The organism is Streptomyces sp. NPDC005728 (assembly GCF_040630895.1).
In the GTDB taxonomy this organism is placed as follows: Bacteria; Actinomycetota; Actinomycetes; order Streptomycetales; family Streptomycetaceae; genus Streptomyces.
In genome coordinates, this window is sequence record NZ_JBEXYL010000008.1 from 110,483 (window position 1) to 167,836 (window position 57,354).

General features: G+C 70.8%; 45 protein-coding genes (2 of these 45 only partly in view). 23 read left to right on the forward strand and 22 right to left on the reverse strand.

Annotated features, from left to right (window positions below; translation table 11 throughout):
• Nucleotides 1-200 carry the 3' portion of a PhzF family phenazine biosynthesis protein gene (locus ABZ471_RS08680; RefSeq protein ID WP_359063927.1) on the forward strand. Its footprint begins 445 nt before the window's first position, so 200 of the gene's 645 nt are visible here — the last part of the coding sequence; the start codon falls outside the window, past its left edge; the stop codon is at nucleotides 198-200.
• Between the two features lie 7 nt (nucleotides 201-207).
• Here the strand turns inward: ABZ471_RS08680 and ABZ471_RS08685 are convergent, their stop codons facing one another.
• Nucleotides 208-855: a biliverdin-producing heme oxygenase gene (locus tag ABZ471_RS08685; RefSeq protein WP_359063929.1), complete on the reverse strand. Its 648-nt coding sequence runs from the start codon at nucleotides 853-855 to the stop codon at nucleotides 208-210.
• A gap of 147 nt (nucleotides 856-1,002) precedes the next feature.
• Complete coding sequence (gene map, locus ABZ471_RS08690; RefSeq protein WP_359063931.1) at nucleotides 1,003-1,860, reverse strand: type I methionyl aminopeptidase; 858 nt, start codon at nucleotides 1,858-1,860, stop codon at nucleotides 1,003-1,005.
• Nucleotides 1,861-1,918: 58 nt separating this feature from the next.
• Between map and ABZ471_RS08695 the strand changes: the two genes are divergently transcribed.
• Entirely contained in the window at nucleotides 1,919-2,158 is a 240-nt protein-coding gene (locus ABZ471_RS08695) for a hypothetical protein (RefSeq protein ID WP_359063933.1), read from the forward strand.
• Here ABZ471_RS08695 and ABZ471_RS08700 read toward each other — a convergent pair whose 3' ends face one another.
• Both ABZ471_RS08700 and ABZ471_RS08705 read right to left on the reverse strand, forming a co-directional pair.
• On the reverse strand, nucleotides 2,159-3,436 hold the full coding sequence (locus ABZ471_RS08700) for an MFS transporter (protein WP_359063935.1): 1,278 nt from the start codon (nucleotides 3,434-3,436) through the stop codon (nucleotides 2,159-2,161). It abuts the gene before it with no gap.
• A 205-nt stretch (nucleotides 3,437-3,641) separates the two neighbouring features.
• The gene (locus ABZ471_RS08705) at nucleotides 3,642-4,238 is read right to left on the reverse strand and encodes a hypothetical protein (RefSeq protein ID WP_359063937.1); all 597 of its coding nucleotides are present in this window, start codon (nucleotides 4,236-4,238) and stop codon (nucleotides 3,642-3,644) included.
• A 123-nt stretch (nucleotides 4,239-4,361) separates the two neighbouring features.
• On the opposite strand from ABZ471_RS08705, the gene ABZ471_RS08710 reads away from it, so the two are divergent.
• From ABZ471_RS08710 to ABZ471_RS08720, 3 genes are all read left to right on the forward strand, one after another.
• Nucleotides 4,362-5,435, forward strand: a complete 1,074-nt coding sequence (locus ABZ471_RS08710; RefSeq protein WP_359063939.1) for a sialidase family protein — start codon at nucleotides 4,362-4,364, stop codon at nucleotides 5,433-5,435.
• Between the two features lie 37 nt (nucleotides 5,436-5,472).
• Nucleotides 5,473-6,186, forward strand: a complete 714-nt coding sequence (npdG, locus tag ABZ471_RS08715) for an NADPH-dependent F420 reductase (protein WP_359063941.1) — start codon at nucleotides 5,473-5,475, stop codon at nucleotides 6,184-6,186.
• 83 nt (nucleotides 6,187-6,269) lie between these two features.
• Entirely contained in the window at nucleotides 6,270-6,455 is a 186-nt protein-coding gene (locus ABZ471_RS08720; RefSeq protein WP_359063943.1) for a hypothetical protein, read from the forward strand.
• Here the strand turns inward: ABZ471_RS08720 and ABZ471_RS08725 are convergent.
• Nucleotides 6,445-7,245 carry a site-2 protease family protein gene (locus ABZ471_RS08725; RefSeq protein WP_359063945.1) on the reverse strand — a complete coding sequence of 267 codons (801 nt, stop codon included), beginning with the start codon at nucleotides 7,243-7,245 and terminating at the stop codon, nucleotides 6,445-6,447. The two genes, ABZ471_RS08720 and ABZ471_RS08725, sit on opposite strands and share 11 nt — an antisense overlap.
• 106 nt (nucleotides 7,246-7,351) lie before the next feature.
• Between ABZ471_RS08725 and ABZ471_RS08730 the strand changes: the two genes are divergently transcribed.
• Complete coding sequence (locus ABZ471_RS08730; protein ID WP_359063947.1) at nucleotides 7,352-7,798, forward strand: DUF6578 domain-containing protein; 447 nt, start codon at nucleotides 7,352-7,354, stop codon at nucleotides 7,796-7,798.
• A 58-nt stretch (nucleotides 7,799-7,856) separates the two neighbouring features.
• Nucleotides 7,857-11,117 carry a BTAD domain-containing putative transcriptional regulator gene (locus ABZ471_RS08735; RefSeq protein WP_359063949.1) on the forward strand — a complete coding sequence of 1,087 codons (3,261 nt, stop codon included), beginning with the start codon at nucleotides 7,857-7,859 and terminating at the stop codon, nucleotides 11,115-11,117.
• 10 nt (nucleotides 11,118-11,127) lie between these two features.
• Here ABZ471_RS08735 and ABZ471_RS08740 read toward each other — a convergent pair whose 3' ends face one another.
• The 5 genes from ABZ471_RS08740 to panB form a co-directional block, all read right to left on the reverse strand.
• Nucleotides 11,128-11,937, reverse strand: a complete 810-nt coding sequence (locus ABZ471_RS08740) for an ABC transporter permease (RefSeq protein WP_359063951.1) — start codon at nucleotides 11,935-11,937, stop codon at nucleotides 11,128-11,130.
• Entirely contained in the window at nucleotides 11,934-12,959 is a 1,026-nt protein-coding gene (locus ABZ471_RS08745; RefSeq protein WP_359063954.1) for an ATP-binding cassette domain-containing protein, read from the reverse strand. Before ABZ471_RS08745 ends, ABZ471_RS08740 begins: the two co-directional genes overlap by 4 nt.
• A gap of 74 nt (nucleotides 12,960-13,033) precedes the next feature.
• Complete coding sequence (locus tag ABZ471_RS08750) at nucleotides 13,034-15,676, reverse strand: tetratricopeptide repeat protein (RefSeq protein ID WP_359063956.1); 2,643 nt, start codon at nucleotides 15,674-15,676, stop codon at nucleotides 13,034-13,036.
• A 326-nt stretch (nucleotides 15,677-16,002) separates the two neighbouring features.
• Entirely contained in the window at nucleotides 16,003-16,533 is a 531-nt protein-coding gene (locus ABZ471_RS08755; RefSeq protein ID WP_359063958.1) for a hypothetical protein, read from the reverse strand.
• 184 nt (nucleotides 16,534-16,717) lie between these two features.
• The gene (panB, locus tag ABZ471_RS08760) at nucleotides 16,718-17,584 is read right to left on the reverse strand and encodes a 3-methyl-2-oxobutanoate hydroxymethyltransferase (RefSeq protein WP_359063960.1); all 867 of its coding nucleotides are present in this window, start codon (nucleotides 17,582-17,584) and stop codon (nucleotides 16,718-16,720) included.
• Between the two features lie 195 nt (nucleotides 17,585-17,779).
• Between panB and ABZ471_RS08765 the strand changes: the two genes are divergently transcribed.
• The 4 genes from ABZ471_RS08765 (at nucleotide 17,780) to ABZ471_RS08780 (ending at nucleotide 22,621) form a co-directional block, all read left to right on the forward strand.
• Nucleotides 17,780-19,366 (forward strand): MFS transporter, encoded by a 1,587-nt coding sequence (locus ABZ471_RS08765; protein ID WP_359063962.1) that lies wholly within the window; start codon nucleotides 17,780-17,782, stop codon nucleotides 19,364-19,366.
• A gap of 77 nt (nucleotides 19,367-19,443) precedes the next feature.
• Entirely contained in the window at nucleotides 19,444-20,073 is a 630-nt protein-coding gene (locus tag ABZ471_RS08770) for a TetR/AcrR family transcriptional regulator (RefSeq protein ID WP_359063965.1), read from the forward strand.
• Nucleotides 20,074-20,261: 188 nt separating this feature from the next.
• Nucleotides 20,262-21,311, forward strand: a complete 1,050-nt coding sequence (locus ABZ471_RS08775; protein ID WP_359063967.1) for an endonuclease/exonuclease/phosphatase family protein — start codon at nucleotides 20,262-20,264, stop codon at nucleotides 21,309-21,311.
• A 92-nt stretch (nucleotides 21,312-21,403) separates the two neighbouring features.
• Nucleotides 21,404-22,621, forward strand: coding sequence for an MFS transporter (locus tag ABZ471_RS08780; RefSeq protein ID WP_359063969.1), 1,218 nt, complete (start codon nucleotides 21,404-21,406; stop codon nucleotides 22,619-22,621).
• Between the two features lie 81 nt (nucleotides 22,622-22,702).
• Here the strand turns inward: ABZ471_RS08780 and ABZ471_RS08785 are convergent, their stop codons facing one another.
• The 4 genes from ABZ471_RS08785 to ABZ471_RS08800 all read right to left on the reverse strand — a co-directional run bounded on the left by ABZ471_RS08785 (nucleotide 22,703) and on the right by ABZ471_RS08800 (nucleotide 28,305).
• Complete coding sequence (locus ABZ471_RS08785) at nucleotides 22,703-24,757, reverse strand: NAD(+) synthase (protein ID WP_359063972.1); 2,055 nt, start codon at nucleotides 24,755-24,757, stop codon at nucleotides 22,703-22,705.
• Nucleotides 24,758-24,847: 90 nt separating this feature from the next.
• The gene (locus tag ABZ471_RS08790) at nucleotides 24,848-26,791 is read right to left on the reverse strand and encodes a S53 family peptidase (protein WP_359063974.1); all 1,944 of its coding nucleotides are present in this window, start codon (nucleotides 26,789-26,791) and stop codon (nucleotides 24,848-24,850) included.
• A 210-nt stretch (nucleotides 26,792-27,001) separates the two neighbouring features.
• Nucleotides 27,002-27,631, reverse strand: a complete 630-nt coding sequence (locus tag ABZ471_RS08795; protein ID WP_359063976.1) for a DUF305 domain-containing protein — start codon at nucleotides 27,629-27,631, stop codon at nucleotides 27,002-27,004.
• Nucleotides 27,628-28,305: a DUF3105 domain-containing protein gene (locus ABZ471_RS08800; protein WP_359063978.1), complete on the reverse strand. Its 678-nt coding sequence runs from the start codon at nucleotides 28,303-28,305 to the stop codon at nucleotides 27,628-27,630. Before ABZ471_RS08800 ends, ABZ471_RS08795 begins: the two co-directional genes overlap by 4 nt.
• Nucleotides 28,306-28,442: 137 nt before the next feature.
• Between ABZ471_RS08800 and ABZ471_RS08805 the strand changes: the two genes are divergently transcribed.
• The gene (locus tag ABZ471_RS08805; protein ID WP_359063980.1) at nucleotides 28,443-28,886 is read left to right on the forward strand and encodes an Rrf2 family transcriptional regulator; all 444 of its coding nucleotides are present in this window, start codon (nucleotides 28,443-28,445) and stop codon (nucleotides 28,884-28,886) included.
• A 203-nt stretch (nucleotides 28,887-29,089) separates the two neighbouring features.
• Here ABZ471_RS08805 and ABZ471_RS08810 read toward each other — a convergent pair whose 3' ends face one another.
• A complete protein-coding gene (locus tag ABZ471_RS08810) occupies nucleotides 29,090-30,274 on the reverse strand; it encodes a globin domain-containing protein (RefSeq protein WP_359063982.1) in 1,185 nt (394 codons plus the stop codon).
• Nucleotides 30,275-30,601: 327 nt separating this feature from the next.
• On the opposite strand from ABZ471_RS08810, the gene glnA reads away from it, so the two are divergent.
• Nucleotides 30,602-31,963, forward strand: a complete 1,362-nt coding sequence (gene glnA / locus ABZ471_RS08815) for a type I glutamate--ammonia ligase (RefSeq protein ID WP_359063984.1) — start codon at nucleotides 30,602-30,604, stop codon at nucleotides 31,961-31,963.
• Nucleotides 31,964-32,006: 43 nt separating this feature from the next.
• Here the strand turns inward: glnA and ABZ471_RS08820 are convergent, their stop codons facing one another.
• On the reverse strand, nucleotides 32,007-32,426 hold the full coding sequence (locus ABZ471_RS08820) for a VOC family protein (protein ID WP_359063986.1): 420 nt from the start codon (nucleotides 32,424-32,426) through the stop codon (nucleotides 32,007-32,009).
• Between the two features lie 288 nt (nucleotides 32,427-32,714).
• On the opposite strand from ABZ471_RS08820, the gene ABZ471_RS08825 reads away from it, so the two are divergent.
• The 3 genes from ABZ471_RS08825 to ABZ471_RS08835 are packed head-to-tail and all read left to right on the forward strand — an operon-like array spanning nucleotide 32,715 to nucleotide 37,236.
• Nucleotides 32,715-33,542, forward strand: coding sequence for an FAD binding domain-containing protein (locus tag ABZ471_RS08825; protein WP_359063988.1), 828 nt, complete (start codon nucleotides 32,715-32,717; stop codon nucleotides 33,540-33,542).
• Nucleotides 33,539-36,256: a molybdopterin cofactor-binding domain-containing protein gene (locus ABZ471_RS08830; RefSeq protein ID WP_359063990.1), complete on the forward strand. Its 2,718-nt coding sequence runs from the start codon at nucleotides 33,539-33,541 to the stop codon at nucleotides 36,254-36,256. The genes ABZ471_RS08825 and ABZ471_RS08830 overlap by 4 nt, the downstream gene beginning before the upstream one ends.
• Nucleotides 36,257-36,261: 5 nt before the next feature.
• On the forward strand, nucleotides 36,262-37,236 hold the full coding sequence (locus ABZ471_RS08835; protein WP_359063992.1) for an antibiotic biosynthesis monooxygenase: 975 nt from the start codon (nucleotides 36,262-36,264) through the stop codon (nucleotides 37,234-37,236).
• 20 nt (nucleotides 37,237-37,256) lie between these two features.
• Here ABZ471_RS08835 and ABZ471_RS08840 read toward each other — a convergent pair whose 3' ends face one another.
• Genes ABZ471_RS08840 through ABZ471_RS08850 form a run of 3 tightly spaced genes read right to left on the reverse strand, consistent with a single transcriptional unit; the run spans nucleotide 37,257 to nucleotide 40,424 of the window.
• Nucleotides 37,257-38,276 carry a TolB-like translocation protein gene (locus ABZ471_RS08840; RefSeq protein ID WP_359063994.1) on the reverse strand — a complete coding sequence of 340 codons (1,020 nt, stop codon included), beginning with the start codon at nucleotides 38,274-38,276 and terminating at the stop codon, nucleotides 37,257-37,259.
• Entirely contained in the window at nucleotides 38,273-39,535 is a 1,263-nt protein-coding gene (locus tag ABZ471_RS08845) for an MFS transporter (RefSeq protein WP_359063996.1), read from the reverse strand. Before ABZ471_RS08845 ends, ABZ471_RS08840 begins: the two co-directional genes overlap by 4 nt.
• Before the next feature lies 1 nt (nucleotide 39,536).
• A complete protein-coding gene (locus ABZ471_RS08850) occupies nucleotides 39,537-40,424 on the reverse strand; it encodes an alkaline phosphatase family protein (protein ID WP_359063998.1) in 888 nt (295 codons plus the stop codon).
• A 680-nt stretch (nucleotides 40,425-41,104) separates the two neighbouring features.
• On the opposite strand from ABZ471_RS08850, the gene ABZ471_RS08855 reads away from it, so the two are divergent.
• A complete protein-coding gene (locus tag ABZ471_RS08855) occupies nucleotides 41,105-44,107 on the forward strand; it encodes a bifunctional [glutamine synthetase] adenylyltransferase/[glutamine synthetase]-adenylyl-L-tyrosine phosphorylase (RefSeq protein WP_359064000.1) in 3,003 nt (1,000 codons plus the stop codon).
• Here ABZ471_RS08855 and ABZ471_RS08860 read toward each other — a convergent pair.
• Complete coding sequence (locus tag ABZ471_RS08860) at nucleotides 44,089-44,955, reverse strand: phosphatase PAP2 family protein (RefSeq protein WP_359064002.1); 867 nt, start codon at nucleotides 44,953-44,955, stop codon at nucleotides 44,089-44,091. The genes ABZ471_RS08855 and ABZ471_RS08860 overlap by 19 nt on opposite strands.
• A gap of 128 nt (nucleotides 44,956-45,083) precedes the next feature.
• A complete protein-coding gene (locus ABZ471_RS08865; protein ID WP_359064005.1) occupies nucleotides 45,084-46,127 on the reverse strand; it encodes a LacI family DNA-binding transcriptional regulator in 1,044 nt (347 codons plus the stop codon).
• 394 nt (nucleotides 46,128-46,521) lie between these two features.
• On the opposite strand from ABZ471_RS08865, the gene ABZ471_RS08870 reads away from it, so the two are divergent.
• From ABZ471_RS08870 to ABZ471_RS08890, 5 genes are all read left to right on the forward strand, one after another.
• Nucleotides 46,522-47,793 (forward strand): extracellular solute-binding protein, encoded by a 1,272-nt coding sequence (locus ABZ471_RS08870; RefSeq protein WP_359064007.1) that lies wholly within the window; start codon nucleotides 46,522-46,524, stop codon nucleotides 47,791-47,793.
• 101 nt (nucleotides 47,794-47,894) lie between these two features.
• Entirely contained in the window at nucleotides 47,895-48,899 is a 1,005-nt protein-coding gene (locus ABZ471_RS08875) for a sugar ABC transporter permease (protein ID WP_359064009.1), read from the forward strand.
• A 19-nt stretch (nucleotides 48,900-48,918) separates the two neighbouring features.
• Nucleotides 48,919-49,824, forward strand: coding sequence for an ABC transporter permease subunit (locus ABZ471_RS08880; RefSeq protein WP_359064011.1), 906 nt, complete (start codon nucleotides 48,919-48,921; stop codon nucleotides 49,822-49,824).
• Nucleotides 49,825-50,016: 192 nt separating this feature from the next.
• Nucleotides 50,017-51,687: a glycoside hydrolase family 13 protein gene (locus tag ABZ471_RS08885; protein ID WP_359064013.1), complete on the forward strand. Its 1,671-nt coding sequence runs from the start codon at nucleotides 50,017-50,019 to the stop codon at nucleotides 51,685-51,687.
• A gap of 134 nt (nucleotides 51,688-51,821) precedes the next feature.
• Nucleotides 51,822-53,198: an alpha-amylase family protein gene (locus tag ABZ471_RS08890; protein ID WP_359064015.1), complete on the forward strand. Its 1,377-nt coding sequence runs from the start codon at nucleotides 51,822-51,824 to the stop codon at nucleotides 53,196-53,198.
• 10 nt (nucleotides 53,199-53,208) lie between these two features.
• Here ABZ471_RS08890 and ABZ471_RS08895 read toward each other — a convergent pair whose 3' ends face one another.
• Nucleotides 53,209-55,281 (reverse strand): carbohydrate-binding module family 20 domain-containing protein, encoded by a 2,073-nt coding sequence (locus ABZ471_RS08895; protein WP_359064017.1) that lies wholly within the window; start codon nucleotides 55,279-55,281, stop codon nucleotides 53,209-53,211.
• A 201-nt stretch (nucleotides 55,282-55,482) separates the two neighbouring features.
• Between ABZ471_RS08895 and pulA the strand changes: the two genes are divergently transcribed.
• Nucleotides 55,483-57,354 carry the 5' end (the start) of a pullulanase-type alpha-1,6-glucosidase gene (gene pulA, locus ABZ471_RS08900; protein WP_359064019.1) on the forward strand. The gene runs 3,528 nt beyond the window's last position, so the window shows 1,872 of its 5,400 coding nt (coding positions 1-1,872); its start codon is at nucleotides 55,483-55,485; its stop codon lies off the right edge, out of view.

The following is a 57,354-nucleotide window of genomic DNA, read 5'->3' on the forward strand; positions in this document are numbered from 1 at the left end:
GCCGGATCCGCGCCCGCGCCTTCCCGGGCCGGGGTGACGGCATCGACGAGGACGAGGCGACGGGCGCGGCGGCGCTGCTCCTCACCGACCGGCTGGGGCGGGCACTGAACATCACGCAGGGCAGCGGGTCACAGATCCTCACGGCACCGCAGCCGCACGGTTGGGTGGAGATCGGCGGCCGGGTCTTCCTGGAGCGCTGACCCCGGGTCAGGCGGACAGCGGGAACTCCTCGCCCAGGGCACGGAAGACCCCGGTGTTCAGGGCGAACGCCTGCTTGCACTCCGTCACGATCCGCTGCTTCTCCAGGTCGTCCGCGGCGACCCCGTCCAGCAGTTCCCGGTAACCCCGCTTGAACGCGGCGGGGTTGGGGATCGCCTCGAAGACGTAGAAGCGGACTCCGTCCCCCTTCCTGGCGAAGCCCCATGTCCTCTCCGCCTTGTCGCGGATGATCTGCCCGCCGGAGAGGTCGCCGAGATAGCGGGTGTAGTGATGGGCGACGTACCCGCCCGGCCAGCGCCCGGCGCACTCCCGGATCCGCTCCGCGTAGGCCCGCGTCGCCGGGAGCGCGCTCCTTCCGGCCCGCCATCCGGGACCCCGCAGATGGGCCAGGTCCCGCTCCAGCGCGGCCAGCCGGAACAGCTCGGGACGGATGAACGGCCCCGCCACCGGGTCCGCCGCCAGTCGTTCGGCCGTGCTCTCCAACGCCTCGTAGACGAACCACAGTTGCTCGGTGTACCGGGCGTACGCGGCCACGCCCAGCCGACCGCCGAGGAGGTCGCTCATGAACGTCGAGGTCTCCGCCTCCACGTGCTGCTCGTGGGACGCCGTGCGGATGAGGGTCGAGAAGGAGTCCATGGGCGCATCCTCTAAGGTAAGCCTTACCTAAGTCAATGCTCTTGCCGACGGCCTGTCGGTAATGTTGCCGACAAGGTGTCGGTAAAAGCGTACAAGAGAAAGCCCGCCCCCGTCAGGGAGCGGGCTCGGACGCGGGCTCGGCGCCGGTCAGGGCAGCGTCAGGATCTCCGCGCCCGTGTCCGTCACCACCAGTGTGTGCTCGAACTGGGCCGTCCGCCTGCGGTCCTTCGTCACGACCGTCCAGCCGTCGTCCCACATGTCGTACTCGTGCGTGCCCAGCGTCAGCATCGGCTCGATGGTGAACGTCATGCCGGGCTGCATGACGGTCGTCGCGTGCGGGCTGTCGTAGTGCGGGATGATCAGGCCCGAGTGGAACGACGAACTGATGCCGTGCCCGGTGAAGTCCCGTACCACCCCGTAGCCGAAGCGCTTGGCGTACGACTCGATGACCCGGCCGATGATGTTGATCTGCCGGCCCGGCTTGACCGCCTTGATCGCCCGGTTGAGGGACTCCCGGGTCCGCTCCACCAGCAGCCGCGACTCCTCGTCCACGTCACCCACGAGATAAGTGGCGTTGTTGTCGCCGTGCACCCCGCCGATGTACGCCGTCACGTCCAGGTTGACGATGTCGCCGTCCCTGAGGACCGTCGAGTCCGGGATGCCGTGGCAGATGACCTCGTTGACCGAGGTGCACAGGGACTTGGGGAACCCGCGGTAGCCGAGCGTGGAGGGGTAGGCACCGTGGTCGCACATGTAGTCGTGCGCGACCTTGTCCAGCTGGTCGGTGGTCACGCCCGGCACGATGATCTTCGCGGCCTCCTCCATCGCCTGCGCGGCGATGCGGCCGGCGCGGCGCATCGCCTCGACCGTCTCCGGGGTCTGCACCTCCGGTCCGGTGTACGGCGTCGGCGCGGGTTTGCCGACGTACTCGGGGCGGCGGATGTTTCCGGGTACCGAACGGGTGGGAGACAGCTCCCCTGGTACGAGCAGCGACTGGCCAGACATGCCAGCGAGTCTAACCAGCGGTCATGGGGGAACATGTCGGTGGCGAGAGGAGCTGTCCATGCCCCTGTTCAAGAAGCGCACCGTCGGCAAGCCGGGCGAGTGGTACTACTGCCTGGAGCATCGGAAGGTCGAAGAGGGCCCGGAGTGCCCCGGCAAGGACCGCTTCGGGCCGTACGCCAGCCCGGAGGAGGCCCGGCGCGCGATGGAGACGGCGGCCGAACGCAACCTCGAGTGGGAGACCGACCCGCGCTGGCACGACGCCTCCGCGGGCGGTGACAAGGGCGCCGACGAGGACTGATCACACCTGCGTGGGCGCGGTGGCGGCGCGCTGCTCGCGCAGCCGCACCGCGTGCACGTTGGTCCGGGCGTCGTAGCGCATCAGCCCCGGCAGGCCCAGGGCCAGCAGCCCCATGGCGCCCGCGCACAGCACCCCGCCCGACCACACGGACGTCCGTACGCCCGCCCACGCGGCGACCCCGCCCGCGCGGACCTGGCCCAGCTGCGGACCCACCGAGTACGACAGCAGTTCGATCCCGGCGAGGCGGCCGCGCAGCTCGTCGGGGATCGTCTGGTTCCACATCGCGGCCCGGAAGACCCCGCTGACCATGTCGCAGCCGCCGGCGACGGTCAGGAGCAGCAGCACCAGCCACACGTTGCCGACGATCCCGGCGGCCGCGACCGTCAGACCCCACAGCGCGGCCGACAGCACCACCATCCGGCCGTGCCGGTGGACCCGCGAGGTCCAGCCGCTGGTGACGCCGACCAGCAGCGCGCCCAGTGGGAACGTCGCGTACATCAGGCCGAGCGACCACTCGGCGTGCAGCTCGTCGGCGAGGAAGGGCAGGACGGCCATGGGCATGGCCAGAAACATCGCGGCGAGGTCGACGGCGTAGGTGCCGAGGAGTTCCTTGCGGCTCCAGGCGTAGCGGGCGCCCTCGGCGATGGCCCGCAGGTCCGGCTTCGCGGATTCGTGGGAGGCGGGGGAGGGGGCGATGCGGACGATGAACGCCAGCGACACGACGAAGGTCAGCAGGTCGGCGGCGTAGGCCCAGCCGAGGCCCGCGTACGCGACGACCACACCGGCGAGGGCGGGGCCTGCCACTCCGCCCACGGTCCAGCGCAGGCCGTTCAGGGAGGACGCGGCCGGGAGGTCGTCGTGGGCGACGATCCGGGGCAGCAGGGAGTCCAGCGCGGGGCGCTGTACCGAGACCAGTGCGGAGGAGAGGGCGGCGACCAGGTACAGCGGCCATACGGCGGGGTGCGGCAGCAGGGCGTTGAGCAGCAGGGCGGCGCTGAGCAGGCCGAGGCCGGCCTCCGTCCACACGATCAGGCGCCGCTTGTCGAGGGCGTCGGCGAGGGCGCCGCCGTACAGGCCGAACACGACCAGCGGGAGCAGTTCCACGGCGCCGATCGCGCCCACGGCCGCCGCCGAACCGGTGAGGTCCTTCAGCTGGACCGGCACGGCGACGAAGGTCAGGAAGCTGCCGAAGTTGCTGATCAGACCGGACGCCCAGAGTTTCCGGAAGTCGGCGGAAGCCTTCCAGGGGGCGAGGTCGGGGAGGAGAGCTGAGGGCACTCCGGCATGCTCCGCTCGGCCGGGGTACAGGGCAACCGCTTTTCGCCGGCACCGTCCGCGGTTCCGCGCCTGACCCCGTTTTCCCACCCACCCACCCGTCTCGTTCGGTCGAGATCGTGCCCGATCGGGCTTCTCGTCCGGGCAGCGGTGGTGGTCGGCTGCCGAAGGCAGTTGTCCGACCGAGTCGGGCGGGCGGGTGGGCAAGTCACCAAGGGGCAGCCGGCGGTGCCGTCAGAATTTCGGCCAGCCTCGACATACGGTCCCGGAATCCCCGTCGAACCCTCGGAGAGCCCGCGTTCTCGCCCGCCGCCGCGCTCACCAGATGCTGCACGCTGTCCAGGTCCAGCTCCGCCCCCTCGGGCACGGCCAGCGTCTCGTGGGCCATCTCCGTCAGCTCGCCCCCGCCCGCTCCCAGAGCCAGCACCGTCACCCCGGCCCGGCGCGCCGCATGCACCCGCTCCAGCAGTTCCGCCGGCTCCTCGGGCGTGACCACGAGCAGGGTCTCGCCCCGCCGCGCCTCCTCGATCCGGCCCGGACCGACGGCCAGGTGTGCGGGGTCGGAGGGATGCGCGTGGTGTCGTACGAGGGTGGGAGCCAGCTCCGGCGTGCCCGACCAGGCCGCCTCGTCCACCAGGTGCGCGGCCAGGTGCCAGGGCTCGTACGCGCGCGTGCCCGCCAGCAGCAGCCCGCCCCCGTGCGCCACCACGGACCCGCGCAGCACCCCCGCGAACCGCCGGGTGGCCCCCAACCACTCGGTCCCGGCGAGCACTTCGCGCAGCAGCGCGACCCGTACGGCGTCCATGCGACCGCATCCTGCCGCAACCGGTCACTCGTGACGCGGAGTTCACCCCGAATTCGCCCAACCTGGGGATGTTCACGGCCCATCCGCGTTCCAGCGTCTGGATTTCCCACGAGGAGTCTGCCGATGACCGACGTGTCCGTCCCCTTCCGAGCCGGTCATGAGGGGTACGCGAGCTTCCGCATTCCCGCCGTCGTGGCGAGCGGCAAGGGCACCGTGCTCGCCTTCTGCGAGGGACGGGCCGACTCCGCCGCCGACCACGGGCGCATCGACATCGTCCTGAAGCGGTCCACGGACGGCGGTCGCACCTGGGGCCCGCTGAAGGTCGCCGCGAGGAACGGGAAGAACCTCGCCGGCAATCCCGCTCCCGTCGTCCTCGACACCGGCCGGATCCTGCTGGTGCACGTCCGTGCCGCGGCCGGCGCCACCGAGGCGGCCATCCTGCGCGGTCAGGTCAAGGACGCCGACGGCCGCCGGGTGTGGGTGCAGCACAGCGACGACGACGGCGCGACCTGGTCCGGGCCGCGGGAGATCACCGCGCAGGTGAAGAAGCCCGGCTGGCGCTGGTACGCCACCACCCCCGGCCACGCCCTGCAGCTCGGCTCCGGACGGGTGCTCGTCCCCGGCAACCACACACTGCCGCCCACCGGCACCGACACCGGCGCCGAGGCCAGGTACAACAGCGGCCACTGCCTGCTCAGCGACGACCGCGGCGAGACCTGGTACCTCGGCTACCTGGACGAGAACACCGACGGCTACGTCAACGTCAACGAGACCACGGCCGCCGAACTCCCCGACGGCCGCGTCTACTTCAACACCCGCAACGACTCGCCCTCACCCGGGAACCGCGCCGACGCCCACTCCAAGGACGGCGGGAAGACGCTCGTCAAGCCCTACCGCCCGCAGGCCGGGCTCACCGCCCCGGTCTGCGAGGCCTCCGTCCTGCAGCTCCGCGATCCCGACCTGCTCCTCTTCTCCGCCCCGGCCGACCCCGCCGCCCGCGCCCTGATGACCCTCCGTGCCTCCGGCGACGGCGGCACCACCTGGCGCACGGCCCTCACCGTCGACGGACTGCCCGCCGCCTACTCCGACCTCGTCCGCATCGACCACGGCACGGTCGGACTCCTGTACGAGACGGGGGACTTCAGCGCCTACGAGACCATCACCTTCCGTCGGTTGCCGGTGACGCGGCTCACCTGAGCCGGTGCCGTCCCGTGCACGGACGTAGAGTCGGCCCATGACCTCTACCGACAGCGCACAGACCCCCGCGAAGGCCCCCGCCAAGGACCCCTGGGACCTGCCCGACGTCTCCGGGCTGGTCGTCGGCGTGCTCGGCGGCACCGGCCCGCAGGGCAAGGGCCTCGCCTACCGGCTCGCCCGGTCCGGCCAGAAGGTGATCATCGGCTCGCGGGCCACCGAGCGCGCCCAGGCCGCCGCCGAGGAGCTGGGGTACGGCATCGAGGGCGCCGACAACGCCGAGACCGCGCGCCGCAGTGACATCGTGATCGTCGCCGTGCCGTGGGAGGGCCACGGCAAGACGCTGGAGTCCCTGCGCGCGGAGCTGGCCGGCAAGCTCGTCGTCGACTGCGTGAACCCGCTGGGCTTCGACAAGCAGGGCGCCTACGCGCTGAAGCCCGAGGAGGGCAGCGCCGCCGAGCAGGCCGCCGTCCTGCTGCCGGACGCCCGGGTCACCGCCGCTTTCCACCACCTGTCGGCCGTGCTGCTCCAGGACCCGGAGATCGAGGAGATCGACACCGACGTGATGGTGCTCGGCGAGGCGCGCGCCGACGTGGAGACCGTCCAGGCGCTGGCCGGGCGCATCCCCGGCATGCGCGGCGTCTTCGCGGGCCGGCTGCGCAACGCCCACCAGGTGGAGTCCCTGGTCGCGAACCTGATCTCCGTCAACCGCCGCTACAAGGCACACGCCGGGCTCCGCGTCACCGACGTGTGAACCGACGTGCGGCCCGTGCGGGCCGTGCGGACCGATGGGGGACACTGTCGTCGTAGCAGTGTCCCCCGCAAGGAGCCGACCCCATGCCCCGCATCGCCCTGTACACCCTCGTCGTCTGCGTCCTCGCCGTCGCCGCCGCGGTCGTCTCGTTCGTCCAGGGCAGCTGGCTGGGGATCGTCTGGGTGCTGCTGGCGGGCCTGTCGTCCAACATGACCTGGTACTACCTGAAGCGCGCCAAGGCGGCCGGGCCCGGGTCCGTCACCGGATGACGGAGCAGTGCTCGTCGGAGCCCTGCCAGAAGCGGTAGAGCTCCTGCCCGCAGTACTGGTCGTCGACGCCGATCCCCAGCCCCCGCAGAATCGCGTCGATCGCGTCGAAGAACACGCTGTTCACCGAGGGCACCCACAGCAGCGCGAACACGAACAGCAGCCCGAATGGGGCGAACGGCTCCACCTGCCGCTTCACGTTGTACGACAGCCACGGCTCGATCACCCCGTACCCGTCGAGGCCCGGCACCGGCAGGAAGTTCAGGATCGCCGCCGTCACCTGGAGCAGGGCGAGGAACGCCAGCGCGTACCGGAAGTCGCGGGGCACGCCGTCCAGGGCGTGCAGCCAGAAGGGCGCCGTGCACACCGCCGCGAACAGGACGTTCGTCAGCGGGCCCGCCGCCGAGATCAGGCTGTGCCGCCAGCGGCCCCGGATCCGGCCCCGCTCGATGAAGACCGCGCCGCCCGGCAGACCGATCCCGCCCATGATCACGAACACCACCGGGAGCACGATGCTCAGCAGCGCGTGCGTGTACTTCAGCGGGTTCAGCGTGAGATAGCCCTTCGCGCCGACCGAGATGTCCCCGCTGTGCAGGGCGGTGCGCGCGTGCGCGTACTCGTGCAGGCACAGGGAGACGATCCAGGCCGCCGTCACGAACAGGAACACGGCGATGCCCGGCTGCTCGGCGAACCCCGTCCAGGTGGCCCAGCCGGTCACCGCCGTGACGGCCAGGATCCCGAGGAACACGGGACTGATCCGGCGGTCCGCGCGGCTGGTGGTGGCGGTGGTCATGGGCGGCTCCTGGAAGGCGGCACGGTCGCGGACGCCGACCGTACCCGGCCGGGGCTCACGGGGAAAACGTCTCGCGATGGCCGTCCGGTTCCTGGAAGGTGGGGGAATGGCACACGTGAGGGTGTTCTACGAGGACTGGCAGATGGAGTGCTGCGGCAGGCCCTTCTCCGTCGGCGACGAGGTCGGCCTGCGGCTGGTCGCCGTCGACGAGGGGGCCCGGGACGGCCGCTGGTACGGCGCCGAGGCGTGGGTGGAGAACCACGGCGACCCGAGACACAAGACCGTCGGCCGTGTCCGTGCCATCGACCTCGTGCACGAGGAGTACACGGCCGCACACGTCACCGAGCCCGTCGAGCCGGTGCCCGGGAAGGTGACCTTCGTCTCGGACGGGCGCGGCCTCGAACCGGTCCCCGGGACACGGACCCTGGAGCCCGTCGACCGCTGCCCGAGGTGGTTCGGGGAGAAGCCCGTACCCCAGCAGGGGCCGCCCCGCGTCCGCCGTACCCGCGGCGCCCTCGTCACCCTGGAGGTCCCGGACGCCGGACGGCCCTGAAGGCGCCTGACGGCGCGCCGCCCGAACCCGGTGACCGGCGCCGACCGCTCCGGAGACAATGGACCCCGTGCGATATCGCCTCCTCGGACCCACCCAGGCACTCCGCACCGACGGCACGCCCGTTCCGGTCGGCGGAGCGCGGCTGCGTGCCCTGCTGAGCGTCCTCGCGCTGCGGGCCGGCCGGACCGTTCCGGCGGGCCTGCTGGTGGACGAGGTGTGGGGCACCGACCCGCCCTCCGACGCGGCCGGGGCCCTGCAGGCGCTGGTCGGCAGGCTCCGCAGGGCACTCGGCGCGGACGCCGTCGCCTCCGCCGAGGGCGGCTACCGGCTCGCCGCCGCCCCCGACGACATCGACCTCACCCGCTTCGACCGGCTGACCGGCGAGGGCCTCGCCGCCCTGGCCGACGGCGACCCGGCCAAGGCCGCCGTCGTCCTGGACGACGCGCTCGCCCTGTGGCGCGGCCCCGCGCTCGCCGACCTGCCCGACCGCACCGCCGAGGCGGCCCGCTGGGAGACCCGCCGGCTGGACGCGCTGCGCGCCCGGCACACCGCCGCCCTCGCCCTCGGCCACGCCGAGCAGTCCCTGCCCGAGCTGGCAGCGCTGTGCGACAGCCACCCCCTGGACGAGCCGCTCCAGGCGCTGCGCCTGCGGGCCCTGCGCGACGCGGGCCGCCCGGCCGAGGCGCTGGCCGCCTACGAGGACGTACGACAGCTCCTCGCCGACCGGCTCGGCTCCGACCCGGGCCCCGAACTGCGCGCCCTGCACGCCGAGCTGCTCACCGAGGCCCCGCCGGAGCAGCGGCCCGCGCCGCCCGCCGCCCTCGGCAACCTGCCCGCCCGCCTCACCTCCTTCGTCGGCCGCGAGTCCGACATCGCGGCCATCGGTGCCGACCTCACGGCGGCCCGGCTGGTCACGCTGCTCGGGCCCGGCGGAGCCGGCAAGACCCGGCTCTCGCAGGAGGCCGCCGAGGCGGTACGGCACACCGCCCGGGACGGGGTGTGGCTGGCCGAACTGGCCCCCGTGGACGACCCGGACGCCGTGGCGCAGGCCGTGCTGACCGCGATCGGCGCCCGCGAGACGGTCATGCACGGCGCCGGCGCCGAGACCATGCGCGCGGTCACCGACGGGCACGACCCCGTCGACCGGCTCGTGGAGCACTGTGCCCGGCGCCGGATGCTGCTGATCCTCGACAACTGCGAGCACGTCATCGAGGCGGCCGCCCAGCTGGCCGAGCGGCTGCTGGCCCGCTGCCCGGAACTGACCGTGCTAGCCACCAGCCGCGAACCGCTCGGCGTACCGGGGGAGCTGGTGCGGCCCGTGGAGCCGCTGCCCGAGCCGGTCGCGCTGCGGCTGCTCGCCGACCGGGGCGCGGCCGCCCGGCCCGGATTCCGCGTCGGCGACGACCCCGAGGCGTCTGCCGAGATCTGCCGCCGGCTCGACGGACTGCCCCTGGCGATCGAGCTGGCCGCCGCCCGCCTGCGCATGCTGACGTCCCGGCAGATAGCCGACCGGCTCGACGACCGCTTCCGGCTGCTCACCAGCGGCAGCCGCACGGTGCTGCCGCGCCAGCAGACCCTGCGCGCCGTCGTGGACTGGTCCTGGGACCTGCTCGACACGGACGAGCGGGACGTCCTCTCCCGCCTGTCGGTCTTCGCCGGCGGCTGCGACCTGGCCGCCGCCGAGGCCGTGTGCGGCCCGGCCGCCCTGGACGCGCTCGGCTCCCTGGTCGACAAGTCCCTGGTGGTGGCCTCCCCGGTGGCGGACGACGGGATGCGTTACCGGCTGCTGGAGACCGTCGCCGAATACGCGGCCGAACGGCTGGCGGAGAGCGGGCGCCGCTCCGAGGCCGAGCGCGCCCACCTGACGTACTACCGCGAACTCGCCCGCACCGCCGACCCGTTGCTGCGCGGCCCCGAACAGCGCGCCGCCATCGACCGGCTCCAGCGGGAGTACGAGAATCTGCGCACCGCCCTGCGGCACGCCGTCGCCGCCGGCGACGAGCAGGAGGGGCTCGCCCTGGTGCTGTCCCTGATCTGGTACTGGCAGATGCGCGACCTGCGCCTCGATGCCCGCACCTGGTGCGAGGAGGTCATGGCCCTCGGCCCCGACCCCTTCGTCGAACCGGTCCGCCCCGCCCGCCCGGTCTGGCAGCGCTGCACCGACACCCCGCCCCCGTACACCGGCGAACTCCTCGCCGAGGCCCGGCGCGGCATCCACCTCGCCCATCTCGCCTGCATGGACACCGACCTGGAGATGTGGCAGACCCCCGAGGCGCAGGCCAAGCTGCGCGTCATCACCCGCGTCTACGAGCCGGGCCTGCCGCAGACCTGCCGGGTCCCCGGCATGATGTGGTTCTACGCCGAGATGCTGACCAGGGGCGTGGAGCGGCTGCGCACCATCATCGACGAGGCCATACGGACCTGCCGGGACACCCCCGGTTTCGAGTGGGAGCTGGCCGGCGCCCTGCAGATGCGCGCCAACCTCCTCGCCAACCGCACCGCCTGGGCGGGCGACGCCACCCGCGACGCCGAGGAGTCCCTGGAGATATTCCGCCGCCTCGGCGACGACTGGGGCACCGCGGAGGCGCTGTCCGCGCGCGGCGAGGCGCACGAGCGCAAGGGCGCCTACCGGGCGGCCGCCGCCGACTACAGGGCGGCCAAGGAGCACGCCGAACGCCTCGGCGCCCGCGCCCAGATGGCCGTACTCGGTGCCCGGCTCGGCAGCGTGCTCATGGAGGCGGGCGACCTCGAGACCGGCGAGCGCCTGCTGCGGGGCGTCATCGCCAGCCAGGACGGCTCCCTCAACGAGGGCATGCCCGCCGCCCGGCTCTTCCTCGCCGCCTGGCTCGGTCTCACCGATCGCACCGCCGAGGCCCGCCACCAGCTCCGGCTGCTGCGCGAGGAGTTCAAGATCGCGCACTTCGTCGTCTTCGACGTCATGATCCTCGGCCAGGAAGCCTGGCTGGACGCCCTGGACCGCCGCTCGCAGGAGGCCCTGGACCGTGTCCGCAGAGCACTCCGGCTCGCCGAGGACCCGCTGGCCCAGACCATCACCCCGCATCTGACCTCCATCTGCCTCACCGTCGCGGCGATGGCCCTGGCCGGCCTCGACGGCGGCACCCGCGCCGCGGACGCCGCCCGCTGCCTCGGCGCCGCCGAGGCCCTGCTGCCCGCCGGGCACGTCTCCTCCGGCGTGGAGCGCCGGGTCCTCGCACTCACCGAGGCCCGGATCCGGGAGATGCTCGACGGACCCGCGTACGAGGCCGCGTACGCCGAGGGCGGTGGCCTCTCCCACGCGGAGGCCACCGCCCTCGTCTGAGCTGTGAACGTCAGCTCTTCGTCCGGAACTTGTGGATCGCGACCGGTGCCATCACCGCGGTGATCGCCACCGACCAGCCGACCGTCACCCACAGGTCGTGCGCGACCGGGCCGCCGACCATCAGGCCGCGTGCCGCGTCGGCGAGCGTGGACAGCGGGTTGTAGTCGGTGAAGTGCTGCAGCCAGCCCGGCATCGACTTGGTCGGGGCGAAGATGGACGAGCCGAACTGGAGCGGGAACAGCACCAGGAAGCCCATCGCCTGCACCGACTGCGCGTTCTTCAGGATGACGCCGAGGGTGAGGAACACCCACATGATCGACGAGGCGAACAGCGCGGACAGACCCACGGTCGCGATCAGCCCAGGCCAGTTGGTGATGTCGAAACCGACCAGGACGGCGACGACCATCAGGATGACCGTCGCGAACAGCATCCTGGCCAGCTCCACCGATATCTTCGCGAACAGCACCGAACCGCGCCCGATCGGCAGGGACCGGAAGCGGTCCATGACACCGCTGTTGAAGTCCTGGCTGAAGCCGGTACCGACGCCCTGCGACATCGTCATGCTCATCATCGCCATCATGCCGGGGATGACGTACTGCACGTACTGGTCCTGACCGCCGCCCAGGGCCTGCCCGATCGAGCCGCCGAAGACGTACACGAACAGCAGGGTGAAGACGACCGGCATCAGCAGGGCGTCGAACATCGACTCGGGATCCTGGCGGATCCACAGCAGGTTGCGCCGGATGAGCGCGCCGGTGTGCCGCAGATGCCCGCGCAGCGGGATACGGACGTCGGTCGAAGGGATGGTGGTGGCGCTCATACGGCGACCTCCTCGCGGGAGTCGGCGGGCGTGACGTCCTGCGGGGCACCGGCGCGATGGCCGGTGAGGGACAGGAACACCTCGTCCAGGCTGGGCAGTTCGGTGGTGATGGAGGAGATCGTGATGCCGCGCGCGGTGACCGCGCCGACCACGGCGGTCAGCTGCTCGTCGCTGAGGATCGGCACCAGCAGTGTCCCGGTCTCGGTGTCCACGGTGGTGGTCGCGAGCCCGGTGATGCCCAACTCGTCCAACATCGAGGCGAGCGGCCGCAGTTGCAGCGGATCCACCGGCCGCACCCGCAGGGTGCGCCCGCCGACCCTGGCCTTCAGCTCCTCGATGCCGCCGCTCGCGATGACCTTGCCGCGGTCCACGACGGTCAGCTCGGAGGCGAGCTGCTCGGCCTCCTCCATGTACTGGGTGGTGAGCAGCACGGTGACCCCCTCCCCGACCATCACCTTGACCTCGTCCCACACCTCGTTGCGGGTCCGCGGGTCGAGGCCGGTGGTCGGCTCGTCGAGGTACAGGACCGCCGGCCGGCCGATCATCGAGGCGGCCAGGTCCAGCCGCCGCCGCATGCCGCCGGAGTAGGTGCTCGCCGGGCGCCGGGCGGCCTCCGTCAGCGAGAACCGCTCCAGCAGTTCGTCGGCTCGGGTGCGGGCGTCCTTGCGGGACAGGTCCAGCAGCCGCCCGATCATGTACAGGTTCTCCCAGCCGGGCAGCTTCTCGTCCACCGAGGCGTACTGCCCGGTCAGCCCGATCACCCGGCGCAGCTGCCGGGGCTGCCGTACGACGTCGTACCCGGCCACGGTGGCCTGTCCGGCGTCCGGTGTGATCAGGGTGGACAGGATCCGTACGAGGGTGGTCTTCCCGGCACCGTTGGGCCCGAGCACCCCCATGACGGTGCCTTCCCGTACATCCAGGTCGACCCCGTCCAGCGCCTTGGTCTCGCCGTAGTGCTTGACCAGCCCCCGTACGGTCACGGCGGGGCGCCCACCGGCGGGGTTGTCGTCGATTCGCGTCATGACCACGACGATGTCAGGGGCCACCGACAAACCGCCTACAGGCCACCGACACCGCCGACAGTCCTCCGACGCGATCAGTCCGGGGCGTCTGCCTCGACCACTTCGATGCAGTCGCCGCCCCCCTGACGGGCCCAGGTGCCGGCCTTCTGGGCGGTGCCGCGGTTGGGGAAGGGGCCCATGGACTTCCGGGTGCCGTCGGCCGCGCGCCACCGGAGAAGGAAGCCCCTTTCCGGTAGGCCGGCCTTGGGGACCCGTGGCGCCGCCGTGCCGGCACCGGCCTCGGGGACGCGTGGCCCCGCTGCGTCGGCCGCGGCGAGATCCCGCAGCACGCGCCGCAGGTTGGCGACCTCCGCGCGGGTGGCCCTGGTGGCCCGGTGATCGTCGCCCTGCACGCGGATCCGGTCCGCGAGGAGGTCCTCCAGCGCCTGCAGCGCGCCGGCCTGGTCCCCGACCACCCTCCGCATCTGCGCGACGTTCACCCGCGCGGTCAGGGTGTCGGGGTGATCGCGGCCCAGCACCCGCAGCCGGTCGGTGAGGACGTCCTCCCACGCCCGGAGCGCCCCGGCGGGGTCCCTGTCCTTCGCCAGCACCTGGGCGATGTGCGCGCGGGTCGTCAGGGTGGCCCGGTGATCGGGCCCCTGCACGCGGATCCGGTCGGCGAGCAGGTCCTCCCACGCCCGGAGCGCCCCGGCGTGGTCCCTGGCCTCCGACCGCCAGTGGGCGAGCGTCGCGCGGGTGTCCAGGGTGTCGGGGTGGTCGGGGCCCAGGACGCGGACCCGCTCGGCGATGAGGTCGTCCCAGGCCCGCAGCGCGCCGTCCTGGTCACCGGCCAGCCTCCGCCGATGGGCGAGGGTGGCCCGGGTGGCCAGCGTGTCGGGATGATCGGGGCCCAGGACGCGCAGCCGGTCGGCGAGCAGGTCCTCCAGCGCCCGGACCGCCCCGGTCCGGTCCCCGGCCTCCCCCTGCCAGTGGGCGAGGGTCGCGCGGGTGGCCAGCGTGTCGGGGTGGTCGGGGCCGAGGACGCGGATTCGGTCGGCGAGCAGGTCCTTCAGGGCCTGGACCGCACCGGCCCGGTCCCCGGCCGCTCCCCGTTTGGCGGCGACGTTCGCGCGGGTGGCCAGCGTGTCGGGATGGTCGGGGCCCAGGACGCGCAGCCGGTCGGCGAGCAGGTCCTGCCACGCCTGCACCGAACCCGCCCGGTCCCCGGCCGCGTCCCGCCACATCGCGATGTTCGCCCGGGTGAACAGGGTGTCGGGGTGATCGGGGCCGAGGACGCGCACCCGGTCGGCGAACAGGTCCTCCAGGGCCGCCACCGCACCGGTCCGGTCCCCGGCAGCGCCCCGCCACTGGGCGATTCTGGCGCGGGTGGTCAGGGTGTCGGGGTGGTCGGCACCCAGGTGCTGACGTGCGGCCGCGTGGAGCTGTTTCCAGTAGCTGCCCGCCGAGACCAGCAGTTTCGTCCTGGCCAGGCTGAGCCCGGCCTCGAAGAGGAGCGGATGGGCTCCCGCCTGCCACAACCGGGGTCCGGCGTGGGTCTGCAGAGCGGCCGTGTTGGCGCGGAGCACTCCGCTGTCCATGGCCTGCTCGACCTGGGGCCACACGTGCAGCAGCGCATCCGCGGCCACCTGGGCGGCCTGGTCGACGGCGGCGGGTGCCAGCTGGTCACGGGTCGCCCGCTGGATCAGGCTGTGGACGCGTACGTCCGGGTCCGGGGAGTCGGCGGCGAGATCTATCAGGTTCAGCCGGCGCAGACAGTGCAGGGCGTCGCCGGCGGCCTCCTCGTCCACGGCCTCCTGGGCCGCGAGGGAGTCCGAGGTGCCCGGAGTGCGCTCGGCGGCGAGGTACTCCAGGGCGGGGGTACTGCTCAGGACGGCCGTGGGGATGCCGTTGGAGTCCAGCATGCTGGCGAGCTGCAGCAGGGGTCGGGCCAGACCCGCGGGCCTGAGCTGGTCGGCCAGCTCGATCGACAGCGACCAGGTGACGGCCACGGTGCGCCGCTGGTCGTCGGGCAGGGCCCCGGTTTCGGGAAGCACGTCGGCGAGGGAGCGGCGACGGTCCGCGAACCGTACGCGATAGGCCGCACAGTCCAGGCCGCGGTCGGCCATGTAGGCGGCGGCCTGGGCCAGCGCCAGCGGGAGGTGGCCCAGGTCCTCGGCCAGGGCGCGGATGTGCTCGGCGGGTTCGTCCCGGTCGGGGCCGAGCCGGGCGGTCAGGTAGGCGGCGGCTTCCTCCGGGGTGAAGAGGCCGACCGGTACCAGCCGCCGTCCCCCGCGGCTCAGCGCCTCGTCGCGGCGCCGGGTCGTCACCACCACCCGGCCGGTGGGGTGCCGGGGCGGCCACAGGCCGTTCAGGTCGCCCGGGTCGGCCAGGTCGTCCAGGACCACCAGCCAGCGCCGGTCCGTGGACGCCAGCCAGGCCAGGAAGTCGCGGGAGTCCTCTTCGGGGTCGTCACCGCCGGAACCGGTCACCAGCCGAGCCGCACGGGCGTAGGCGGAGACGATGGCGTCCCGGGTGCCGGCGCTCACCCACACCAGCAGGTCCACCGCTGCGGACTCCCACCGGCGCCGGGCGTAGTGAGCGGCGAGCTGCGTCTTGCCCACGCCTCCGGTACCGGACAGCACCTGGCACAGCACCGCCGTCCGCCCGTCTTCCATCGCCGCGTCCAGGGCCTCCACGGCCCCGCGGTACTGGAAGCAGTCCGCCTGCTCCGGGATCACGCCGACCCGGTGCGGCCAGGATCCGGCGGCGGGCGTGGCGGGGTGGTGGTGCTGGTGGATACCGCCGAAGACGGTGCCGGCGATGACGCCGCCGGTGTTGTTGATGTCCCGGTCGGCGATGACTCCGGGGGTGCCCGCCCCTGTTCCGGCGGTGGTCCGGTGGGGCTCCGTGCCGGTCCGCCGGGTCTCGCCGCTCGTCCGCCGGGTCCCGGTGCCGGCCCGGCGAGTCTCGTTGCCCGTCCGGTGGCCGCTGCCGGCGTACCCGTGAGTATCTGCGCCACTGCGCGCGGTTTCCCCGTTGCCGGGGAGGGTGGTGCCGGGGCCGATCAGTGCTGGTTCGGCCCCGGCTCGCGGGGGGCTTGCACGCCCACGGTCACGGCGCCCTTGAAGTCCCGGCCGATCGCGCCGCCCGTGTTCGTGATGTCACCTCCGGCGGTGACCCCGCTGTTCTGCGCGTGCACCGCGCCGGGTGCGCTGTCCGGGGCCAGAGAGGCCTGGAGACGCTGGTACTCCTCGCTCGCCCGGGTCAGCTCGGAGGCGAAGGCGGCGTCGTCCTCCATCGCGTCGGCCAGGGCGTCCTTGAGGCGTCTGACGGTTCGCTCGCCGGGCGCGGGGGAGTCCGGGCCGGGCGTGGCAGCGGGCTCGTCGTCGGCTCCCCGGGCCGCGGCGTCGGCCTCGTCCCGCAGACGCTGCAGGGCGGGATCGCCCTCCAGCTTCACCGTCACCAGGTCGTGCACGCGCTGCATGCCGGCGTCCAGTGCGCGGTCCACCTCCGTGTCCGCCGCGTCCCCCACCCGGCGGGCCTTGCGCCACACCCACGCGACCACGCATCCGACCGCGACTTCGAGACCAGTCACCGAGCCCCTCCCGCATGCAATCTGTCGCCCGGTATGGACGAACCGGCCTCAATTGAACCGTGCTCTCCTCCTGGAGACGACCGATTCGCCGATGCCGGGCCGGAGTTGGTGCCCCGGCGCACAAAGAGGGACAGCCCGCCGACGGGGGAAGATCGGCGGGCTGTCCGTGGTGTTGCCGCAATGGCTAGTGGACGGAGTGGTCCTCCAGCGGGAACGCCCCGCCGACGACGTCCTCCGCGAACTCCTTCACCGCGTTCCCCATGACCTCACGCAGGTCGGCGTACTTCTTGACGAACTTCGGCACCCGGCCCGACGTCAGCCCCAGCATGTCGGTCCACACCAGTACCTGCGCATCCGTCTGCGGTCCGGCACCGATCCCGACGGTGGGAATGTGCAGCACCCGCGTCACCTCGGCCGCCAGCTCCGCCGGAACCAGCTCCAGCACGACCGCGAACGCGCCCGCGTCCTGCACGGCCTTGGCGTCCCGCAGCAACTGCGCCGCCGCCTCCTCGCCCCGTCCCTGCACGCGATAGCCCATCGCGTTCACGGACTGCGGGGTCAGGCCGATGTGCGCCATCACCGGGATGCCGGACTCCACCAGCAGCCGGATCTGTTCGTGCGAGCGCTCGCCGCCCTCCAGCTTGACCGCGCCGACCCCGGCGTCCTTCACCAGCCGGGTCGCCGAGCGCAGCGCCTGCACCGGGCCCTCCTGGTAGGAGCCGAAGGGCAGGTCGCCGACGATCAGGGAGCGCTGCGTGCCGCGTACGACGGCTGCGGACAGCATGGTCATCTCGTCGAGGGTGACGGGCACGGTGCTCTCGTACCCGAGGTGGCAGTTGCCCGCCGAGTCGCCGACCAGGATCACCGGGATCCCGGCCTCGTCGAAGACGGACGCGGTCATCGCGTCGTAGGCGGTGAGCATGGGCCACTTCTCGCCCCGCTCCTTGGAGAGGGCGATGTCGCGGACGGTGATGCGGCGGGTGCCCTTCCCCCCGTACAGCGCCTTGCTGCCGTCGGAAGGCTTGTTCTGGGCAGCCGAAAGCTGCGTCATGGCAACGGCTCCTTCAGTCATCTCGAGGCGCCCTTACGGCGTCCCCGGATCGCCTCCATGGTGGCACTTCGTGCCGGCGAGGGCCAGGGGGACCCCTTGTGATCCCTTCGGCACGGGCCGGCCCCTGTGTAAGGCCTCGGTAAAGGAGTTCAGATACGAGACGGTGCCGTATTGAAATGATCGTAGGCTCATCACATGACAAGTCCCGTCCCTGCCTCCCGGATACCGGAAGCGGTGCACCGGCGCCGCTGGGCGATCCTCGGCGTGCTGATGCTGAGCCTGCTCATCGTGGTGCTCGACAACTCGATCCTGAACGTCGCCATCAAGACCATCTCCACCCCGGCGCCCACCGGCCTCGGTGCCACCCAGAGCGAGATCGAGTGGGCGATCAACGCCTACACCCTCGTCTTCGCCGGACTGCTGTTCACCGCCGGTCTCGTCGGCGACCGTGTCGGCCGCAAGAAGGCCCTGCTCGGCGGTCTCGTGGTCTTCGGCATCGGCTCGGCCCTGGCCGCCGAGTCCGGCTCCCCGGACCAGCTGATCGCCTACCGCGCCCTGATGGCCCTCGGTGCCGCCTTCGTGATGCCGGCCACCCTCGCCGTGCTGATGAACGTCTTCGAGCGCGACGAGCAGCCCAAGGCCATCGGCATCTGGGCCGGCGGCGTCGGCCTCGCCATCGCCATCGGCCCGATCACCGGCGGCGCGCTGCTCGACCACTTCTGGTGGGGCTCGGTCTTCCTCATCAACGTGCCGATCGTGATCACGGCGCTCGCCCTGATGGTGTGGCTCGTGCCGGACTCCCGCGACCCCAGCCCCGGCCGCCTCGACCCGATCGGCGTGGTCCTGTCCGTCGTCGGTCTGGTCCTGCTGGTCTACGGCATCATCAAGGGCGGTGAGCTGGCCGACTTCACCGACCCGACGGTGTTGTCGACCATCGCCGCAGGTCTCGCCGTCCTCGCCGCCTTCGTCGTCTTCGAGAAGCGCAGCGACCACCCGTCGCTGGACGTGACCTACTTCAAGAACAAGGTCTTCTCGGCCGCCATGGCCGCCATCGCGCTGGTCTTCTTCGCGCTGATGGGTGTCACGTTCTTCTCCGTCTTCTACACCCAGAGCGTGCGCGGCTACTCGCCGCTGCAGTCCGGGCTGCTGATGCTGCCGCTGGCCGCCGCGCAGATGATCTTCGCGCCGCGCGCCCGGCTGGTGGTGGAGCGGTTCGGCAACAAGGCCACGACCACCGCGGGCCTGGTGCTCATCGCGGCGACGCTGGCCGCCTTCGCCACCTTCGAGGCTGACACGCCGATCTGGCTGCTGGAGATCATCTTCTTCCTCATGGGCACCGGTATGGCGCACATCATGACGCCGACCTCCGTCGTCATCATGCAGGCCCTGCCGCGCGAGAAGGCCGGCTCCGCCTCCGCGCTCAGCAACACCTTCCGCCAGGTCGGTGGCGCCCTCGGTATCGCCGTCCTCGGCTCGGTGCTCTCCGCCGCCTACCGCAACGGCATCGAGGGCAGGCTCGGCCTGCTGCCGCCCGGCCTGCGCGACACGGCCGGCGAGTCCATCGAGGCCACCCTCGGCATCGCCGAGAAGCTCGGCCCGCAGGGCCACGCCCTCGTCACCCCCGCCAACGACGCCTTCCTGCACGCCATGCACGTCACCGCCCTGTGCGGTACGGGCGTCGCGCTCATCGGCGCCCTGGTCACGGTCCTGTTCCTGCCGGGCAAGCCGCCGGCCGGTCAGGAGGGCAAGAAGGAGGCGCAGTTGGTCGCGGCGGCGGACTGACACTCCACCAGGGCTCCACGGGAGAAGGAGGCTGCTGCGGGACAATCCCCGCAGTGCACCGAAAGGACGGATACGACGTGAGTCTTGCCGACAGCCGGCCGCGAACGGACGGCCCCGCCCGGGGCCGGCCCCGCAGCGAGTCCGTTGAACGCGCCATCATCGAAGGTGTGATCAAGCTCCTGGAGGACGGCGTGCCCCTCGCCGAGCTGTCCATCGAGCGTGTCGCGCGCACCGCCGGCGTCGGCAAGGCCACCATCTACCGTCGCTGGAGCGGCAAGGAGGAGCTGGTCCTCGACGTCGTGCGCGCGGCCGAGCCGCCCGACCCCGAACTCCCCGGCACCTCCATGCGCGACGACCTCGTCGTCCTGCTGGAGTCGCTGCGCCGACGCGGACTGGCCAGCCGCTCGTCGGCGCTCCTGCACAACGCCCACGCCCAGATGAAGAGCAGCCCGAGGATCTGGGCGGCCTACCACGAGACCGTCATAGTGCCCCGGCGCAATCTGGGACTCGAGGTGCTGCGCCGCGGACAGCGCACCGGCGAACTCAGGGCCGACGTCGACGTGGAGCTGGCCAACGACATGTTCGTGGGACCGATCCTCGTCCGCTCCGTGATGCGGCCGACCGCCGACCTGCCCGAGGGGCTGGCCGAGGAGATCGTCGACACGGTCCTGGCCGGACTGCGACCGGTCGGCTCGACAGCTTCGTAGCGCGTATGTGCACGTTTCGTCACAGACCACGCCGGTCCCGGGGGTAACCGGAACCCCGGGACCCGACTCGTTCGTCCTCGTCTTCCGTACGGCCGTCATGGGACGGCAGGAGCGGAGCCGATCATCCCCTAGGGTCGGATGAACACAGGGGAACGACGGTGTGCACGGCAGGCAGTGAGGCAGACGGTATGGCGCAGCAGGCGTACGTGACGGAGACGGACAACGGCGGCTCGGGGTCCGAGCAACCAGGATCCCGGCTTCGGCGCCTGACGCACCGTCTGCTCGGCGGCTGGCGCGGCGATCCGCGCATCTGGCGCCGGGGTCTCGTCCTCGCCGCCCTCGGGCTGCTGCTCGCGCTGGTGATGCTGCTGCACTCGCGCATCCCCAACCGGGTGGGCAACCTCGGCAGCCTCACGGAGACCTTCCTGCCGTGGCTGGGCCTCGCCATCCCGGTTCTGCTGGTCCTCGGGCTGCTCCGGAAGTCGGCGACCGCGCTGATCGCGATCCTCCTCCCGGCGATCGTCTGGCTGAACCTCTTCGGCGGACTGCTCACCGACAAGACGGCCGGCGGCGGCGACCTGATGGTGGCCACCCACAACGTGAACGCCGACAACCCCGACCCGGCCGCGACCGCCCAGGACGTCGCCTCCTCCGGGGCCGACCTGCTGGCCCTGGAGGAACTGCCCGCGTCCGCCGTCCCGGTGTACGAGAAGGCGCTCGCGTCGACGTACAAGTACCACGCGGTCGTCGGCACGGTCGGCCTGTGGAGCAAGTACCCGATGACCGGCGTGGCGGACGTCGACATCAAGCTCGGCTGGAAGCGGGCGATGCGCGCGACCGTGGCGACGCCCGAGGGTCCGCTCGCGGTCTACGTCGCCCATCTCCCCTCGGTGCGGGTGAAGATGGAGGCCGGGTTCACCGCCCGGCAGCGCGACAAGAGCGCCGACGCGCTCGGCGAGGCCGTCGCCGACGAGCCCCTGCAGCACGTCGTGCTGCTCGGTGATCTGAACGGCACGATGAACGACCGCTCGCTCAACGCCGTCACCTCGCAGCTGCGCTCCACGCAGGGCGCGGCCGGCAGCGGCTTCGGGTTCAGCTGGCCGGCGTCGTTCCCGATGGCGCGGATCGACCAGATCATGGTCAGGGGCATCGACCCGGAGAGCTCCTGGACCCTGCCGCGCACCAACAGCGACCATCTGCCGGTGGCGGCCCGTGTGAAGCTGGACACGTCCTCGTAACCCGCTGGAATACCGGGCCCGAGAGACTTTGTTCCGTAGCTGAACATAAACTGTACGGAACTCCGCTCTCCCCTGAAAGGCACAGGCCCTTCATGCCCCTGGCCCTGCTCGCACTGGCCGTCGGCGCTTTCGGTATCGGTACCACCGAGTTCGTGATGATGGGCCTGCTGCCCGACGTCGCGGACGACCTGCACATCTCGATCCCCACCGCCGGGCACCTGGTCTCGGCGTACGCACTGGGCGTCGTCATCGGCGCACCGCTGCTGGCCGCCGTGACCGCGCGGATGTCCCGCCGCAAGGTCCTGATGGCCCTCATGGCCCTGTTCGTGGCGGGCAACGCGCTCTCCGCGTTCGCCCCCGGCTACGACTCCCTGCTCGCCGCCCGCTTCCTCAGCGGCCTGCCGCACGGCGCCTTCTTCGGGGTGGGCGCGGTCGTCGCCACGCGCATGGTCGCGCCGGAGCGCAAGGCCCGCTCCGTCTCCCTGATGTTCCTCGGCCTGACCGTCGCCAACGTCGCGGGCGTCCCCGTCGCCACGCTGATGGGCCAGCACCTCGGCTGGCGGGCGACCTTCCTCGGCGTGAGCACGATCGGCCTGGCCGCGATAGCCGCGCTGGCGCTGTTGATCCCGCACGACCACGCCCACGCCCCGGCGACCGGACTGCGCGGCGAGCTGGCCGCGTTGCGGTCGGTGCCGGTGTGGCTGGCCCTGGGCACGACCGTGGCGGGCTTCGGTGCGCTCTTCGCGGCCTACAGCTACGTCACCCCGATGCTGACCGGCTCCGCCGGCTTCGCCGAGGGCAGCGTGACGGCGCTGCTCGCCCTGTTCGGCGTCGGTGCGACGGCCGGCAACCTGCTGGGCGGGCGCCTCGCCGACCACTCGATGCGGGGCACCCTCTTCGGCGGTCTTGCCTCGCTGGCGGCCGTCCTGCTGCTGTTCCCGCTGCTGATGCGCACGGAGTGGAGCGCCGCCCTCGCGGTGGCGCTGCTCGGCATGGCGGCGTTCGTCACCGGCTCCCCGCTCCAGATGATGGTCATGGAGAAGGCCGCGGCCGCTCCCGCCCTCGCCTCCTCGGCCAACCAGGCCGCCTTCAACCTGGCGAACGCCGGTGGCGCCTGGATCGGCGGCCTGGCGCTGGCGGCGGGCTTCGGTACGACGTCCCCCGCCGTCGCGGGCGCGGCGCTGGCGGTGCTCGGGCTCGGGGTGGCCGGCGTGGCCTACGCGGTGGACCGGCGGCACGTTCCGCACGCGGGACGGGAGCGCGTGGTCGCCACGCACCTGCCGGAGCACGCGGAGAGCTTCACCCACTGACCCGGCTCGCGGATACGAGGAAGGGGCGCCCGGGTGAGTCACCGGGCGCCCCTTCGTGTCGCTCAGGCCGTCACCGAGCGGTCACTGCCCCGCCTCCGGGACGTCGAAGCGGGCCAGGTCCCGCAACCACGCCCGGGCCGAGCTGTCGGACGGTGCGCGCCAGTCGCCGCGCGGGGAGAGCGAACCGCCGGCCGAGACCTTCGGCCCGTTCGGCATCGCCGACCGTTTGAACTGCGCGAACCCGAAGAAGCGGCGGCAGAAGACCTCCAGCCAGCGCCGGATCTCCGGCAGGTCGTACGTCACCCGCTTGGCCTCGGGGAAGCCCGGCGGCCAGGCGCCGGCGTCCGCGTCGTGCCAGGCGTGCCAGGCCAGGAAGGCGACCTTCGACGGCCGGAAGCCGTAGCGCAGCACCTGGTACAGGGTGAAGTCGTGCAGCGCGTACGGGCCGATCTTGGACTCGGTGGACTGCATCTCCTCGCCCGGTACGAGTTCCGGGCTGATCTCGGTGTCGAGGATCGCGGCGAGGATCTTGCCGGTCTCCTCGTCGAACTGCCCGCTGCTGATGACCCAGCGAATCAGATGCTGGATCAGCGTCTTCGGTACGCCCGAGTTGACGTTGTAGTGGCTCATCTGGTCGCCCACGCCGTACGTGGACCAGCCGAGCGCCAGCTCCGACAGGTCACCGGTGCCGAGCACGATGCCGCCGCGCTGGTTGGCGAGCCGGAAGAGATAGTCCGTGCGCAGACCCGCCTGCACGTTCTCGAAGGTGACGTCGTACACCGGCTCGCCGGAGGCGAACGGGTGGCCCATCTCCTGCAGCATCAGCCGTGCGGTCGGCGTGATGTCCAGCTCGGCCGCGGTGACGCCGAGGGCGCGCATCAGCGCATGGGCGTTGTCCTTGGTGTGGTCGCTGGTGGCGAAGCCGGGCAGCGTCCAGGCCAGGATGTCGCTGCGCGGACGGCCCGCGCGGTCCATCGCGCGGGCCGCGACGATCAGCGCGTGCGTGGAGTCGAGCCCGCCGGACACCCCGATGACCACCTTCGGGCCGCCGATCGCCGCCAGCCGCTGCTGGAGGCCCTCGACCTGGATGTTGTACGCCTCGTAGCAGTCCAGGGCGAGGCGGTCGGGGTCGGCCGGCACGAACGGGAAGCGCTCCAGGCGGCGACGCAGCCCCAGGTCGGTGAGCGGCGGATCGAGCTCGAAGCCGACCGTCCGGAAGTCACCGGTCCGCGCGCGGTGCGTACGGCGGTTGTCGTCGAACGTGCCCATCCGCTGCCGCTCCTGCCGCAGCAGATCGAGGTCCACGTCGGCCACCGCGTACTCGTCGCCCAGCGGGAACCGCTCGGTCTCGGCCAGCAGCACGCCGTTCTCGTAGACCATGGCCTGGCCGTCCCAGGACAGGTCGGTGGTCGACTCGCCGAGGCCGGCCGCCGCGTAGACGTACGCGGCGAGGCAGCGGGCGGACGCCGAGCGGCACAGCAGCTTGCGGTCCTCGGCCCGCCCGACCGTGATCGGGCTGCCCGAGAGATTGACGAGGACGGTCGCACCGGCGAGGGCCGCCTCCGCGCTGGGCGGCACCGGCACCCACATGTCCTCGCAGATCTCCGCGTGCAGCACGAGCCCCGGGACGTCGTCGGCCGCGAACAGCAGATCCACGCCGAACGGTACGGACTCGCCGGCGACGCGGATCGACCCACCGCGCTCGTCGGCGCCGTCGCCGATCTGCCGGCGCTCGTAGAACTCCCGGTAGTTCGGCGGGTACGACTTGGGCACGACACCGAGGACACGACCGCGGTGCACGACGACCGCGCAGTTGTAGACCCGGTTGCGGTGGCGCAGCGGGGCACCGACGACCAGTACCGGCAGCAGCTCCACCGACCCGGCCACCACCTCCTGGAGCGCCTCCTCGACCTGGTCGAGCAGCGCGTCCTGGAGCAGCAGGTCCTCGATCGAGTAGCCGCACAGCACCATCTCCGGGAAGACGGCGACGGCGACCCCTTCCCCGGCGCACCGGCGTGCGTGGCGCAGGACCGCTTCGGCGTTGGCGTGCGGGTCCGCGATGACGGTGTGACCCGTACACGCGGCGACGCGGGCGAAGCCATGCTGATAGATCGACCAGAAGTTCAACGGAGGCACGCGCTCAGTGTAATCGGTGTAATCGTCAGAGCGACGCGATGGGGGGCGCGGGGTGTTGAGCACCCCACGCCCCCCTACCGCGTCAGCGGATCAGTGACGGCGGAACGACTGGACGTAGCCGTTCGCGGGCGAGCCCACGCCGGTGACATCGTCGTAGCCCTTCACCGCGGACAGCGAGCTGTCCTTGCCGAGGCTGCGGACCGAGGTCGCGAGGCCGCCGGCGGCGTCGAAGCCGTTCACGAAGTCGATGCGGGCCACCGCCAGGCCGGAACCCGTCGGGTTGTCCGTGACGTCGTGGAACACGCCCTGCTTGCCGGCCTTGGCATAGATCGACGGGTTGGCGAAGCCGATCGCCTTGCCGCCGCGCGCCTCCTGGGCCAGGGCCTGCACCGCTGCGATCACCGGGGCGGCCAGCGAGGTGCCGCCGATGCGGTACTCGCTGTACTGCTCGGTGCCGTCCGGGAAGGTCTGGGTCTGACCGACCAGGAAGCCGGTGTTCGGGTCGGCGATGGCCGCGATGTCCGGGACGACGCGGTTGCCGGCGGCGTTGTTGGCCGTGGCCAGCGCCTTCGGGACGACGTTCTTCTGGTAGTACGGCTGCGGCACGGTCTTGCTGGTGCCGCCGCCCGCGCCCGAGGTGAAGGCGCCGGGGAAGCCCGTCCAGCTCTTGCCGTCGGCCGACAGGGTCGCCTTCTCGGTGCCCCAGCCGGTCTCCCACTGGTACTTGTCGCCCTTGCCGACGGCCAGCGAGGTACCGCCGACCGCGGTCACCCACGCCGAGTTGGCCGGGGTGTCGACCTGCTTCGTGCCGGTGTGGGCGACCTCGTCGCCGTTGTCACCGGAGGAGAAGTAGAAGCCGATGCCCTGGACCGCGCCCAGCTGGAAGACCTGGTCGTAGGCGGCCGCGAGGTCCGGCGTCTGGTTGGCCTCGATGTCGCCCCAGGAGTTGGAGACGATGTCGGCCAGGTGGTTGTCGACGATCTTGCTGAGCGAGTCGAGCAGGTCGTCGTCGTAGCAGGACGCGGCGCCCACGTAGGTGACGTCGGCGTCCGGCGCGACGGCGTGCACGGCCTCGACGTCGAGGGTCTCCTCGCCGTACCAGCCGGCCGCCCCGCACTCCTCGGTCTTGGTGTAGTTCTTCGGCAGCACCTGGTGCAGCTGACCGGTCTTCCAGGCCGCGTCACCGTTCTTCAGCGCGTACTTGCCCGCGTCGAAGGCGATGGTCGGCGAGGCGTACGCGTCGGTGATCGCGATGCGCACGTGCTTGCCGGTGTAGCTGCCCGCGCCGTAGGCGGCGCGCAGCTGCTTGCCGGTGTAGCCCTTGATCGCGTACGGGATCTTCTGGCCGTACGCGTCGGGCAGCGTGGTCGCGGTCTTCGAGCCGTAGTACGAGGAGAACGGCCCGGAGTTCTTGAACACGGCGTCCGGGGGCGGCAGCTGGTCGTTGTGGGTCGACTTGTGCGGCGCGTTGTCCAGGCCGGTGACGGTCAGGACGGCGCCCTGCAGACCGGCCGGCACCGTGGCGGTCTTCGCCGGGGCGCGGTAGGTCTTCGACCCCTTGGCGAAGTTGTGCAGCTGGGTGCCGAACGCTTTCTCGGCGGCGGCGACGTCACCGGAGACGGTGACGTAGTGCGAGGTCACCTCGGTGACCTGGAGCCCGGCCGACGTCAGCCAGGACTTCACGGCGGCGACCTGGGCCTTGGTGGCCCCGAAGCGGGCTTCGGCCTTCTTGGGGCTCAGGTACTTGCCGTACAGCGGCGAGCTGGGGTCGGACACGGCCTTGGCGTAGGCGGCGAGTCCGGCCCGGTCCCGGCCGGCCAGGTAGACCCGGGCCTTGACCTGGGTGTGGTCGGCGGTGGCACCCTGGTCCGCCTTGGCCGTGGCCCAGGCGGGCTTGGTGCCCGCCAGCGCGTCACGGGCCGGGGTGTCCGCGGCGTGCGCCGCGGGTATGCCGAGCGCCAGAGCGCCGGCGATCATGGGCAGTGTCGCTGCCATGCTCACACCGGCGCGCGCTTTGGCACGGTTGGATCTCATAGAACCCCCTGCGATGCGGTTCGCATGCATGTAGTGGTCGGTACGTCGTGGATCCGGGCGCGGGCCCGCGGCGGCGTAGGCCCGCGAATGGATCACACGATGGGGGCCACTCTTTCGATGAACCGTTCATGTCAGGGGAACGTGAAAGTCAAGAGAAGCTCAAGTAACCGTCAGGTGGGGCGATTTGGGCGTTTCATCCTTACGGCGGTGTTACGAACGGGGTTGCGCGCCCCGCTCCTTGAGCATGCCGGCCATCAACTCGATCTCCGACTGCTGTGCGTCGACCATGCCCTGCGCGAGCCTCTTCTCCACGCCGACGGTGCACTTGGCGACACAGCCCTCGGCCATGTGGATACCGCCCTTGTGATGGGCTGTCATCAGCTGGAGATAGAGGATCTCCGCCTGCTTGCCGCTCAGCGACTGCAGCTTCTTCAGCTCGGTGTTCGTGGCCATGCCCGGCATCAGGGCGCCGTCCTTGCCGGAGGCCATGTCACCCATGCCCATCCAGGTCATCGGCGCCTCGGCCGACACCTTCGGCAGCGCCCACAGATCCAGCCAGCCCAGCAGCATCCCGCGCTGGTTGGCCTGCGTCTGCGCGATGTCGTAGGCGAGCCGCCGGACTTCCTCGTCCTTCGTGCGGTCCCGCACGATGTACGACATCTCGACGGCCTGCTGGTGGTGGACGGCCATGTCCCGCGCGAACCCGGCGTCCGCGGACTCGGCCGTGGGTGTCTTCGTATCCGATCCGCCGTCCGAGGCGACGGCGTACGTGATCGCCCCGGCCGCGACGAGCACCGCCGCGGCGGCGCCCGCCACCCAGCCGATGTGCTGCCGCCTCACTTCATGACCCCGCCGGTGCACGAGGCGCCCGGCTCGGGCGTCTGGGCACCCTGCACATAGGCGGCGAAGAACTTGTCCACCTCCGGGTCGCTCGCGCTCTTCACGGTCACCTGGTGGCCCCAGGCCGACAGGACCAGCGGGGCGGCCTGGTTCTCGTACGGGCTCATCAGCGAGTACGGCGTCTTCTTCACCTTGGCGGCGAGCGCGTCGACGTCGGCCTTGCTCGCCTTGTCGGTGTACGTCACCCAGACCGCGCCGTGCTCCAGCGCGTGCACGGCGTTCTCGTCCTGCACCGGCTCGGTGTAGACGTCGCCGTTGCAGTTGAGCCACACCGGGTTGTGGTTGCCGCCGACCGGCGGGTGCATCGGGTACGACACCCTGGTCGTCACGTGTGTCCGCGCCAGCTTGCCGGACCAGGTCTTCACCCCGTCCTTGCCCGTGGTGAACTGCCCGGTGTCCCCGGAGTTCTTCGCGTCGCCGCTCGCGACCGAGCCCTTCTTGTCCGACTGGGAGTTCACGAGCACCACACCGCCGACGACGAGACCGGCGACGACCACGACACTGGCGGCGATGGTGAGCACCCGGTTGCGGCGCTCGCGGGCACGCTCGGCGCGCCGCATCTCCTCTATGCGCGCCTTGCGCGCCGCGTTGCTGCTGTTCTTGCCGGAACCCATGAGGCGTGTCCTTCTGGGGGAAAGAGACGGGGACGGTGGGGCTCGCTGATCGTAATGCGCGGGGTGCGCTCTTCCGAAGGGAGGGCACGACAACCGGATAATTTGAACCGGGGATGCGTATTACCTACCCTCGCCGTATGCGGCTGCTGCGCTCCACCGACCTGGCCCTGCGGGTCCTCATGCGGCTCGCCGTCGCCGGCGACGCCACTCCCACGACCCGCCAGGTCGCGGCGGACATGGACGTGCCCTACACGCATGCCGCGAAGGTCGTGGCGGAACTCCAGCACCTGGGCCTGGTCGACGCCCGCCGCGGCCGCGGCGGCGGCCTCGCCCTCACCGGACCTGGCCGTACGGCGTCCGTGGGCGCCGTCGTGCGCACCTTCGAGGGCGACGGCGACGTGGTCGACTGCGAGGGTGCGACCCCTTGCCCCCTGAACGCCGCCTGCCGCCTGCGGGGCGCCCTGCGCCGGGCCCAGGAGGCGTTCTTCGCGGCGCTGGACCCGGTGACGGTGCAGGACATGGTGGCCGATCCGACGGGCCCTCTGCTGCTGGACATCTCCAGGGGACCCCGGAGCGGCTAGGGCCTGTCCGGCGGATCAGGCCGGCTTCGGGCAACGGCGCCTCGTCAGCGGGGGTGAGCGGGGTCTGGTGCGTGCAGCTGCAAGGCGGAGGAGGGCGTCGACGCGGAGCGTCGGCAACCGACGACAACGCCGCAGATGTGCGTGCCGGACCCCGCGATTCCGGCATGATCCGCTGGACAGGCCCTAGCCCCCCGTCCTGCTCCTCAGTCCTGCGTCAGCCAGAGATCCGGCCCGAACACCTCGTAGTGGACGTCGGCCGGAGCCACGCCCTTCGCGATCAGCTGGGACCGCACGGCGCGCAGGAAGGGCAGCGGGCCGCACAGGTACGCACGCGCGCCCGGACGTACGGCGACGTCGGTGAGGTCGACCAGGCCGGTGCGGGTGCCGGGCGCGGCGTCACGCTCGTAGAAGAAGTGCACGGACGCGTCCGGGAGCTTGGCGGCGTACGTCGCGTGGTCGGTGCGCAGGGCGTGGTCGGCGGGGGAGCGGTCGCCGTGGACGACCGTGACCGGGGCGCGGTGGCCGTCCGTCGCGAGTGCGGCGAGCATCGCGACCATCGGGGTCACGCCGATGCCCGCGGAGGCGAGGAGGAGAGGCCGGCCGGCGCTGTCGCCGAGCACCAGGTCGCCGTACGGCTCGGAGAGGTCGAGGACGTCGCCCTCGCGCACGCGCGCGTGGAGGTGGTTCGAGACCTCGCCGTCCGGTGCCGCACCGCCGCGCACGCGCTTGACGGTGATCTGCCGGAGCGCTCGTCCCGGCGCACCCGAGAGGCTGTACTGCCGTATCTGGCGGGCCCCGTCGGGCAGGGCGACCCGGACGGAGACGTACTGCCCGGCGCGGAAGTCCGCCACCGGGCCCCCGTCGGCCGGCCGCAGCCGCAACGAGACGACGTCCGCGGTCTCGGCGACCCGCTCGACGACCTCCCACGGCCGCAGGCCACGGCTCCCGCTCTCCTCGTACAGCCGCTTCTCGACGGCGACGAGCGCATGCGCCATCAGCCAGTACACCTCGTCCCAGGCGGCTGCCACCTCGGGCGTGACCGCCTCGCCGAGGACCTCGGCGATGGCGGCGAAGAGGTGCTCGTGGACCACTTCGTACTGCTCGGGCGCCACCCCGAGGGAGGCGTGCTTGTGCGCGATACGGCCGAGCAGGGCGTCGGGCCGCCGGTCCGGGTGCTCCAGCAGATGGGCGGCGAAGGCGGCGACGGAGCCGGCGAGGGCCTGCTTCTGGGCGCCGGAGGCCTGGTTGCCGCGGTTGAAGAGGTTCCGCAGCAGTTCGGGGTGGGCGGCGAAGAGCCGGGCGTAGAAGCGCTCGGTGATCTCGCCGAGGGCCCCGCCGACGGCGGGAAGGCTGGCGCGGACGACGGCTGCGGACTGCTGGGACAGCATCGGGACTCCTCACGACTCGACTGATCGGCACCGTATGAAAACTTGCATCTGAGATGCAAATTAAACGGACGTGGTCTGGCTCACGGTGGGCGTGGTCTGCTCATGGGAGGAAGCGGACCGGCCATTACGGATGTCCGTGCGAGCAGGCAAGATGGGCTGCAGAGCAGTACACCTGCCGTACGACAGGCGTTCAGGCCGAGGACGCTCGGGCGATCAAGCTCCGCAACGCGCATGAAATGCTGTTGTGGTGGGATGCTCAGGTGCCCGACCGCCTCCGGTCACGCGGGGACACAGGCGGCCTGACCAGCAAGGATGGGGAAGCGGAAGATGGACAAGCAGCAGGAGTTCGTGCTCCGGACCTTGGAGGAGCGCGACATCCGGTTCGTACGCCTGTGGTTCACCGACGTGCTGGGCTTCCTCAAGTCCGTCGCCGTGGCGCCGGCCGAGCTGGAGCAGGCATTCGACGAGGGCATCGGCTTCGACGGCTCCGCCATCGAGGGCTTCGCCCGGGTCTACGAGTCCGACATGATCGCCAAGCCGGACCCCTCCACCTTCCAGGTCCTGCCGTGGCGCGCGGAGACCCCCGGCACGGCCCGCATGTTCTGCGACATCCTCATGCCGGACGGCTCCCCGTCCTTCGCCGACCCGCGCTACGTCCTCAAGCGCGCCCTCGCCCGCACCTCCGACCTGGGCTTCACCTTCTACACCCACCCCGAGATCGAGTTCTTCCTGCTGAAGGACCGCCCGCTGGACGGCTCCCGCCCCACCCCGGCCGACAACTCGGGCTACTTCGACCACACCCCGACCAACGTCGGCATGGACTTCCGCCGCCAGGCGATCACCATGCTGGAGTCCATGGGCATCTCGGTCGAGTTCTCCCACCACGAGGGCGCCCCCGGCCAGCAGGAGATCGACCTGCGCTACGCCGACGCCCTCTCCACGGCGGACAACATCATGACGTTCCGCCTGGTCATGAAGCAGGTGGCACTGGAGCAGGGGGTCCATGCGACCTTCATGCCGAAGCCTTTCTCCGAGCACCCGGGCTCCGGCATGCACACCCACCTGTCCCTCTTCGAGGGCGACCGCAACGCCTTCTACGAGTCGGGCTCCGAGTATCAGCTCTCGAAGGTCGGCCGCTCCTTCATCGCGGGCCTGCTCAAGCACGCGGCGGAGATCTCCGCGGTCACCAACCAGTGGGTGAACTCCTACAAGCGCATCTGGGGCGGCTCCGAGCGCACGGCCGGCGCCGGCGGCGAGGCCCCCTCGTACATCTGCTGGGGCCACAACAACCGCAGCGCCCTCGTCCGCGTCCCGATGTACAAGCCCGGCAAGACGGGCTCGGCCCGCGTGGAGGTCCGCTCCCTGGACTCCGGCGCGAACCCGTACCTGGCCTACGCCCTCCTGCTCGCCGCGGGCCTCAAGGGCATCGAGGAGGGCTACGAGCTGCCGCCGGGCGCCGAGGACGACGTCTGGGCCCTCTCCGACGCCGAGCGCCGTGCGATGGGCATCGAGCCCCTGCCCCAGAACCTCGGCGAGGCCCTGACCCTCATGGAGCGCAGCGACCTGGTCGCCGAGACCCTCGGCGAGCACGTCTTCGACTTCTTCCTGCGCAACAAGCGCCAGGAGTGGGAGGAGTACCGCTCCGAGGTCACCGCGTTCGAGCTGCGGAAGAACCTGCCGGTGCTGTAGGCGAGGTGCAGACGGGGCCGGTGCTCAGGCATCCTCGGCCCCGTCAGCGGACCGGCTCGCCGATGCCCATCAGGTTGCCCTCGCTGTCACGGAACCAGGCGGCGCGTTCGCCGCGGGCGCCCTTGCTCGGGTAGTTCCCGTCGATCTCGGCGATGCCGTCCCGGGTGTGGAAGCCGGGCTGGTCGATCTCCTCGAAGACCACCCCTCGCCGCCGCAGCTCCGCCACGACCGCCTCGATGTCCTCGACCTCCCAGGCCATCTGCGTGAAGGTGCCCGGAGAGGCCCCCGCCGACCGGAACACGGCGAAGTCCGTGCCCCCGCACCGGTACAGCAGCCCGCCGGGGCGTTCGTCGACGGGCTCCAGGCCGAGCACCTCGGTGTAGAAGCGGCGCGCGCGGTCCAGGTCCTGGGCGGGCAGCCTGGTCGCCACCCGGCCCCGGGCCAGAAGGTTCGTGTCGTCCATGTCTCTACTGTGACCCGTGCATCGCTCCCTTCGGCGCAGATACGCGGGCGACACCGGCGCGACCGGTCGTACCTGGGCCGAAACCGATCGACAGGAGTTCCGGTCCGTACAGCGATACGCTTGCTGGGGATCTTTCCGTCCGCCGGTCCTTCAGCGATATGCCCGACCGCAGCGGCCGGCATTGGTTGCCGGCGCCCGAGGCCGTGCCGCTCCCGGCGCCGCTCGTGACCAGCTCGCCGACAGCCGGCCATCGAGAGCCGAACGCAATCAGCGCCCAGCGGGGTTCGTATGGACCTCAACACCATCACCGAGGTCGTCCGGCGACCGTCCGATCGGCCGGGCGTGGACTGGCGCGAGGGCGACGCCTGGCTCGCGGGCGGGACCTGGCTGTTCTCGGCGGAGCAGCCGAGCCTGCACCGTCTGATCGACCTGACCGCGTTGCGCTGGGACTCCCTCGTCCCGAGCGACGCCGGCCTCGGCATCGGCGCCACGTGCACCGTCCGTGACCTGCATGCCTTCGTGCCGCCGGACGACTGGACCGCCGGCGGCCTGCTCGCCGCGAGCTGCGAGGCGTTCCTGTCCTCGTTCAAGGTCTGGAACGCGGCGACCGTCGGCGGCAACATCTGCATGTCACTGCCGGCCGGTCCGATGATCACGCTGACGGTCGCGCTCGAGGCGCGGTACGAGCTGTGGGCTCCTGACGGGTCCACCCGCTGGGTCGACGCCCTCGACTTCGTGACCGGCGACCACCGGAACATCCTCGCTCCCGGGGAGATCCTGCGGCGCGTCGACATCCCGGCGAGCGCCCTGCGGAAACGCACCGCGCAACGCCGGTTCACGCTCACCCGGCTCGGCCGTTCGACGGTGTTCCTCATCGGTACCAGAACGCCGGGCAGGAGCGATCTGCTCCTCACCGTGACAGCCGGTACCACCCGCCCCGTGCGCATCGCCTTCGACGCCCTGCCCGATGCCAGAACACTGCGGCAGAGCATCGACGCGATCCCCGCCGACATCTGGTTCGCCGATCCCAACGGGACCCCCGACCACCGTCGCCACCTGACACGGCACTACGCCGAAGAGATCCGGCGCGAACTCATGGCTGGGGGCCCGGCATGACCTGCACAGTGAACGGCCGCACGTTCGACCAAGAGCCTGCCCCCGGCCAGTGCCTGCGCACCTTCCTGCGTGCACTCGGCCACCACGGCGTCAAGAAAGGGTGCGACGCGGGCGACTGCGGTGCGTGCACCGTGTGGCTGGACGGCGAACCCGTACACAGCTGCATCACCCCGGCGTTCCGTGCGGACGGTCGCGAGGTGACGACGATCGAGGGCATCGGATCCCCGGGCGACCTGCATCCCGTGCAGCGGCAGTTCCGTGATGCCCCGGGCTTCCAGTGCGGCTTCTGCACCGCAGGGATGATCATGACGTCGGCGACGTTCACCGAGGCCCAGAAGGCGGACCTGCCCCGGGCACTGAAGGGCAACCTCTGCCGCTGCACCGGCTACCGAGCGATCGAGGATGCCGTGCGGGGCGTCACCGGCGTGGAGACGGCCGCGCCGGGAAAGGCCGTCGGGACGAGCGTCGCCGCGCCGGCCGCCCACGACGTGGTGACCGGTCGCGCCGAGTTCACGATGGACACCCACATCGACGGCATGCTGCACCTGAAGGTGCTGCACTCGCCCCACGCGCACGCCCGGATCGTGTCGATCGACAAGAGCGCCGCGCTCGCGGTTCCCGGCGTGCACCGGGTCTACACCTGGGAAGACGTGCCGCGCAGGCGGTTCACCACAGCCATCCACACCGACCATCTGGTCGACCCGGACGACACCTTCGTGCTGGACGACAGGGTCCGCTTCGTCGGCCAGCGCGTCGCCGCGGTGCTTGCCGACACGGTCGGGGCGGCAGAGGAGGGCTGCCGGAGGCTCGTCGTCGACTACGAGGTGATGCCGGCGGTGTTCGAACCCGAGGAGGCGATGTCCGAGGGGGCACCACAACTGCACGGCTCGGACGATCCGTTCGTCCGCGATCCCGTCCACAACATCCTGCTGGAGATCCATTCGCACATCGGCGATGTCGACGCGGGATTCGCCGCGGCCGACGTGATCCACGAAGGCACGTACGTCACACCGCGTGTGCAGCACGCGCATCTCGAGACCCATGGCTCGATCGCCTGGATGGAGGACGGCCGGCTGAACGTCCGCACCAGCTCGCAGTCGCCGTCGATCGCGAAGGTCAAACTGGAGTACCTGTTCGCGCTGCGTCCGGACCGGATCCGTGTGTTCTGCACACGGGTCGGAGGCGGCTTCGGCGGCAAACAGGAGGTGATCACGGAGGACCTGGTCGCGCTCGCCACCCTGGACACCGGGCGACCCGTCTGCTTCGAGTACACCCGTGAGGAGGAGTTCACCACGGCCTCGCCGCGGCATCCGATGACGTTGACGGTCAAGCTCGGTGCGAAGGCGGACGGAACGCTCACGGCGTTCCAGGTCCGCAACGTGTCGAATACGGGCGCCTACGGCAACCACGGCGGCGAAACGCTGTACGCGGGCGGCGCCGCCGTCATGATCTACCGCTGCCCGCACAAGAAGTACGACGCGTACTCCGTCTACACGAACACCGTTCCGAGCGGCGCCCTGCGCGGCTACGGGATGACGCAGCCGGCCTTCGCCGTGGAGTCGGCGATGGACGAACTGGCACGCGCCCTGCACATCGATCCGCTCGAACTGCGCCGACGCAACATCGTGCGGCCCGGCGAACCGCTGGTCGCCCTGCACGACGGTCCCGACGACGTGATCTTCACGGAGGACGGACTCGCGAAGTGCATCGACCTGGTGGGTGCCGCCCTGGCCCGTACGGCCGGTCAGCCGCCCCCCGGCCCCGAGTGGCTCGTCGGGGTGGGCGTGGCGAGCTCCCTGCACGAGACCGCACCCCCGACCGAACACATCTCCGAGGCCTGGGTCACGCTCGGCGACGACCTCGTCTACGAGCTGGCCGTCGGAACGGTCGAATTCGGGGAAGGCACCTCGACCGCCCACGTCCAGATCGCGGCCAACCAGCTGGGTACGACGCCGTCGCGGATCCGGCTGGTGCAGTCCGACACCGACCGCACGGGATTCGACACCGGGGCCTTCGCGAGCGCGGGCCTCTTCGTGGCGGGCAACGCGGTCCTGCGAGCGGCCAATGCCGTACGCGACCGCATCCTGGAATTCGCCGCGGCGCACACGGGCGTCCATCTCGTCATGTGCTCCATGGACGACGACGGTGTCGTCTGCGGGGATCAGCGTGTGTCGCTGGCCGAGCTCGTCGCACTGGCCCGAGCGCGCGGAATCCGGTTCACGGCCGCCCGCAAGGCGTACGGATCGCCCCGGAGCGTCACCTCCAACACCCAGGGGTTCCGCATCGCCGTCCACCGGGTGACGGGTGAGATACGTGTCCTGTACAGCGTCCAGGCGGCCGACGCCGGCGTGGTCATCAATCCCGCGCAGGTCCGGGGACAGGTGGAGGGCGGCGTCGCCCAGGGAATCGGATTCGCGCTGACCGAGAACTACCGTGTCGACGAGAACGGCACCATGGTCAACCCGAACCTCCGGAACTACCGCATCCCCACCTACGCCGACGTCCCCCGCACCGAGCTGCTCCTGGTGGACTCGGCGGACTCGGTGGGACCCGTGCGGGCGAAGGGGATGGCCGAATGCTGCATCAACCCGGTGGCACCCGCGCTGGCGAACGCGCTCCATGACGCCACGGGTGTCCGCTACCGTGCGCTGCCGCTGACCCCGGAACGGATCTACAGCCGACTCCACGCGAAGCAGTCGGTGTCGACAGGCTGAGCACCATGGACACCGAGAGGCACGTAGCCGCCGCGGCGACGGCGATCATCGGTCAGCGGGTCCTGCCCGGCCAGGAGCGGGAGTACGCGACATGGCAGGAGGACCTCAACGCCGCTGCCGCGTACTACCCCGGGTTCCTCGGCGCCGAGACATCCCCGCCGACACCCCTGCAACCCGACTGGGTCGTCGTGTACCGGTTCGACTCCGTGGCGCATCTGCAGGCGTGGATCAACAGCGCGACCAGGCAGACGTTTCTCGATGCCGGCACCAAGTACTTCGACGGTCCGGCGACCCAGCAGGTGGTCAGCAGCTGCACACAGGCGCTGGATCCGCTGGTGACCGTCGTGGTCACCCATCGTGTCCATCCGCATCAGGTCGACGACTTCCTCGACTGGCAGCACCGCATGAGCCAGGAGGAGAGCAAGTTCGAGGGCTTTCGGGGAACCGAGCTCTTCCGCCCCGTCGAGGGGCTCCAGGAAGAGTGGACCACGCTGTACCGCTATGACAACGCCGAGCACCTCGACGCCTGGCTGACGTCGTCCGCGCGGCAGAAGGTGCTCGCCGAGGGCGAGAAGTTCAGCGAGTTCAAACTGCACACGATCGACAACTCGTTCGGCAGCTGGTTCGCCTTCGAGGGGAACGGCCGGGAGGCACCGCCGCCGCCCTCCGGGGTCAAGACCTCCGTCGCCGTCTGGGTCGGCCTGTACCCGACCGTCGTGCTGCTGACGCTCGCCCTGCTGCCGCTGAGGTTGCCGCTGTGGATCGGGCTGCTCGTGGGCAACCTGCTGTCGAGCTTCGTCATGAGCTTTTTCACGATGCCCTACTACGTGAACCCCCTGCTCAGGCGGTGGCTGCGGCCGCCACCGGGCGAAGGGGCGGCAAGGACCAATCTCCTCGGCCTCGGTGTCGTCGCCATGGTGATGGTGTTCTGGGCCGCCGTCTTCTACCTCGTCACGACCCGGTTCTGGACACTGCCCTGACCCGGGGCCGGTCCGGGCGGTCAGTCGAGGAACGCGGCGGACACTCCGGCCGACAGGAGACGGTGAGGCAGGCCGGAGCCGTTCGCCGGAACCGTGTACAGGTCGGCTCCGTAGTCGCCCGGCAGGGCATAGACCAGCGTGTGGTCATCGCGCCAGACCACTTGGTCGTCGACGCTGCGGGACTCGTCGAGCGCGGTTTCGCGCAGGGTGTGCAGGTCGAGGACGTACAGGTGCCAAGGGGCGTCCTTGGGCAGGCCCTTGACCCGCTTCTTGTACGCGATGCGGGTGCCGTCGGGGGAGAGGGAAGGGCACTCCACGTTCTCGTGCAGGGTGGTGACCGTACGCGTGCGCAGGTCGCCCCGGACGAGATGGGTACGTCCCCCGGTCGCCAGCGTCGCGTAGAACGTGCGGTCGTCCGGTGCGAACGTCACGCCCCAGAAGTTGGCGTCCGCCGCACGGTACGGATGACCGTCCCTGACGATCCGGAAGGCCTCCAGGGACGGGATCAGCTCACCCGTACGGGTGTCCACGATCGCCGTGCGCGTGGAGAAGTCCGTACCGGCGTACGAGTCGCCGCCCACGAACGCCGTCCAGGCGGCGAAGTGCCCGGTGGGGGACACCCGGGCGCGGGAGGGGATACCGGGGACGTCGTACCGGTCGCGGGTGCGCAGACGGGAGTCCAGAACCAGCGCGCGGTAGGTGTCGGAGACCGGCCCGTGCACCGCCTGGAGGCAGACTCCGGTGCCCGACGCGGCGTGGAAACGCAGGCACTTGACGCCCGAGGCGGTGCGCGGCCCGGCCGGATCCGCCACCGGGACCGTGACCAGCTCGTCCCGATGCGGGCCCCACGCCAGGGTGCGGAACACCATGCGGCCGTGCCCGGTCAGGGTCACCTTGCCGGCGATGACCTTCGGGCCGCCCGCCTGCGTGTGATCGCGGCGATCGGCACGCGCCGACGCGTGCAGGACGGACGCCACCCCGACCGCCACCAGCACGGCGACGGCCGACAGCAGGATCAGGATGCGGTTGCGTACGGTCATGCGGCGACGGCACCTTCCGGGCGGACGACGAGTGCGAAGACCGCACAGGCGAGCAGCGCCCCCGCCGCCCCCGCCAGTGCCGCTCGGTCGCCCCACACGGTCCAGGCCGCGCCGAACAGCAGCGAGCAGGCGAAGCGGGCCAGCGCCTGCCCGGTCTGGACGACGGCGAGGCCCGACGAGCGCAGAGCCTCCGGCACGCCCTCGGAGGCCGCGGCCATCAGTACCCCGTCGGTGGCCGCGTAGAAGCCGCCGTGCAGGGCCAGGACGACGTACGGCAGGGCCGTGCCGTGCCAGGAGGTGAGCAGCAGCCCGTATGCGACGAGCAGGGCACCGTGGCCGGCCAGGAAGACGGCCCACCGGCCCACCCGGTCCGCGACCCGGCCGAGCGGCACCGCCAGCAGCAGGAACGCGGCGGCCGTACCGAGCGGCAGCAGCGCGAACCAGCGGTCCGGGACGCCCAGGCGGCGCTGCAACAGCAGGTAGACGAAGGAGTCGCTGACCGTGGCGAGGCCCAGCAGCAGGGCGCAGACCGTGATCCGGCGCAGGTCGCGGCCGCGCAGCAGACCCACGGCGGCGCGCAGGGTGGGCCGCGCACCCTCCGGGGCGCCCTGCCGGCGGCCGCCCGGCACGAACAGGACCAGCACCAGCACACCGAGGACCGCCACACAGAAGCTCACCGTGAACACCGCGTCGTAGCCGTCCACCGTGGCCCGCAGGATCAGGAAGGCCGCCAGCGGCCCGAGCAGGGCACCCGCGGTGTCCATCGCCCGGTGCACCCCGAAGGCGCGCCCCCGGTTCTCCGGCGTGCCGGACAGCGAGATCAGCGCATCCCTGGGAGCCGTGCGCAGCCCCTTCCCGGTCCGGTCGGCGGCCAGGATCAGCCCGATGGGCGTGAGCGAGTGCGCCACCAGCAGCAACGGTTTGCACAGCGCCGACACCCCGTAACCGAGCCCGGCCACCCACTTGTGCCGCCCGCCGCCCCGGTCGGCGAGATGCCCGCCGGCGAGCCGTACGAGGGCCGAGAAGCCGTTGTAGATCCCGTCGAGCAGCCCGAACCCCAGCGGGGAGAGACCCAGCCCCGTCACCAGGTACAACGGCAGCACCGCCGTGACCATCTCGGACGACACGTCGGTGACCAGACTGACCGCGCCGAGGGCGAGCACGGTGGGGGCGACCGCGGCACGGCGCCGCCCGGCCGTGGGCCGGACGGCGCCTTCCGCGGACGCTCGCGTGCTCGCGCGGCTGCCCGCTACGTACACGTCAGGACGCCCAGATGCCGGTGATGTCCTGGGCGGAGGCCGCGTTGCCCGCGTGCGTGGTCAGGCCCTGGGTGTCCTCCAGGGTGCGCAGCAGGTCGTAGTGGTTGTACGTCGTGGAGCTGGCCGATCCGGCCGTGACGGGCTGGCCGTACAGCACCGTCGGGATGCGGTTGCCGCTGAGCCGGTTGTCCTCGTCGAAGGTGACGACGAGCAGGCTGTTGTGGGTCTTGGCCCAGGTGGCGTAGGCACCGAGGTTGCTCTGCAGCCAGGTGTCACCGGTCGACACCGAGCAGTCGTGCATGTCGCTGCACAGGTTCGGGACCACGAACGACAGCTGGGGCAGCGTCGAGTAGTCCGCCGGGAACTGGGCGAACGTCCTGGCGCTCGACGTCGGCACGTTGCTGAACCCGAACCACGGATTGTGCTTGCGCGCGTACCTGCCGCTGCTGCACGTGGTCGAGCCCTGGCCGGGCAGGGTCTCGTTGTAGCTCGCCCAGCTGCGTCCGGCGGCGATCGTCTCGGAGGCGAGATTCTGCGCGGACGAGAAGCCCGGGGTGTAGCAGCTGTCGTCGGTGATCCCCTGCGTGGAGCCGGAGAACAGGGCGAAGTAGTTGGGCTGGCTCGGGTGGGTCTCGGCGTAGGACTGGGACAGGCTGGCGCCGCCGGACTTGAGCGAGTTGATGTACGGGGCGCGGGAGGAGCCGACGACCTGGCTGTAGGCGTGGTTCTCGAAGACCACGACGACCACGTGGTCCGGGCTGGGCACGGCGCCTGCCGCGTGCGCGGACTCGCCGCCGAGCCCGGCCCACAGGCCGACCGCGGCAGCGGCGAGGGCGGTTGCCGAGGCCACGAGCGTGCGGGCACGGCGGTACACGGAACTGCCGGACACATCAACCTCCGGGTGGGGGGGAGAACGGGGCCAACGGTGCGGACAGAGCATGCACACGTCAACATTCCCCTCTCTCGAGTAACCCAACCCGCCGGATGAAGACCACGTGAACTACTGCTCGGTCCGGAGACGAGCGCGGTGCCTCCTTTCGCGCCTCGACGCCGCAGCCGCGCACGGCGGCCAGGGGACGTGCCGGCTGGTGTCCGCCCGCAGCGGCCGGCGAAAACGCGAACACCACTCGACCAAGAGTCCGCCGGACCGAGAACGGACACCACCCGGCGCGGCCCCACCCCCTCACACACCACAGGCGCGTCCCAAGCCACAACGAGTCCGCGGGGGCGCCGCAGGCGTAGGCGCGAGCCGCAACGAGTCCGCGGGGGCGCCGCAGGCGTAGGCGCGAGCCGCAACGAGTCCGCGGGGGCGCCGCAGGCGTAGGCGCGAGCCACAACGAGTCCGCGGGGGCGCCGCAGGCGTAGGCGCGAGCCACAACGAGTCCGCGGGGGCGCCGCAGGCATGGGCGCAAGCTGCAACGAATCCGCACGGGCGCCGCAGGCCAACGCACCGGCACAGGCCGCCGAACGGGCCCCCGCAGAAACCGCAACGCACCCGCAGACAAAGCCGCCAAGCCCCTCTGGGGCTAGGCTCTGGCCAGAACGACGAGATCCCAGGGGAGGCCGCGGATGACGCCGGGGCGCAGGAGCAGTACCTTCACGCGACTGCTGCGACACGGCTTCACGGACCCTTCCGCGGCCGAGCGCCTCCTCGACGGCGCAGAGCTGGCCGAGCTGCGCGACGACCCGGTCCTCCTGGAGGCCCTGGGCGCCACCGCCGACCCCGACCTGGCGCTGCACGGCCTGGTCCGCCTCCTGGAGGCCCAGCCCGCCCCCACGGCCCGCCGCGAACTGCTGGACACCCTGACCGCGGCCAAGCCCCTGCGCGACCGCCTCCTGGGCGTCCTCGGCGCCTCCGCCGCCCTCGCCGACCACCTGGCCCGCCACCCGAGCGACTGGCAGGCCCTGGTCACGTACGAGCCCCGGGACCTGCACCCCGGGGTGGAGGAGTTCGAGCGGGGCCTGGCCGAGGCCGCCGACCCCATCTCCCTCCGCGTGGCCTACCGCCGCTGTCTGCTGTCGATGGCGGCACGCGATGTGTGCGGCACGACGGACATGGCAGAGACCGCGGCCGAACTCGCAGACCTCGCCACCGCCACCCTCCGTGCAGCCCTGGCCATGGCATCGGCGGCCGCCCCCGGGGACGCCGCAGCCTGCCGTCTCGCGGTGATCGCGATGGGCAAGTGCGGCGGCCACGAGCTGAACTACGTCTCGGACGTGGACGTGATCTTCGTGGCGGAGGCAGCGGAGGGCGCCGACGAGGGCAAGGCCCTCAGATCCGCGACAAAGCTGGCCTCGCACATGATGCGGATCTGCTCGGAATCCACCGTCGAGGGCTCGATCTGGCCGGTGGACGCCAACCTCCGCCCGGAGGGCCGCAACGGCCCCCTCGTCCGCACCCTCAGCAGCCACCTCGCCTACTACCAACGCTGGGCCAAGACCTGGGAGTTCCAGGCCCTGCTCAAAGCCCGTCCGGTGGCCGGCGACGCGCACCTGGGCCAGGCCTACGTCGACGCGCTCGAACCCCTCGTCTGGAAGGCGGCCGAGCGCGAGAACTTCGTGACCGACGTACAGAAGATGCGCCGCAGGGTGGTCGAGAACATCCCCGCGTCCGAGATCGAACGCGAACTGAAACTGGGCCCGGGCGGCCTCAGGGACGTCGAGTTCGCGGTCCAGCTCCTCCAGCTGGTGCACGGCCGCACCGACCCCTCCCTTCGCAGCGGCACCACCCTCGACGCCCTCCAGGCCCTCGCCGCGGGGGGCTATGTAGGCCGCGAGGACGCCGCCCGCCTGGACGAGGCCTACCGTTTCCTGCGCTCCATGGAGCACCGCATCCAGCTCTACCGGCTGCGCCGCACCCACCTCGTCCCCGAGGCCGAGACCGATCTGCGCCGCCTGGGCCGCTCACTGGGCCTGCGCGCCGACCCGGTGGCCGAGCTGCTGCGCGAGTGGAAACGCCACACCGGTGTCGTACGCCGCCTGCACGAGAAGCTGTTCTACCGCCCGCTGCTCGACGCCGTGGCCCAACTGGCCCCCGGTGAGGCCAGGCTGAGCGCGAAGGCGGCCCGTGAACGCCTGGTCGCCCTCGGCTACGCCGACCCGGCCGCAGCCCTGCGCCACCTGGAGGCCCTCGCCTCCGGGGTGACCCGCAAGGCGGCCATCCAGCGCACCCTGCTGCCCGTCCTCCTCGGCTGGTTCGCCGACTCCGCGGACCCGGACGCGGGCCTGCTCAACTTCCGCAAGGTCTCCGACGCCCTCGGCAAGACCCCCTGGTACCTCAGGCTCCTCAGGGACGAGGGTGCGGCGGCCGAGAACCTGGCGCGCGTCCTGTCGGCGGGCCGCCTCGCCCCCGACCTGCTGATGCGCGCCCCCGAGGCGGTCGCCCTGCTCGGCGACGGCGACGGCGGCGGCGGTCTGGAGCCGCGCGACCGCGCCCCGCTGGAACAGGAGGTCCTCGCCGCCGTGGGCCGCGCGGAGAACGCCGAGCAGGGCGTCACCGCCGCCCGCGGAGTCCGCCGCCGCGAGCTGTTCCGCACGGCCGCCGGCGACATCGTCTCCTCCTACGGCACCGAGACCAGCTCCGCCGAGGCCGACCAGGGCGCCCTGGTGGACCGGGTCGGTGCCGCGGTCTCCGACCTGACCGCGGCCACTCTCGCGGGCACCCTGCGGGCGGTGGTCCGCGGCGGCTGGGGCGACACCCTGCCGACCCGGTTCGCGATCATCGGGATGGGCCGCTTCGGCGGCCACGAGCTGGGCTACGGCTCCGACGCCGACGTGCTGTTCGTGCACGAGCCGCAGGACGGCATGGACGAGCAGGAGGCCGCCGCGGCCGCGAACAAGGTCGTCGCCGAGATGCGCCGCCTGCTGCAGCTGCCGAGCGCCGACCCGCCGCTGCTCATCGACGCCGACCTGCGACCCGAGGGCAAGTCCGGGCCGCTGGTGCGCACCCTGAAGTCGTACGAGGCCTACTACCGCCGCTGGTCCCTGGTCTGGGAGTCGCAGGCGCTGCTGCGGGCCGAGCCGGTCGCCGGCGACGAGGACCTGGGCCGCCGCTTCACCGAGCTGATCGACCCGCTGCGCTACCCGGAGCGGGGCCTGGGCGAGGACGCGGTCCGCGAGATCCGCCGGCTGAAGGCCCGCATGGAGGCCGAGCGCCTGCCGCGCGGCGCCGACCCCAGACTGCACACCAAGCTCGGCCCCGGAGGCCTGTCCGACGTCGAGTGGACCGTCCAGCTGATCCAGATGCGCCACGGCTGGCACGAGCCCGGCCTGCGCACCACCCGCACCCGCGAGGCCCTGGCCCACGCCCATGCGGCCGGTCTCATCGCCGCCGAGGACGCGGCCGTGCTCGACGAGGCCTGGGTGCTGGCCACCCGGGTGCGCAACGCGGTCATGCTGGTCCGCGGCCGGGCCGGGGACACCTTCCCCACGGAACCCCGCGAGCTGGCCGCGGTCGGCCGCTACCTGGGCTACGGCGCCGGGCACGCCGGGGACATGCTGGACGCCTACCGCCGGACGACCCGAAGGGCGCGCACGGTCGTGCAGGACCTGTTCTACGCGGACGGCAGCTGATCCGGCGCGGCGACCGGAGTCCGGACCGGCACCAGTCTCGGCAGGGCGTACGGCAGCCCGCGGTACCAGAGCCGGGCCACCGTGAAGCCGAAGGCGAGACACAGGACGCCGCCCACCGCGTCCAGCCAGAAGTGGTTGGCCGTGGCAACGATCACCAGCAGGGTCGTCGCCGGATAGAGCAGGCCCAGCACCCGCACCCACGGCACGGACGCCAGCGCGAAGATGGTCAGCCCGCACCACATCGACCAGCCGATGTGCATCGACGGCATCGCCGCGTACTGGTTCGACATGTGCTTCAGGTCGCCCGAGGCCATCGAGCCCCAGGTGTGGTGCACCATGACCGTGTCCACGAAGCGCCCGCCGTTCATCAGCCGGGGCGGGGCCAGCGGGAACAGGTAGTAGCCGACCAGGGCCACGCCCGTGGTCGCGAACAGCACCAGCCGGGTCGCCGCATAGCGGCCGGGATGCCACCGGTACAGCCACACCAGGACACCCAGCGTGATGACGAAGTGCAGCGTGGCGTAGTAGTAGTTCATGCCGATGATCAGCCAAGACACCGAGTTCACGGCGTGGTTGACCGACTCCTCGACGGCGACACTCAGATGATGTTCCAGCTGCCAGACCCAGTCGGCGTTCTGCAGCGCCTGGGCCTTCTGCTCCGGGACCGCGTTGCGGATCAGGGAGTACGTCCAGTAACTCACCGCGATCAGCAGGATCTCGAACCAGAGCCGGGGCCTGCGTGGGCGGCGCAGCCGATGCAGCAGACCCTGTCTGTCCTCGCCCGTGACGGCCTGCGGAACGGCCACCTCCTCGCGACCTTCCGGTTCTGTCACGGTCGAGTCACTCATAGGCACAGAGTCTGCCAGAAAAGGCTTCCTCGCCAGATCATCCCAAGGTTGGGTCCGCCGTGCACGTTCTACGACATACGGAGGACTTCCACCCCTGACCGCCGCTGATCATCCGCGATCGGGACAGATCATCCGCGACTGCGGTCACCCCGGTCACCCGGCGCCGAAGCGGTCGACCCCCGTACCACCAGCTCCGGCATGAACACGAACTCGCTGTGCGGTGCAGGTGTCCCGCCGATCTCCTCCAGCAGCGTGCGCACCGCGGCCTGGCCCATCGCCGGCACCGGCTTGCGGACCGTGGTCAGCGGCGGGTCGGTGAAGGCGATCAGCGGGGAGTCGTCGAAGCCCACCACCGACACGTCCCGCGGCACCTCCAGTCCCAGCTGCCGGGCCGCCCGTATCGCACCGAGCGCCATCATGTCGCTCGCGCACACCACCGCCGTGCAGTTCCGCGCGATCAGCGCGGCCGCGGCCGCCTGACCGCCCTCCAGGGTGTACAGCGAGTGCTGGATCAGCTCGGTCTCGATCGTCTCGGCGGCCAGCCCCAACTGGTCCTGCACGGCGCGCACGAAACCCTCGATCTTGCGCTGCACCGGCACGAACCGCTTCGGGCCGAGCGCCAGCCCGATCCGGGCGTGGCCCAGCGACGCCAGGTGTGTCACCGCCAGCGTCATCGCGGCCCGGTCGTCGGGGGAGATGAACGGCGCCTGCACCTTCGGCGAGAACCCGTCCACCAGCACGAAGGGCACGCCCTGTGCCCGCAGCCGCTCGTAGCGCTGCATGTCGGCGGTGGTGTCGGCGTGCAGCCCGGAGACGTAGATGATCCCCGCCACCCCGCGGTCCACCAGCATCTCGGTCAGCTCGTCCTCCGTGGACCCGCCGGGGGTCTGGGTGGCGAGCACCGGGGTGTACCCCTGCCGGGTCAGCGCCTGGCCGATGACCTGCGCCAGGGCAGGGAATATCGGGTTCTCCAGCTCCGGGGTGATCAGGCCCACCAGGCCCTCGCTGCGCTGCCGCAGCCGCACCGGACGCTCGTAGCCGAGCACGTCCAGCGCGGCCAGCACGGACTGGCGGGTGGTGGCGGCAACGCCCGGCTTCCCGTTGAGGACGCGGCTGACGGTCGCTTCGCTCACCCCCGCCTGCGCAGCGATGTCCGCAAGCCGTGTGGTCACGGCACTGGACTGTACCGGCCGCACCTCGCCTTGCACACCGACGGGACGCCGTGCGCGGGCGGCGGTCCGGCCCGCCGTGGGTTGCTGCGTCATGGCGCTCCCTCGTTCTTCTGATCGACCTCGGATGGCAAGAGCTTGCAGAGTCTTGCACAAGTGCCCCTATCCCCGCTGAGCGGCGCCCCAACCGGGTTTCGGATGGGTCGACGACAGGTCACGGCCTGGTAACCACTGTGTCCCCTTGCACTTTTTTTCTGCAAGGTCTTTCGCAGCGCTTACATGGCTGTTACGTTCCCACTCGCCCGGCGGCCTCCGCCACTCTCTCGACTTCGCTCGAGCGGGGGGACCCCCATCGGCGCAGTCGGCATCACACGGGCTCAACCCTCAAGGAGAACTCATGCGGCGTGGCATAGCGGCCTCCGCGCTGGTGGCGTCCCTCGCCCTGGCGGCGACGGCGTGCGGCGGGAGCGACAGCGACAGCAAGTCGGACGGCCCGGTCACCATCACCTGGTGGGACACCTCCAACGCCACCAATGAGGCGCCGACGTACCAGGCCCTGGTCAAGCAGTTCGAGGCCGCCAACAAGGACATCAAGGTCAAGTACGTCAACGTCCCCTTCGACCAGGCGCAGAACAAGTTCGACACCGCCGCCGGCTCCAAGGGCGCCCCGGACGTGCTGCGCTCCGAGGTCGGCTGGACCCCCGCCTTCGCGAAGAAGGGCTTCTTCCTGCCGCTGGACGGCACCGACGCCCTGGCCGACCAGGCCAAGTTCGAGCCGAACCTGATCAAGCAGGCCCAGTACGAGGGCAAGACCTACGGCGCGCCGCTGGTCACCGACACCCTCGCCCTGGTCTACAACAAGGCCCTGTTCAAGAAGGCCGGCATCACCGAGGCCCCCAAGACCTGGGACGAGCTGAAGTCCGACGCCGCCAAGGTCAAGGCCAAGACCGGCGTGGACGGCTACTGGGGCTCCACCCAGGGCTACTACGCCCAGTCCTTCCTCTACGGCGAGGGCACCGACACCGTCGACGCCGTCGCCAAGAAGATCACCGTGAACGCGGCCGCCGCGAAGAAGGCCTACGGCACCTGGCTGAGCACGTTCTCCGGCAAGGGCCTGCACAAGGCCGACGTCACCGCCGACGCCTACGCCCACATCCAGGACGCGTTCGTCAACGGCAAGGTCGCCGCGATCATCCAGGGCCCCTGGGAGATCACGAACTTCTACAAGGGCTCGGCCTTCGGCGACAAGTCCAACCTCGGCATCGCCACCGTCCCGGCCGGCTCCTCCGGCAAGGCGGGCGCCCCGACCGGCGGCCACAACCTCTCGGTCTACGCCGGCTCCGACAAGGCCCACCAGGCCGCGGCGCTGAAGTTCGTGCAGTTCATGACCTCGGCGAAGTCCCAGGAGACCGTCGCCCTGAAGAACTCCACGCTGCCCACCCGCTCGGACGCCTACACCGCCCAGGTCAAGGCCGACCCCGGCATCGCCGGCTACCAGGGTGTCCTCTCCGCCGCCCAGCCCCGCCCGGCCCTGCCCGAGTACAGCTCCCTGTGGGGTCCGCTGGACACCGAGCTGCCCAAGATCGCGGGTGGCAAGGAGTCGCTGGACAAGGGCCTGAGCAACGCCGAGCTGGCGATCACCAAGCTGGTGCCCGACTTCAGCAAGTGAGCCCGTGTGGCCGCCGGATTCTCTCTTTCAAGGGGGGAAGGATCCGGCGGCCACCGGCCTGTGCCCAGCCCAACCCCTGAACCATCAGAAGGTGTCGAACCATGACAGTCGCCATCGACCGCGCGACCGGCAAGCGCCGCGGTGACCGCGCGCCTCGGCCCGGGCTGGGGCAGCGCCTGAAGAACGGCTACCAGAAGTACTGGTACGCCTACGCGATGATCGCCCCGGTGGTCGTCGTGCTCGGCGTCATCGTGGGCTACCCGCTGGTGCGGGGCGTCTACCTGACCCTCACCGACGCCAACAGCCTCAACTCGGCGCGCACGATCGGCGTCAACCACATCGCCGCCACCTACAAGTTCATCGGGTTCGACAACTACCAGGACATCCTGTTCGGCCCGACGTCCTACGACCGCTTCTGGTCGCACTTCCTGTGGACCGTCTTCTGGACGGCCGCCTGTGTGTTCCTGCACTACACCATCGGCCTGGGCCTCGCGCTCATGCTCAACCAGAAGCTGCGCGGCCGCACCTTCTACCGGCTGATACTGGTCCTGCCCTGGGCCGTGCCGGCCTTCGTCACCGTCTTCTCCTGGCGGATCATGCTCGCCGACTCCGGCGTGATCAACCAGTTCCTCGGCGCCCTCCACCTGCCCCAGCCGCAGTGGCTGGAGGACACCTTCTGGCAGCGGTTCGCCGCGATCATGGTCAACACCTGGTGCGGTGTGCCCTTCATGATGCTCTCGCTGCTCGGCGGCCTGCAGTCCATCGACTCCTCGCTCTACGAGGCCGCCGAGATGGACGGCGCCAGCCCCTGGCAGCGCTTCCGGCACGTCACCCTGCCCGGCCTGCGCTCGGTCAGCTCCACCGTGGTGCTGCTCGGCATCATCTGGACCTTCAACCAGTTCGCCATCATCTTCCTGCTGTTCGGACCCACCGGCGCGCCCGACGCCCAGATCCTCGTGACCTGGGCCTACTTCCTGGGCTTCGGACAGCAGCCGCGCGACTTCGCCCAGTCCGCCGCGTACGGCGTACTGCTGCTGTCGATCCTCACCGTCTTCACCTCCTTCTACTTCCGCTGGCTGAAGCGCAATGACCAGCTCGCCGTCTGACGCCGCAGGAGCCGCCGCCATGAGCACCACGACCCTCGAAAAGACACAGACGGAGCCGGCTCCGGCCGCACGGCCCCGGCGCCGGAGCCGTCGGCGCGGCGAGAGCGGCCCGCTCGGCACCGTCCTCCTGCACGGCGGCCTCGTCATCGCGAGCCTGATCGCGCTGGCCCCGGTGGCCTGGCTGTTCTTCCTGTCCCTCGGCCCGGACAAGGACGACTACCTGCACCCCGGCAAGATCGCGGGCAAGCTCACCTTCTCCAACTACAGCTTCGTGCTGCAGCACACCGCCTTCTTCGACTGGTTCAAGTCGACGATGATCGTGGCCCTCGGCACCACCCTCATCGGCGTCTTCGTCGCGGCCACCACCGGCTACGCCGTCTCGCGCATGCGCTTCCCCGGCTACAAGTCGCTGATGTGGGTCCTCCTGCTCACCCAGGCCTTCCCGATCGCCATCCTGATCGTGCCGATGTACGAGATCTTCAGCGAACTCGGCCTCATCGACACCTACTGGTCGCTGATCGTCATCAACTGCACCACGGCCGTGCCCTACAGCGCCTGGCTGCTCAAGGGGTACTTCGACACCATCCCCTTCGAGATCGACGAGGCGGGACGCGTGGACGGACTCTCCCCGTTCGGCACCTTCTTCCGGCTGATCCTGCCGCTGGCCCGCCCCGGCCTGGCCGTCGCCGCCTTCTACAACTTCATCACCGCCGTCGGCGAGGTCGCCTTCGCGACCACCTTCCTGCTGGACGACTCGAAGTACACCTTCGCCGTCGGTCTGCAGACCTTCGTGAGCCAGCACGACGCGCAGTGGAACTACATGGCCGCGACCGCGGTACTGATCGCGATACCCGTGTCCGTGTTCTTCTACCTCGTGCAGAAGAACCTCGTCACCGGCCTCACCGCCGGCGGCACCAAGGGCTGACGCCCGCTTCGGAAAGAGGCTCCCGCGCGCCTGTTCGCGCGGGTAGGCGGCCGCGGTGTCCATCCGACCCCGCTGACATCGCGGCCGCCTCGCACACGCCCCCGCCGCCCACACCAGACTCCCATGACCCGAATTCCTCCCCCACTCTCGACTTCGCTCGAGCGGGGGGACACCCACCGCATCAAGGAAGCCATGAGCCAGCAGCATTCTGCAGCCCCGGCCGACGACTCCGCCGTCGCCACCGTCGCCCAGCGCCGCGACTGGTGGCGGGACGCGGTGATCTACCAGGTCTATCCGCGCAGCTTCGCCGACAGCAACGGCGACGGCATGGGCGACCTGGAAGGCGTACGCTCCCGACTCCCGTACCTGCGTGACCTCGGCGCGGACGCCGTGTGGCTCAGCCCCTTCTACGCCTCCCCGCAGGCCGACGCCGGCTACGACGTCGCCGACTACCGTGCCGTCGACCCCATGTTCGGCAACCTGCTCGACGCCGACGCACTGATCCGCGACGCCCACGAGCTGGGCCTGCGCATCATCGTCGACCTGGTCCCCAACCACTCCTCCGACCAGCACGAGTGGTTCAAGCGCGCCCTCGCCGAGGGCCCCGGATCGCCGCTGCGGGAGCGTTATCACTTCCGCCCCGGCAAGGGGAAGAACGGCGAACTCCCGCCCAACGACTGGGAGTCCATCTTCGGCGGCCCGGCCTGGACGCGAGTCGAGGACGGCGAGTGGTACCTCCACCTCTTCGCCCCCGAGCAGCCCGACTTCAACTGGGAACACCCCGCGGTCGGCGACGAGTTCCGCTCCATCCTCCGTTTCTGGCTGGACATGGGCGTCGACGGCTTCCGCATCGACGTCGCCCACGGGCTGGTGAAGGCCGAGGGCCTCCCGGACCTCGGCTCCCACGAACAGCTGAAGCTGCTGGGCAACGATGTCATGCCGTTCTTCGACCAGGACGGCGTGCACGCCGTCTACCGCCAGTGGCGCACGGTCCTCGACGAGTACGCCGGCGAGCGCATCTTCGTCGCGGAGGCCTGGACCCCGACGGTCGAGCGGACGGCGAACTACGTCCGCCCGGACGAACTCCACCAGGCCTTCAACTTCCAGTACCTGAGCGCGGAGTGGGACGCGGCCGAACTGCGGACGGTCATCGACCGCACCCTGGAGGCCATGCGCCCGGTCGGCGCCCCCGCCACCTGGGTCCTCTCCAATCACGACGTCACCCGCCACGCCACCCGCTTCGCCAACCCGCCCGGCCTCGGCACCCAGATCCGCACGGCCGGCGACCGCGCACTGGGTCTGCGCCGCGCCCGCGCGGCCACGCTGCTGATGCTGGCACTGCCGGGATCGGCGTACATCTACCAGGGCGAGGAACTCGGCCTCCCCGACGTCGTCGACCTGCCCGACGAGGTGCGCCAGGACCCCGCGTACTTCCGGGGCGCCGGCCAGGACGGCTTCCGTGACGGCTGCCGGGTGCCGATCCCGTGGACCCGCGAGGGCTCGTCGTACGGCTTCGGCAGCGGCGGCAGCTGGCTGCCCCAGCCGTCGGCCTGGGCCGAACTGAGCGTCGAGGCGCAGACCGGCGTGCCGGGCTCGACGCTGGAGCTGTACCGCTCCGCTCTGCGCGCCCGCCGCGCGCAGCCCGACCTGGGCGCGGGCGACACGGTCGAGTGGCTGCGCGCGCCCGAAGGCGTCCTGGCCTTCCGCCGCGGCGAGTTCGTGTGCGTCACGAACACGACCGGCGCGTCCGTGACGACCCCGTCCCACGGCCGCATCCTGCTCACCAGCGGTGAGGTGACCGAGGCCGACGGCGAGACGACGGTGCCGGCCGACACGACGGTGTGGTGGACGACCGTGGCCTGACGGCCCGTCGGAAAGTTCTTGCATCAACTTCACAACGGCCCGCTGTCTTTCGGACAGCGGGCCTTTAACATCTGCGTCACCGCAAGTTTGCTGAAACATTGCAGCAAGCGCCTTCAAGGACGAAGGACCCCCACATGGCACGCAGAACTCTCCCCGCGGCACTCGCCCTCGCCGCCGCGATCACGGTTGGCATGTACCCGACTACCGCACAGGCCTCCCCGCCCGGCACCAAGGACGTCACCGCCGTCCTCTTCGAGTGGAACTTCGCCTCGGTGGCCCGCGAGTGCACCACCACCCTCGGCCCCGCCGGCTACGGATACGTCCAGGTCTCCCCGCCCGCCGAGCACATACAGGGCCCGCAGTGGTGGACGTCGTACCAGCCGGTGTCGTACAAGATCGCGGGCCGCCTCGGCGACCGCACGGCGTTCCAGAACATGGTGAACACCTGCCACGCGGCCGGTGTGAAGGTCGTGGCGGACACCGTCATCAACCACATGTCGGCAGGATCCGGCACCGGCACGGGCGGCTCCTCGTACACGAAGTACACCTACCCGGGCCTCTACTCGTCCTACGACTTCGACGACTGCACGGCGCAGGTCTCGAACTACTCCGACCGCTGGAACGTCCAGCACTGCGAACTCGTCGACCTGGCCGACCTGGACACGGGAGAGGAGTACGTCCGCAAGACGATCGCGGGCTACATGAACGACCTTCTCTCCCTGGGCGTCGACGGCTTCCGCATCGACGCGGCCAAGCACATCCCCGCGGACGACCTGGCGAACATCAAGACCCGCCTGACCAACCCCTCCGTCTACTGGAAGCAGGAGGTCATCTACGGCGCCAACGAGGCCGTCCAGCCCGGCGAGTACACCGGCAACGGCGACGTCCAGGAATTCCGCTACGCCTACGACCTCAAGCGCGTCTTCACCAGCGAGAAGCTGGCGTACCTGAGCAACTACGGCGAGGGCTGGGGCTACCTGAACAGCTCGACCGCGGGCGTCTTCGTCGACAACCACGACACGGAACGCAACGGCTCGACCCTGAACTACAAGAGCGGCGCGAACTACACCCTGGCCAACGTCTTCATGCTGGCCTACCCCTACGGCGCCCCGGACATCAACTCCGGCTACGAGTGGTCGGACGTGGACGCGGGCCCGCCGAACGGCGGCACCGTCAACGCCTGCTGGCAGGACGGCTGGAAGTGCCAGCACGCCTGGCCGGAGATCAAGTCGATGGTCGCCTTCCGCAACGCGACGCGCGGCCAGACGGTCTCCAACTGGTGGGACAACGGCAACAACGCCATCGCCTTCGGCCGGGGCAGCAAGGGGTATGTGGCGATCAACCACGAGTCGAGCAGCCTGACCCGTACGTACCAGACGTCCCTCCCGGCAGGCACGTACTGCAACGTCCAGAACAACACGACGGTGGCGGTGAACTCCGCAGGGCAGTTCACCGCCACCTTGGGCTCGAACACGGCGCTCGCGATCTACGCCGGCAAGTCGAGCTGCTGAGCCCGGGGCACTACTTCCAGGTGTCGCTCGTCGTGTAGCCGGACGAACTGCCCGTCGTGTATGCGCGGTTCGTCCCGGACTCCCAGGTCACGTTCCCGGAGCCGTCCTTCTTGAGGTACTTGTACTCGAAGGACGTGCTCCTGGGGACGATGACCGGCTTGCTCCAGGTCGGGTAGGACGCCGAGGACAGCGGGATCGCGTCACTCGTGTTCCAGGAGCCGAGGGACGCGATCGAGCCGACGACGTACACGTTGGTGCCCAGGTCGGTCGTCGCGGTCTCGTTGAAGGTGACGTCCGTGGCGCTCGCGTTCGCCACGTTCCAGGAATTGTTCAGGGAGACTGCCGAGGTCGTGGTGGTCGCCGACCTGTTGGCGTTCGACTCCCAGGTCACATTGCCCGAACCGTCCTTCTTCAGGTACTTGTACTCGAAGGAGGTGTTGACCGGCACGCTCACCGCGCCCGACCAGATCGGGTAGCCCGAAGACGACAGCTTGATCGCCTTCGAGGTGTCCCAGCCGCCCAGCGCCGCGATCGAGCCGACGACGTAGACGTCGGTGCCGGACGTCGTGGACGCGTACTCGTTGAACGTCGCGTTCACCGTCGACGTCGAACCGCCGCCGCCCGGGTCGCCGCAGCCCACCGTGCACGTGTAGGACGAGTTGTAGAAGGCGACCGCGCCCTTCGCGGGGAGGGTGAGGGACGCGCTGCCGCCGGAGACGGTGACCTTGCTCGCGCCGCCGTCGACGACATTGCTGTACGTGCCGTCCGCCATGCCCGTCGCGAAGGTGTACGTCGCCGACGACGAGCCGTTGTTCACGGCGAAGAAGCCGGCGCCGCTGCGGCCGAAGCCGATCACGGACGACGACCTGGTCTGCCAGTTGGAGACGGCCGCCGTGTCGACCGCGTTGTGCCAGGCCACCATGCCGACGACCGCCGTGTCGCGGTCCAGGCAGTACCAGGAGCCGCTGGAGCAGTCCGTGTTCGTCACGAAGCCCGAGGAGTTGGGCGGGGCCTGGTCGCTCTGGGTCCACTCCCAGCTGGCGTAGACCGTGGGGGTCGACCACTTGTAGGCCAGCTGGAAGAGGTTCGCCAGCTTGTAGGTGTCGCCGTCCTTGTAGGACATGTGCAGGCCGTTGCGCTCGGTGTCGTGGTTCGTCACGAAGGACACCGAGTTGGCGGCGGGCAGGATGCCGGAGGAGGGCAGGGACTCCAGATCGCTCACGTTGCCCTGGAACGCCGACTTCAGCTTGCCGGCGTAGGTGAAGTCCAGGACGTCACCGGAGGCGTAGTAGTCCGCGGGCTGGGGGGTCGAGCCGGGGTAGATCTCCTGGAAGACGTACGGCGCCGAGCCCGACGTGGTGTTCGTCAGCTTGGACTCGATCGCCGCCAGGTCGGCCTCGGGCATGTGCTTGGCCGCGTCCACCCGGAAGCCGTCGACGCCGAGGGCGAGCTGGCTGTCGAGGAAGTTCGCGATGCCCGCGCGGACCGTGTCCGAGCCGGTCTTCAGGTCGGGCAGGCCGAGGAGTTCGCAGTTCTGGACCTGGGTGAGGTTCGAGTAGTCCTTGATCGTCAGGTCGGAGGTGGGGCACGACGTCGAGTCGTGGTAGTCGGCACGGTCCCAGTCGGGGGTGTCGTACTTGTTGGTGATCGTCGTGCCGTTGTAGCCCGTGCCGGTCTGCGCGGCGGTGTGGTTGATCACCGCGTCCGTGTAGACCTTGACGCCGGCCTTGTGGCAGGTGCTCACCATCGACGCGAACTTCGCCGCCGTACCGAAGCGGCTGTTCAGGTTGTAGGAGTACGGCTGGTAGACGTCCCACCAGTAGTAGTCGGGCTGTTTCAGGGACTCGGCGGGCGGGGCGACCTGGACCGCGCCGTAGCCGGCGGGGCCCAGGATGTTCGTGCACTCGGTGGCGATGGAGTCCCAGTTCCACTCCCACAGGTTGGCGATGACGTCGCCCTTGGCGGTGGTGTCCGCCTGTGCGGGTGTCGCCGGCAGGGCTATGGCTCCCGCCAGCGCGAGGGCGCCTGCGGCTGCGGCGGTCGCGGTGCGGCGGAAGAGACCCGGGGGCCGGTGTCTGATCATGTGCGGCTCCGAAACGAACGTCGAGAGAAGGTGACAGGGTTCAACAACCCGTGAGCGTGCGGCAGTTGAGAAGGACACGTCAAGGTGAACGTTGAAACTTCTTGCTATGAGTTTCAAGGGTCTTGCTGTAAAGCTTTCGGCAGCGATACGGTCGCGCGGGGTCGGACCCAAGAGAGCCGCAAGCGCAAGGAGTTCCCGCCTGTGATACCGAGATGGCCGGCGTCCCGGACGCGCCGTAACGCCCATGTCAGACGGGTCGCGGCCGTCGCCGTCGCCGCCCTCGCCGCAGCCCTCGTGCAGCCGCTCGCGGCCCACGCGGACACCCCGCCCCCGCCCCCCTCGGACGCCAGGCTCGCCGCCCAGCCCGCCCGGCACGACGACACCCGCGAGCAGTTCTACTTCGTCATGCCGGACCGGTTCGCCAACGGCGACACGTCCAATGACCGGGGCGGACTGACCGGGTCACGCCTCAGCACCGGGTACGACCCCACGGACAAGGGCTTCTACCAGGGCGGCGACCTCAAGGGCCTGGCCAAGAGGCTCGACTACATCAAGGGCCTCGGCACCACCGCCATCTGGATGGCGCCGATCTTCAAGAACCGGCCCGTGCAGGGCACCGGGAGCAACGCCTCCGCCGGCTACCACGGCTACTGGATCACCGACTTCACCCAGGTCGACCCGCACTTCGGGACCAACAAGGACCTCCAGACCCTCATCTCGAAGGCACACGCCAAGGGCATGAAGGTCTTCTTCGACGTCATCACCAACCACACCGCCGACGTCGTGGACTACGAGGAGAAGTCGTACGACTACCTGTCCAAGGGCGCCTTCCCGTACCTGACCAAGGACGGGCGGCCCTTCGACGACGCCGCCTACGCGGACGGCAGCCGGAAGTTCCCGGCCGTGGACGCCGACTCCTTCCCGCGCTCGCCGAAGGTCACGAGCACCGGCAAGGTCCCGGCCTGGCTCAACGACCCGACGATGTACCACAACCGGGGCGACTCGACGTACGCCGGCGAGTCCACGACCTACGGCGACTTCTCCGGCCTGGACGACCTGTGGACCGAGCGTCCCGAGGTCGTCAGGGGCATGGAGAAGATCTACGAGCGGTGGGTGCGCGACTTCGGCGTCGACGGGTTCCGGATCGACACCGTCAAGCACGTGAACACGGAGTTCTGGACCCAGTGGGCCACCGCGCTCGACAAGTACGCGGCCGCGCACGGGCGGAAGAACTTCTTCATGTTCGGCGAGGTCTACTCCGCCGACACCTCGATCACGTCCCCGTACGTCACCCAGGGACGCCTGGACGCCACCCTCGACTTCCCTTTCCAGGACGCGGCCCGTGCCTACGCCTCCCAGGACGGCAGCGCGCAGCGGCTGGCGAGCGTCTTCGGTGACGACTACAAGTACACGACCGACAAGGCCAACGCGTACGAGCAGGTCACCTTCCTCGGCAACCACGACATGGGCCGCATCGGGTACTTCCTGAAGCAGGACAACCCGAAGGCGACGGACGCCGAGATCCTGCGCAGGGACGGGCTCGCCAACGAGCTGATGTTCCTCAGCCGCGGCAACCCGGTCGTCTACTACGGCGACGAGCAGGGCTTCACCGGATCCGGCGGCGACAAGGACGCCCGCCAGACCATGTTCGCCTCCAAGATCGCCGACTACCTGGACGACGACGAGATCGGCACCGACCGCACCCACGCACGCGACTCGTACGACACGAAGGCGCCGCTCTACCAGGAGATCGCCGCCCTCTCGAAGCTCCGGAAGAACAACCCGGCCCTGACGGACGGCGTCCAGACCGAGCGGTACGCGGCCGACGGTGCCGGCATCTACGCCTTCACCCGTACGGACGCGAAGACGGGCGCCGAGTACGCCGTCGCCTTCAACAACGCCGACAGCGAGAAGTCCGCGACCTTCGCCACCGGCTCGGCGGACATGTCGTACCAGGGCGTCTACGGGACATCCGACGCGGTGAAGTCCGGCGCGGACCGCAAGCTCACCGTCACCGTCCCGGCCGGCTCCGCCGTCGTCCTCAAGGCCACCGGCACCCTCGCCGAGCCCGCC

Excerpts from the sequence above, each read along its gene's own strand:
- ABZ471_RS08685 (WP_359063929.1), bottom strand. The coding sequence starts at position 855 with ATGGACTCCTTCTCGACCCTCATCCGCACGGCGTCCCACGAGCAGCAC.
- map (WP_359063931.1), bottom strand. The coding sequence starts at position 1,860 with ATGTCTGGCCAGTCGCTGCTCGTACCAGGGGAGCTGTCTCCCACCCGT.
- ABZ471_RS08695 (WP_359063933.1), top strand. The coding sequence starts at position 1,919 with ATGCCCCTGTTCAAGAAGCGCACCGTCGGCAAGCCGGGCGAGTGGTAC.
- ABZ471_RS08705 (WP_359063937.1), bottom strand. The coding sequence starts at position 4,238 with ATGGACGCCGTACGGGTCGCGCTGCTGCGCGAAGTGCTCGCCGGGACC.
- ABZ471_RS08710 (WP_359063939.1), top strand. The coding sequence starts at position 4,362 with ATGACCGACGTGTCCGTCCCCTTCCGAGCCGGTCATGAGGGGTACGCG.
- npdG (WP_359063941.1), top strand. The coding sequence starts at position 5,473 with ATGACCTCTACCGACAGCGCACAGACCCCCGCGAAGGCCCCCGCCAAG.
- ABZ471_RS08720 (WP_359063943.1), top strand. The coding sequence starts at position 6,270 with ATGCCCCGCATCGCCCTGTACACCCTCGTCGTCTGCGTCCTCGCCGTC.
- ABZ471_RS08725 (WP_359063945.1), bottom strand. The coding sequence starts at position 7,245 with ATGACCACCGCCACCACCAGCCGCGCGGACCGCCGGATCAGTCCCGTG.
- ABZ471_RS08730 (WP_359063947.1), top strand. The coding sequence starts at position 7,352 with ATGGCACACGTGAGGGTGTTCTACGAGGACTGGCAGATGGAGTGCTGC.
- ABZ471_RS08735 (WP_359063949.1), top strand. The coding sequence starts at position 7,857 with ATGGACCCCGTGCGATATCGCCTCCTCGGACCCACCCAGGCACTCCGC.
- ABZ471_RS08740 (WP_359063951.1), bottom strand. The coding sequence starts at position 11,937 with ATGAGCGCCACCACCATCCCTTCGACCGACGTCCGTATCCCGCTGCGC.
- ABZ471_RS08745 (WP_359063954.1), bottom strand. The coding sequence starts at position 12,959 with ATGACGCGAATCGACGACAACCCCGCCGGTGGGCGCCCCGCCGTGACC.
- panB (WP_359063960.1), bottom strand. The coding sequence starts at position 17,584 with ATGACGCAGCTTTCGGCTGCCCAGAACAAGCCTTCCGACGGCAGCAAG.
- ABZ471_RS08765 (WP_359063962.1), top strand. The coding sequence starts at position 17,780 with ATGACAAGTCCCGTCCCTGCCTCCCGGATACCGGAAGCGGTGCACCGG.
- ABZ471_RS08775 (WP_359063967.1), top strand. The coding sequence starts at position 20,262 with ATGGCGCAGCAGGCGTACGTGACGGAGACGGACAACGGCGGCTCGGGG.
- ABZ471_RS08780 (WP_359063969.1), top strand. The coding sequence starts at position 21,404 with ATGCCCCTGGCCCTGCTCGCACTGGCCGTCGGCGCTTTCGGTATCGGT.
- ABZ471_RS08790 (WP_359063974.1), bottom strand. The coding sequence starts at position 26,791 with ATGAGATCCAACCGTGCCAAAGCGCGCGCCGGTGTGAGCATGGCAGCG.
- ABZ471_RS08800 (WP_359063978.1), bottom strand. The coding sequence starts at position 28,305 with ATGGGTTCCGGCAAGAACAGCAGCAACGCGGCGCGCAAGGCGCGCATA.
- ABZ471_RS08805 (WP_359063980.1), top strand. The coding sequence starts at position 28,443 with ATGCGGCTGCTGCGCTCCACCGACCTGGCCCTGCGGGTCCTCATGCGG.
- ABZ471_RS08810 (WP_359063982.1), bottom strand. The coding sequence starts at position 30,274 with ATGCTGTCCCAGCAGTCCGCAGCCGTCGTCCGCGCCAGCCTTCCCGCC.
- glnA (WP_359063984.1), top strand. The coding sequence starts at position 30,602 with ATGGACAAGCAGCAGGAGTTCGTGCTCCGGACCTTGGAGGAGCGCGAC.
- ABZ471_RS08820 (WP_359063986.1), bottom strand. The coding sequence starts at position 32,426 with ATGGACGACACGAACCTTCTGGCCCGGGGCCGGGTGGCGACCAGGCTG.
- ABZ471_RS08825 (WP_359063988.1), top strand. The coding sequence starts at position 32,715 with ATGGACCTCAACACCATCACCGAGGTCGTCCGGCGACCGTCCGATCGG.
- ABZ471_RS08830 (WP_359063990.1), top strand. The coding sequence starts at position 33,539 with ATGACCTGCACAGTGAACGGCCGCACGTTCGACCAAGAGCCTGCCCCC.
- ABZ471_RS08835 (WP_359063992.1), top strand. The coding sequence starts at position 36,262 with ATGGACACCGAGAGGCACGTAGCCGCCGCGGCGACGGCGATCATCGGT.
- ABZ471_RS08840 (WP_359063994.1), bottom strand. The coding sequence starts at position 38,276 with ATGACCGTACGCAACCGCATCCTGATCCTGCTGTCGGCCGTCGCCGTG.
- ABZ471_RS08855 (WP_359064000.1), top strand. The coding sequence starts at position 41,105 with ATGACGCCGGGGCGCAGGAGCAGTACCTTCACGCGACTGCTGCGACAC.
- ABZ471_RS08860 (WP_359064002.1), bottom strand. The coding sequence starts at position 44,955 with ATGAGTGACTCGACCGTGACAGAACCGGAAGGTCGCGAGGAGGTGGCC.
- ABZ471_RS08870 (WP_359064007.1), top strand. The coding sequence starts at position 46,522 with ATGCGGCGTGGCATAGCGGCCTCCGCGCTGGTGGCGTCCCTCGCCCTG.
- ABZ471_RS08875 (WP_359064009.1), top strand. The coding sequence starts at position 47,895 with ATGACAGTCGCCATCGACCGCGCGACCGGCAAGCGCCGCGGTGACCGC.
- ABZ471_RS08880 (WP_359064011.1), top strand. The coding sequence starts at position 48,919 with ATGAGCACCACGACCCTCGAAAAGACACAGACGGAGCCGGCTCCGGCC.
- ABZ471_RS08885 (WP_359064013.1), top strand. The coding sequence starts at position 50,017 with ATGAGCCAGCAGCATTCTGCAGCCCCGGCCGACGACTCCGCCGTCGCC.
- ABZ471_RS08890 (WP_359064015.1), top strand. The coding sequence starts at position 51,822 with ATGGCACGCAGAACTCTCCCCGCGGCACTCGCCCTCGCCGCCGCGATC.
- ABZ471_RS08895 (WP_359064017.1), bottom strand. The coding sequence starts at position 55,281 with ATGATCAGACACCGGCCCCCGGGTCTCTTCCGCCGCACCGCGACCGCC.